Origin of the sequence: Methanogenium cariaci JCM 10550 (genome assembly GCF_001315945.1) — an archaeon.
In the GTDB taxonomy this organism is placed as follows: Archaea; Halobacteriota; Methanomicrobia; order Methanomicrobiales; family Methanomicrobiaceae; genus Methanogenium; species Methanogenium cariaci.
The window spans coordinates 110131-167801 of record NZ_BBBG01000004.1; the positions used below are offsets into that span (position 1 = coordinate 110131).

The 57671-nt window shown below is 52.3% G+C and carries 64 protein-coding genes and 2 pseudogenes (1 of these 66 running past the window's edge); 14 read left to right on the top strand and 52 right to left on the bottom strand.

All coding sequences use genetic code 11. From position 1 onward, the window contains the following. Positions 1-111 precede the first annotated feature (111 nt). The 15 genes from JCM10550_RS24440 to JCM10550_RS05410 form a co-directional block, all read right to left on the bottom strand. A complete protein-coding gene (locus tag JCM10550_RS24440) occupies positions 112-246 on the bottom strand; it encodes a hypothetical protein (protein ID WP_281175267.1) in 135 nt (44 codons plus the stop codon). Between the two features lie 7 nt (positions 247-253). After that, positions 254-1141 (bottom strand): cupin domain-containing protein, encoded by an 888-nt coding sequence (locus JCM10550_RS05345; RefSeq protein WP_062397527.1) that lies wholly within the window; start codon positions 1139-1141, stop codon positions 254-256. A 70-nt stretch (positions 1142-1211) separates the two neighbouring features. Then, on the bottom strand, positions 1212-1856 hold the full coding sequence (locus JCM10550_RS05350; protein ID WP_062397530.1) for a hypothetical protein: 645 nt from the start codon (positions 1854-1856) through the stop codon (positions 1212-1214). Next, positions 1853-2476 (bottom strand): PKD domain-containing protein, encoded by a 624-nt coding sequence (locus tag JCM10550_RS05355; protein WP_062397532.1) that lies wholly within the window; start codon positions 2474-2476, stop codon positions 1853-1855. Before JCM10550_RS05355 ends, JCM10550_RS05350 begins: the two co-directional genes overlap by 4 nt. Positions 2477-2575: 99 nt before the next feature. Next, positions 2576-3574: a hypothetical protein gene (locus JCM10550_RS05360; protein WP_062397534.1), complete on the bottom strand. Its 999-nt coding sequence runs from the start codon at positions 3572-3574 to the stop codon at positions 2576-2578. A 5-nt stretch (positions 3575-3579) separates the two neighbouring features. Further along, positions 3580-4143, bottom strand: a complete 564-nt coding sequence (locus tag JCM10550_RS22110) for a PKD domain-containing protein (RefSeq protein WP_245618787.1) — start codon at positions 4141-4143, stop codon at positions 3580-3582. Beyond that, on the bottom strand, positions 4037-6319 hold the full coding sequence (locus JCM10550_RS22115; protein WP_062397538.1) for a PEGA domain-containing protein: 2283 nt from the start codon (positions 6317-6319) through the stop codon (positions 4037-4039). The genes JCM10550_RS22110 and JCM10550_RS22115 overlap by 107 nt, the downstream gene beginning before the upstream one ends. Then, entirely contained in the window at positions 6316-6993 is a 678-nt protein-coding gene (locus JCM10550_RS05375; RefSeq protein WP_062397540.1) for a GLUG motif-containing protein, read from the bottom strand. The genes JCM10550_RS22115 and JCM10550_RS05375 overlap by 4 nt, the downstream gene beginning before the upstream one ends. Further along, on the bottom strand, positions 6950-8314 hold the full coding sequence (locus tag JCM10550_RS05380; RefSeq protein ID WP_172673775.1) for a PEGA domain-containing protein: 1365 nt from the start codon (positions 8312-8314) through the stop codon (positions 6950-6952). The genes JCM10550_RS05375 and JCM10550_RS05380 overlap by 44 nt, the downstream gene beginning before the upstream one ends. After that, entirely contained in the window at positions 8250-10772 is a 2523-nt protein-coding gene (locus JCM10550_RS05385; protein ID WP_062397543.1) for a NosD domain-containing protein, read from the bottom strand. The genes JCM10550_RS05380 and JCM10550_RS05385 overlap by 65 nt, the downstream gene beginning before the upstream one ends. A gap of 10 nt (positions 10773-10782) precedes the next feature. Then, positions 10783-11520, bottom strand: a complete 738-nt coding sequence (locus JCM10550_RS05390) for a PEGA domain-containing protein (RefSeq protein WP_062397545.1) — start codon at positions 11518-11520, stop codon at positions 10783-10785. Next, positions 11496-13100: a right-handed parallel beta-helix repeat-containing protein gene (locus JCM10550_RS20460; protein WP_281175276.1), complete on the bottom strand. Its 1605-nt coding sequence runs from the start codon at positions 13098-13100 to the stop codon at positions 11496-11498. Before JCM10550_RS20460 ends, JCM10550_RS05390 begins: the two co-directional genes overlap by 25 nt. 17 nt (positions 13101-13117) lie before the next feature. Continuing rightward, positions 13118-14122, bottom strand: coding sequence for a NosD domain-containing protein (locus tag JCM10550_RS05400; RefSeq protein WP_172673777.1), 1005 nt, complete (start codon positions 14120-14122; stop codon positions 13118-13120). Continuing rightward, on the bottom strand, positions 14109-14603 hold the full coding sequence (locus tag JCM10550_RS05405; protein ID WP_157199950.1) for a right-handed parallel beta-helix repeat-containing protein: 495 nt from the start codon (positions 14601-14603) through the stop codon (positions 14109-14111). The genes JCM10550_RS05400 and JCM10550_RS05405 overlap by 14 nt, the downstream gene beginning before the upstream one ends. Before the next feature lie 687 nt (positions 14604-15290). Continuing rightward, positions 15291-15746: a hypothetical protein gene (locus JCM10550_RS05410; protein WP_062397551.1), complete on the bottom strand. Its 456-nt coding sequence runs from the start codon at positions 15744-15746 to the stop codon at positions 15291-15293. Between the two features lie 239 nt (positions 15747-15985). On the opposite strand from JCM10550_RS05410, the gene JCM10550_RS18235 reads away from it, so the two are divergent. Continuing rightward, the gene (locus JCM10550_RS18235) at positions 15986-16213 is read left to right on the top strand and encodes a CDGSH iron-sulfur domain-containing protein (protein ID WP_157199951.1); all 228 of its coding nucleotides are present in this window, start codon (positions 15986-15988) and stop codon (positions 16211-16213) included. A 54-nt stretch (positions 16214-16267) separates the two neighbouring features. Here the strand turns inward: JCM10550_RS18235 and JCM10550_RS05425 are convergent. From JCM10550_RS05425 to JCM10550_RS05480, 12 genes and pseudogenes are all read right to left on the bottom strand, one after another. Next, positions 16268-17478 (bottom strand): annotated as a pseudogene (locus tag JCM10550_RS05425) (ABC transporter permease). Then, positions 17475-18152 carry an ABC transporter ATP-binding protein gene (locus JCM10550_RS05430; protein ID WP_062397558.1) on the bottom strand — a complete coding sequence of 226 codons (678 nt, stop codon included), beginning with the start codon at positions 18150-18152 and terminating at the stop codon, positions 17475-17477. The pseudogene JCM10550_RS05425 and the gene JCM10550_RS05430 overlap by 4 nt, the downstream one beginning before the upstream one ends. Positions 18153-18164: 12 nt before the next feature. Beyond that, positions 18165-21035, bottom strand: a complete 2871-nt coding sequence (locus JCM10550_RS05435; RefSeq protein ID WP_062397560.1) for a protein kinase — start codon at positions 21033-21035, stop codon at positions 18165-18167. Continuing rightward, positions 21017-21313 (bottom strand): hypothetical protein, encoded by a 297-nt coding sequence (locus JCM10550_RS05440; protein ID WP_062397561.1) that lies wholly within the window; start codon positions 21311-21313, stop codon positions 21017-21019. Before JCM10550_RS05440 ends, JCM10550_RS05435 begins: the two co-directional genes overlap by 19 nt. Then, positions 21294-21620: pseudogene (locus tag JCM10550_RS05445) on the bottom strand (NosD domain-containing protein); the annotation flags it as partial. The pseudogene JCM10550_RS05445 and the gene JCM10550_RS05440, both read right to left, overlap by 20 nt. Before the next feature lie 16 nt (positions 21621-21636). After that, the gene (locus tag JCM10550_RS05450; protein WP_062397565.1) at positions 21637-21969 is read right to left on the bottom strand and encodes a hypothetical protein; all 333 of its coding nucleotides are present in this window, start codon (positions 21967-21969) and stop codon (positions 21637-21639) included. Further along, entirely contained in the window at positions 21966-22307 is a 342-nt protein-coding gene (locus JCM10550_RS05455) for an FHA domain-containing protein (RefSeq protein ID WP_062397567.1), read from the bottom strand. The genes JCM10550_RS05450 and JCM10550_RS05455 overlap by 4 nt, the downstream gene beginning before the upstream one ends. Beyond that, entirely contained in the window at positions 22300-22860 is a 561-nt protein-coding gene (locus tag JCM10550_RS05460; RefSeq protein WP_062397569.1) for a winged helix-turn-helix domain-containing protein, read from the bottom strand. The genes JCM10550_RS05455 and JCM10550_RS05460 overlap by 8 nt, the downstream gene beginning before the upstream one ends. Position 22861: 1 nt before the next feature. Further along, positions 22862-23008: a hypothetical protein gene (locus JCM10550_RS18240; protein ID WP_172673779.1), complete on the bottom strand. Its 147-nt coding sequence runs from the start codon at positions 23006-23008 to the stop codon at positions 22862-22864. After that, positions 23005-23568, bottom strand: coding sequence for a PP2C family serine/threonine-protein phosphatase (locus tag JCM10550_RS05465; protein WP_062397571.1), 564 nt, complete (start codon positions 23566-23568; stop codon positions 23005-23007). The genes JCM10550_RS18240 and JCM10550_RS05465 overlap by 4 nt, the downstream gene beginning before the upstream one ends. 1505 nt (positions 23569-25073) lie before the next feature. After that, positions 25074-25364: a hypothetical protein gene (locus tag JCM10550_RS05475; protein ID WP_062397575.1), complete on the bottom strand. Its 291-nt coding sequence runs from the start codon at positions 25362-25364 to the stop codon at positions 25074-25076. Between the two features lie 335 nt (positions 25365-25699). After that, entirely contained in the window at positions 25700-26998 is a 1299-nt protein-coding gene (locus JCM10550_RS05480; protein ID WP_062397577.1) for an ABC transporter substrate-binding protein, read from the bottom strand. Positions 26999-27124: 126 nt separating this feature from the next. On the opposite strand from JCM10550_RS05480, the gene JCM10550_RS05485 reads away from it, so the two are divergent. Further along, positions 27125-27358, top strand: a complete 234-nt coding sequence (locus JCM10550_RS05485) for a hypothetical protein (RefSeq protein WP_157199955.1) — start codon at positions 27125-27127, stop codon at positions 27356-27358. Positions 27359-27370: 12 nt separating this feature from the next. Here the strand turns inward: JCM10550_RS05485 and JCM10550_RS05490 are convergent, their stop codons facing one another. The 15 genes from JCM10550_RS05490 to JCM10550_RS20030 form a co-directional block, all read right to left on the bottom strand. Further along, positions 27371-27883, bottom strand: a complete 513-nt coding sequence (locus tag JCM10550_RS05490) for a PGF-pre-PGF domain-containing protein (protein ID WP_083475324.1) — start codon at positions 27881-27883, stop codon at positions 27371-27373. Beyond that, positions 27795-30584 carry a PKD domain-containing protein gene (locus JCM10550_RS20465; RefSeq protein ID WP_062397584.1) on the bottom strand — a complete coding sequence of 930 codons (2790 nt, stop codon included), beginning with the start codon at positions 30582-30584 and terminating at the stop codon, positions 27795-27797. The genes JCM10550_RS05490 and JCM10550_RS20465 overlap by 89 nt, the downstream gene beginning before the upstream one ends. Before the next feature lie 47 nt (positions 30585-30631). Then, a complete protein-coding gene (locus JCM10550_RS05500; RefSeq protein WP_062397585.1) occupies positions 30632-32632 on the bottom strand; it encodes a PKD domain-containing protein in 2001 nt (666 codons plus the stop codon). Continuing rightward, entirely contained in the window at positions 32626-33678 is a 1053-nt protein-coding gene (locus JCM10550_RS05505) for a NosD domain-containing protein (protein WP_062397587.1), read from the bottom strand. The genes JCM10550_RS05500 and JCM10550_RS05505 overlap by 7 nt, the downstream gene beginning before the upstream one ends. A gap of 445 nt (positions 33679-34123) precedes the next feature. Next, positions 34124-35671, bottom strand: a complete 1548-nt coding sequence (locus JCM10550_RS24445) for a PKD domain-containing protein (protein ID WP_218185138.1) — start codon at positions 35669-35671, stop codon at positions 34124-34126. Continuing rightward, on the bottom strand, positions 35599-36342 hold the full coding sequence (locus JCM10550_RS05515; protein ID WP_062397591.1) for a PQQ-binding-like beta-propeller repeat protein: 744 nt from the start codon (positions 36340-36342) through the stop codon (positions 35599-35601). Before JCM10550_RS05515 ends, JCM10550_RS24445 begins: the two co-directional genes overlap by 73 nt. Next, positions 36296-36877, bottom strand: a complete 582-nt coding sequence (locus JCM10550_RS05520; RefSeq protein ID WP_083475326.1) for a nitrous oxide reductase family maturation protein NosD — start codon at positions 36875-36877, stop codon at positions 36296-36298. Before JCM10550_RS05520 ends, JCM10550_RS05515 begins: the two co-directional genes overlap by 47 nt. After that, positions 36817-37101, bottom strand: a complete 285-nt coding sequence (locus JCM10550_RS05525) for a PKD domain-containing protein (protein WP_062397595.1) — start codon at positions 37099-37101, stop codon at positions 36817-36819. Before JCM10550_RS05525 ends, JCM10550_RS05520 begins: the two co-directional genes overlap by 61 nt. Before the next feature lie 41 nt (positions 37102-37142). Then, positions 37143-38036 (bottom strand): PQQ-binding-like beta-propeller repeat protein, encoded by an 894-nt coding sequence (locus JCM10550_RS05530; RefSeq protein ID WP_083475327.1) that lies wholly within the window; start codon positions 38034-38036, stop codon positions 37143-37145. Between the two features lie 367 nt (positions 38037-38403). Next, entirely contained in the window at positions 38404-38592 is a 189-nt protein-coding gene (locus JCM10550_RS22130; RefSeq protein WP_157199956.1) for a hypothetical protein, read from the bottom strand. 284 nt (positions 38593-38876) lie between these two features. Further along, positions 38877-39494, bottom strand: coding sequence for a type IV pilin N-terminal domain-containing protein (locus JCM10550_RS20025; protein WP_062397601.1), 618 nt, complete (start codon positions 39492-39494; stop codon positions 38877-38879). Next, positions 39491-39700, bottom strand: a complete 210-nt coding sequence (locus tag JCM10550_RS22135) for a hypothetical protein (RefSeq protein WP_062397604.1) — start codon at positions 39698-39700, stop codon at positions 39491-39493. The genes JCM10550_RS20025 and JCM10550_RS22135 overlap by 4 nt, the downstream gene beginning before the upstream one ends. A gap of 28 nt (positions 39701-39728) precedes the next feature. Next, positions 39729-40070 (bottom strand): type IV pilin N-terminal domain-containing protein, encoded by a 342-nt coding sequence (locus JCM10550_RS24450; protein WP_083475329.1) that lies wholly within the window; start codon positions 40068-40070, stop codon positions 39729-39731. 20 nt (positions 40071-40090) lie between these two features. Beyond that, positions 40091-40708, bottom strand: coding sequence for a type IV pilin N-terminal domain-containing protein (locus JCM10550_RS05550; RefSeq protein ID WP_062397606.1), 618 nt, complete (start codon positions 40706-40708; stop codon positions 40091-40093). Then, entirely contained in the window at positions 40705-41346 is a 642-nt protein-coding gene (locus JCM10550_RS20030; RefSeq protein WP_062397608.1) for a type IV pilin N-terminal domain-containing protein, read from the bottom strand. The genes JCM10550_RS05550 and JCM10550_RS20030 overlap by 4 nt, the downstream gene beginning before the upstream one ends. A gap of 330 nt (positions 41347-41676) precedes the next feature. On the opposite strand from JCM10550_RS20030, the gene JCM10550_RS05560 reads away from it, so the two are divergent. The 12 genes from JCM10550_RS05560 to JCM10550_RS05595 all read left to right on the top strand — a co-directional run bounded on the left by JCM10550_RS05560 (position 41677) and on the right by JCM10550_RS05595 (position 47186). After that, positions 41677-42090 carry a hypothetical protein gene (locus JCM10550_RS05560; RefSeq protein ID WP_062397610.1) on the top strand — a complete coding sequence of 138 codons (414 nt, stop codon included), beginning with the start codon at positions 41677-41679 and terminating at the stop codon, positions 42088-42090. A 32-nt stretch (positions 42091-42122) separates the two neighbouring features. Next, positions 42123-42314, top strand: coding sequence for a hypothetical protein (locus JCM10550_RS05565; protein ID WP_157199957.1), 192 nt, complete (start codon positions 42123-42125; stop codon positions 42312-42314). 55 nt (positions 42315-42369) lie between these two features. Next, complete coding sequence (locus JCM10550_RS24455) at positions 42370-43596, top strand: type II/IV secretion system ATPase subunit (protein WP_281175268.1); 1227 nt, start codon at positions 42370-42372, stop codon at positions 43594-43596. Continuing rightward, positions 43520-43975 carry a hypothetical protein gene (locus JCM10550_RS24460; protein ID WP_062397616.1) on the top strand — a complete coding sequence of 152 codons (456 nt, stop codon included), beginning with the start codon at positions 43520-43522 and terminating at the stop codon, positions 43973-43975. The genes JCM10550_RS24455 and JCM10550_RS24460 overlap by 77 nt, the downstream gene beginning before the upstream one ends. After that, complete coding sequence (locus JCM10550_RS22145) at positions 43962-44510, top strand: hypothetical protein (protein ID WP_245618773.1); 549 nt, start codon at positions 43962-43964, stop codon at positions 44508-44510. The genes JCM10550_RS24460 and JCM10550_RS22145 overlap by 14 nt, the downstream gene beginning before the upstream one ends. Before the next feature lie 107 nt (positions 44511-44617). Continuing rightward, positions 44618-44824, top strand: a complete 207-nt coding sequence (locus tag JCM10550_RS22150; RefSeq protein WP_245618774.1) for a hypothetical protein — start codon at positions 44618-44620, stop codon at positions 44822-44824. Next, positions 44766-45374 carry a hypothetical protein gene (locus tag JCM10550_RS22155; RefSeq protein WP_245618775.1) on the top strand — a complete coding sequence of 203 codons (609 nt, stop codon included), beginning with the start codon at positions 44766-44768 and terminating at the stop codon, positions 45372-45374. The genes JCM10550_RS22150 and JCM10550_RS22155 overlap by 59 nt, the downstream gene beginning before the upstream one ends. After that, positions 45344-45772 (top strand): hypothetical protein, encoded by a 429-nt coding sequence (locus JCM10550_RS22160; protein WP_245618776.1) that lies wholly within the window; start codon positions 45344-45346, stop codon positions 45770-45772. The genes JCM10550_RS22155 and JCM10550_RS22160 overlap by 31 nt, the downstream gene beginning before the upstream one ends. Positions 45773-45780: 8 nt before the next feature. Next, positions 45781-46083, top strand: coding sequence for a type IV pilin N-terminal domain-containing protein (locus JCM10550_RS05585; protein ID WP_062397618.1), 303 nt, complete (start codon positions 45781-45783; stop codon positions 46081-46083). Continuing rightward, a complete protein-coding gene (locus JCM10550_RS18270) occupies positions 46058-46210 on the top strand; it encodes a hypothetical protein (protein WP_157199958.1) in 153 nt (50 codons plus the stop codon). The genes JCM10550_RS05585 and JCM10550_RS18270 overlap by 26 nt, the downstream gene beginning before the upstream one ends. Further along, on the top strand, positions 46207-46518 hold the full coding sequence (locus JCM10550_RS05590) for a hypothetical protein (RefSeq protein ID WP_062397620.1): 312 nt from the start codon (positions 46207-46209) through the stop codon (positions 46516-46518). Before JCM10550_RS18270 ends, JCM10550_RS05590 begins: the two co-directional genes overlap by 4 nt. A 167-nt stretch (positions 46519-46685) precedes the next feature. Continuing rightward, positions 46686-47186 (top strand): hypothetical protein, encoded by a 501-nt coding sequence (locus JCM10550_RS05595; protein WP_062397622.1) that lies wholly within the window; start codon positions 46686-46688, stop codon positions 47184-47186. Between the two features lie 453 nt (positions 47187-47639). Here JCM10550_RS05595 and JCM10550_RS05600 read toward each other — a convergent pair whose 3' ends face one another. From JCM10550_RS05600 to JCM10550_RS05640, 10 genes are all read right to left on the bottom strand, one after another. Then, positions 47640-48152 (bottom strand): hypothetical protein, encoded by a 513-nt coding sequence (locus JCM10550_RS05600; RefSeq protein WP_157199959.1) that lies wholly within the window; start codon positions 48150-48152, stop codon positions 47640-47642. Then, a complete protein-coding gene (locus tag JCM10550_RS05605) occupies positions 48100-49416 on the bottom strand; it encodes a hypothetical protein (protein ID WP_062397625.1) in 1317 nt (438 codons plus the stop codon). Before JCM10550_RS05605 ends, JCM10550_RS05600 begins: the two co-directional genes overlap by 53 nt. A gap of 29 nt (positions 49417-49445) precedes the next feature. Continuing rightward, positions 49446-50579, bottom strand: a complete 1134-nt coding sequence (locus JCM10550_RS19550) for a PKD domain-containing protein (RefSeq protein WP_062397627.1) — start codon at positions 50577-50579, stop codon at positions 49446-49448. 492 nt (positions 50580-51071) lie between these two features. After that, the gene (locus JCM10550_RS20470) at positions 51072-52094 is read right to left on the bottom strand and encodes a PKD domain-containing protein (protein ID WP_083475330.1); all 1023 of its coding nucleotides are present in this window, start codon (positions 52092-52094) and stop codon (positions 51072-51074) included. After that, positions 52037-52315 (bottom strand): PQQ-binding-like beta-propeller repeat protein, encoded by a 279-nt coding sequence (locus JCM10550_RS20475; RefSeq protein ID WP_062397632.1) that lies wholly within the window; start codon positions 52313-52315, stop codon positions 52037-52039. The genes JCM10550_RS20470 and JCM10550_RS20475 overlap by 58 nt, the downstream gene beginning before the upstream one ends. Then, complete coding sequence (locus JCM10550_RS20480) at positions 52279-53484, bottom strand: PKD domain-containing protein (RefSeq protein WP_062397633.1); 1206 nt, start codon at positions 53482-53484, stop codon at positions 52279-52281. Before JCM10550_RS20480 ends, JCM10550_RS20475 begins: the two co-directional genes overlap by 37 nt. Beyond that, positions 53435-53932 (bottom strand): hypothetical protein, encoded by a 498-nt coding sequence (locus JCM10550_RS05630; protein ID WP_172673780.1) that lies wholly within the window; start codon positions 53930-53932, stop codon positions 53435-53437. Before JCM10550_RS05630 ends, JCM10550_RS20480 begins: the two co-directional genes overlap by 50 nt. Further along, on the bottom strand, positions 53874-54788 hold the full coding sequence (locus tag JCM10550_RS05635) for a hypothetical protein (protein WP_062397636.1): 915 nt from the start codon (positions 54786-54788) through the stop codon (positions 53874-53876). Before JCM10550_RS05635 ends, JCM10550_RS05630 begins: the two co-directional genes overlap by 59 nt. A 479-nt stretch (positions 54789-55267) precedes the next feature. Then, entirely contained in the window at positions 55268-55423 is a 156-nt protein-coding gene (locus tag JCM10550_RS18285; RefSeq protein ID WP_157199962.1) for a dockerin type I domain-containing protein, read from the bottom strand. A 23-nt stretch (positions 55424-55446) separates the two neighbouring features. Beyond that, on the bottom strand, positions 55447-57671 hold the 3' portion of the coding sequence (locus JCM10550_RS05640; RefSeq protein ID WP_157199963.1) for a PKD domain-containing protein. It continues 481 nt past the right edge of the window; 2225 of the gene's 2706 nt are visible here — the last part of the coding sequence; its start codon lies beyond the right edge, outside the window — the gene reads right to left on this strand; the stop codon is at positions 55447-55449.

Consider the following 57671-nt stretch of genomic DNA (forward strand, 5'->3'; position numbering starts at 1 on the left):
CAGTTTATCCCCCCCCATATAAAAATAATGTCGGGATGACTGCCAATAAATATATTCAAATAATCGCGCCCATCACAAAACCTTCAACAAAAAATCAGGAATTGCAGGAGATCACTCCACCGCAACACTTCTCTCCGGTGTCCATGCCGGGTCGACAACACTCAGCATGGTCGCCGGTGACGCTCCGGTATTTCGGTAGCCCTTCACCTGATCCGGTGCAATCCATGCGACACTTCCGGCAGGCACCCGGAGACTATTTCCATCGGGGGGTGAACACCTCAACCACCCCCCCGGTGATCACATAGATCAGTTCAGACGCACCGGCGAGTTTGTTAAAATCCGCAGACCCTCCGGGAAGGAGTTCTGCGTATGCGACACTGTAGTCAATCGGGAAATTTCGCTCAGGCATCAGCACCGGATTTGCAAGCGTGTAGAGCATCATATCAGACCCGATATCCCATGCAATCCCTTTACGGGGGGGATCGGGGGGGATAACAATCGGGACATGGTCTTTCCCATCATCCACGTTGGCGGTAAACTCTGTCAGTTCATCCCCGGACAGTTCAACCGCCGATGAAAAGGGCGGCTGAATCACGTCAATGTAGTGGAGGGGGGGTGCATCTCCGACCGCGGTAATCGACTGCAAAACTCCGTCCGGTAAAATCACGACCTCTCCTTCGCGGACGGTCACCGTTGTAGTGTCACAGCGGATCTCTGCTTCTCCACCGGTCAGATAAACAAACTCCGAACTTCCCACCAACCGGTGTGGAGGGGTCGCATTGCCCGGCGGGATGGTGACATGCCCGAGGCTGTAGTTTGCCGGGATATCCGGACTTTCATCGCCGATGAGCCCGGAATAGTGTCCCTGACCATCGAAGATGGAGAACCCTTCCCCCGGCGTGATCAGTCGGATGCCTCCTGCATCCTCTGCCGGGGGGGAGGGATGCCCGGTGAGGCACCCGGCGGAGATGAACATGAGTGTGGATACGAAAATGAGACAGATAAACCGGTGCATGAATAGTGAATCTGCGGGAGATAACATAAAACAGATTACCTGCATGGAGAGTATGCGAAGAATAAAGAACCGGAAAAGAGAGGGGGGGGTATCGCGGAGAACATCACCCGGAGACGATGATGTCACGAACCCTATTGTATCAGCATTTAAAAAAGGAGGACAGGTATTATCCGTTTCTCCTCACGGGGCGTCTCCTCTAATCATTCTTTTGTCTCCTGATTATCAGGAAACCGACACCAATAATTGCGATGATCAGACCACTCCAGAGCCAGAGGGATGAGCCCTCAGCTGACCCCCCCGGGGATGTTTTGGTCATATCCGGCAGGGGGGGCACTTCAGGCCCCGCTTCTGCAAAGAGCGCGTAGGTGCTGAAATGACTGATCGGAATTGTGATCGTTCTCTCTCCGGGGGGGTCAGGCACTCCTGCGAAAACTTCCCATTCCCCCCCACTCGTGCTGTTGAACCATCCTACTTCCGCCTGATTGCCATACCGATTCCATTCTTCCTCTGAAAGTGTGAATGTCAGGGTAATTGCGGGTGAAAAGGTAACTCCCTCCGGTGTGCAGTTGTATGCATAGAGGGCAGCAGGCTGATCCAATGGCCCGATCTGTCCGGGTGTCGGGATGGTTGCAACAGGAACCGCGACAATACTGACCGTATCAATTGGCATACCGAACGTATCCCGTGCCACCACTCCGGCACCGATGGTCAGGTATCCTGAGTGATCATCCGCCCAGAGAATAACCGTGCTCCCTACCTCTCCGTTGGGACTGACCGGAAGTCTGGCAGTTCCGGTAAACTCAGCAGGTTTTGTCACCGGTTTTCCGGGTGTAGTCGTCACGGTCGCCTCGGGTGTCGGTGTCGTCGTGGTCTGAACCGGAGTGGGGGGGTTGGGGGGGTAACGACCAGAACCGGCTCATCATTGTCACCGCTATCACGATGATACGAGACGGTGATGAACCGCTCTTTATCAGCAGTTACACTGCCGTACACATTCGTAGCCGTCAGTGAGACAGTGTATGCCCCCCCTACACTCTGATACGTGTGCACGGGATTACGCTCCACGGACGTCTGCCCGTCGCCGAATTCCCAGAGCCAGGCAGACGGTTCACCGGAGGTTTTGTCAGTGAACGTGACTGTCAGTGGGGGGGCATGCCCCGTATTTGGGCTGGCACGGAAGTCAACGGTCATCGGATTGGTGACGGTAATATATCCTGCCTTTTCGATTGTATCCGCACCCATTACATTGGTGATGGTAAGGGAGACATCGTATACCCCGGCGGAGGTGTAGGTGTGTGCCGGATTCTGCTGATTCGATCTGTTTCCGTCACCAAAGTCCCACGCCCATGAACCAGGATGACCGCTGGAATAATCGTAGAACTGCACAGAGAGCGGGGCCGTGCCGGTGACCGGGACGGCAGCGAATTGTGCCAGGGGTTCCTCATTCGGGGTGAAAGCCACGAGTGACTTGATTGAGAACCTTCCGGCGAAAGTGCGGTGAAGGTGAAGATGCCATCCGCATAGGTATAGGATGTCTCAAGCAGTGAGACCTCACCATCATCAGACATGCTGAGAATCGTGAAATTCTCCGCACCGCCCCCAGGTATTCACATATCGCTCAGGTGCACTCATCACAATGACTGCATCCGACACGGTGACACCGCCCAGAGCGGATTTATTGATTGCCATTGTGTAGGCGACCTCTTCGAGTTCCGCATGCTTCTCACTCAATACTCCGAGCTGGAAGATCCGGCCCACCGTCTCATTCACCGCACCACGAGTGATGGTGATGTTTAAGCCGGTGTCTGCGTTCGTCAGGGCAGAGAGGGAGCCTGAGATGTCTGCGCTGATTCCGGTGTTTACCTGGCCCACATCGCCGCTGAGGTCAACGGAACCGGAGATGTTATCGATTTTTGCTCCGGTGCACTCACCGGTCCATTCAGACGATTGGTTCTCCATACCGGAGGTTTGGATGATTATATCAATGCCTGGGTTGCAGACAAGGATGGTCGTGTTGTCATTGGTGATGGTCGCATGCCGGTTCGCGGATATATTGATGGACACTTCCTGCGTATCATCGTCAAACGTCATGTTGTCGACCATGACCGGCTGATTATCGACAAGAGCCGTATTCACCGGTGTGATGTTGATAAAACCGGGTTCCATGTCATCGAAACTGTAGGTGGCGTTGTCTCTGGCCCAGTGGAGGTTTACCAGTCGGATTTCACGCTCGCCGGGCAGTCCGTTGGAATGCACTTTGATATCAACGAGCGGGATGGATTCTTTTCCGGTGATATTGTGTGGGCTGGCCGCATTGACTTCAAGCCAGCCGTTTTCGTTTATGATGGTGGAATCAACTGTTAAACCAGGCATCGTCCCGTTCGCCCGGACATCGATGACCGACATGACCGTCCGGTTGAACTCCATTATGAAGGAGACATTTTTCACGTCATTAAGGCCGGATGCGCTGACGGTCAGGTATTTGGAAGATTCAACAGGCAGGGTGCCGTTAGGCGCCTCAATCACGGTGCGGGCTTCGACATTAATAAAACCATCCACACGGATTACCGGACATTTACGACCCCCCCCGTTCGTGCAGTGGCATCTGTGATGGTCAGTGCCGCAGTCTCTCTGAGTCCTTCGATGGTGTCCGTTGCTCGGAAGGTGATATCTGCCACCGGAGCGGCAGAACCAGCACTGATGCCTCCATCATCAGATAATACAACCGTAACAAGACCTTGGATGTTGTCAATTGTTACCTCAAAATCTGCCTCCTGAACAAGTGGTGTAGGGACAACATCTTCTACGGTAATAAACGCCGGTTCATAGGTGATGGCGAAGCTAAGTTCGGTGATATTATCGAGGTTATCTGCAGTCACTGCGAATTCTGCGAAATCATTGGCGGAGATTCTGCCCGTCGGGGGGGCGGTGAGCTCTACCGCCGGTGTTGCACTGACAACGACACAATCTTTTATGGTCACTGTAGCATCGCCATAGGGGTTCGCAACGGTCAGTCTGACATCATATGCACCTTCGCTGGTGTAGGTGTGCACCGGGTTCTGTTCTGCAGAGACATTTCCATCGCCAAACGACCAGTTCCAGAGTCCGGGATCCCCCGGTGGAAGTATCGGTGAAGGTGACCGGAAGTGGTGAATCCCCCCCGGACACCGGGGGGGTGGCAGTGAAGGATGCTGTCGGTTTTGAGCCCGCGGGTGTCAGGGTGAAGAAGACGTCTGCCGTCTGGTTTGCCTGCACCTGCACGCTTTCGGGTGTTGTGTTGTAGTACAGCGGTTTTACGAGCCGGATGTCATGGGTGCCGACCGGGATGTCGGGGGGGAGGGTGGTGTTAGTGAGAACAGTGGTGTTGCAGCCATCCAGCCAGATCCATGCCTTGTCAGGTGTTGAGGCGACATGGATTGCGCCACTCTCCTGTGAGAGGGAGAAGAAGACATCGGTGACCTCATCTGATGCTACCATCACACTCCGGTTGGCGGGTCTCAGGTAGCCCGGTTTTTCCACCGTGATGGTGTGCATGCCGGTGGTGATATTTGTAAGTGTGGTGTTCGTGAACTCGCCAGTGTCTTCACCATCGAGCCAGATAGTGGCGGCTGCCGGACTGGAGCGGACACAGATGTCTCCCAGGTGGCGGACGAGCGTGAAGCTCACGTCTTTCGTTTCGTCTTTGGTCAGGGTCACAATCTCACTCGCTGAGTCGTAACCATCCTTTGTGACCGTGACATTGTAGGTTCCAACCAGTCTGTCACTGAGAGTGGCGTTCGTGAGGTCTCCGGTTGCGGTGCCGTTCAGGTAAACACTCGCGCCGGACGGAGTGGAATTGATCTGCAGCGTCCCAACCTGTCCTGAGAGTGTGAAGCTCACATCTTTCGTTTCATCTTTGGTCAGGGTGACAATCCGGCTGGCAGAGTCATACCCGGATTTCTGAACAGTAACATTATACTCGCCAACAGGTTTGTTTGTGAAGGTGAAGTTCGTGGACTCTCCCGTTGCAACTTCGTTCAGGTAGATGTTCGCATTCGAGGGAGTGGAATTCACCTGCAATGTCCCGACCTGTTGCACTAATGTGAAGTCCACCCGTTCTGTGCTGGCATTCGTGAGAGTGACCGTCTCGGTCTTGGTATCGTAGCCAAGTTTCACAACTGTCACATTATACTCACCAACCGGCTTTCCTTCAAAGGTGAAGTTCGTGGATTTACCCGTTGCAACCTCATTCAGGCAGATGCTTGCATTCGAAGGGGGGGTGGAATTCACCTGCAACGTCCCGACCTGCTGCACTAATGTGAAGTCAACCAGTTTTGTGCTGGCATTCGTGAGGTTGACCATCTCGGTCTTGGTATCGTAGCCATCCTTCACGACTGTCACATTATACTCGTCAACAGGTTTGTTTGCAAAGGTGAAGTTAGTGGATTTGCCCGTGGAGACCTCATTCAGGTAGATGCTCGCATTCGAGGGAGTCGAATTCACCTGCAATGTCCCGACCTGCTGCACTAATGTGAAGTCCACCCGTTCTGTGGTCGCATTCGTGAGAGTGACTGTCTCGGTCTTGGTATCGTAGCCATCCTTCACGACTGTCACATTATACTCGCCAACAGGTTTGTTTGTGAAGGTGAAGTTCGTGGATTTACCCGTTGCAACCTCATTCAGGTAGATGCTTGCATTCGAGGGAGTGGAATTAATCTGCAATGTCCCGACCTGCTGCACTAATGTGAAGTCAACCAGTTCAGTGGTCGCATTCGTAAGAGTGACTGTCTCGGTCTTGGTATCGTAGCCATCCTTCACGACTGTCACATTATACTCGCCAACAGGTTTGTTTGTGAAAGTGAAGTTCGTGGATTTACCCGTTGCAACCTCATTCAGGTAGATGCTTGCATTCGAGGGAGTGGAATTAATCTGCAGAGTTCCAACCTGCTGCACTAATATGAAGTCAACCAGTTCAGTGGTCGCATTCGTGAGAGTGACTGTCTCGGTCTTGGTATCGTAGCCATCCTTCACGACTGTCACATTATACTCGCCAACAGGTTTGTTTGTGAAGGTGAAGTTCGTGGATTTTCCCGTTGCAACCTCATTCAGGTATATGCGTGCACCGTCCGGCGTCGAGTTGATCTGAAGTGTTCCTGTTGAGCGGGTAAGATTAAACACAGCAACCTTCGTTTCATCCCGTGCAGGGGTTATGATCTCAAATTCAGAATAATACCCTGCCAGAACAACCGTGGTATTATACTTTCCACCTGCCGGTTGACCGGTAAAGGTAAAGTTGGTTGATTCTCCCGTGTTAACGCCGTTCATATAGATTGCAGCTGAATCAGGGATGGAATCGATCTGAAGATCACCTGAACCAAGCCACTGGAAGACAGGTACTGGAATTTATAGGTGGATACCCGCCAGATTTTTGATGCATCCTCAGCGGTATCAATAATATCAACAGACCAGTTAAGGCCATTCCCGGTCGTCGTTTCGGTCAGGAAATCATAGTCCATGAATTCGGACCTGTCAGAAACAGGGATACCTTCACTGTTCCCGTTTTCAGCATACCGGTAACAGTTTTCGAGAGTACCCTCATTATCACCGACAAGACCTCCATAATCAGACCCGCCGGTTACTGAACCTGCTGCAAAACAGTCCTTTAGGGACGAACCCGAAATAAGATGTCCAGCAAGACCACCAATTTTGCTGGAGGAAGACGGTGTGGTTACATCACCCGATGCATAACAGTTCACCAGATTACAGGTAACACCTGAATATCCAACTTCACCGACAAGACCACCAATTTTGCTGCCGGAGGACGACGTTGTGGTCACATCACCCATTGCATAACAGTTCATACACGTGCCTTTATAGATCCATCCGGCAAGACCTCCGGCAGAACTCCCGCTGGAAATGACATCACCCGTTGCATAACAGTAAATGAGGTCACCATCACCGGGTCTGCCGATAAGACCACCAACAGAATCCCCCGCCACGAACATTGCCGGTTGCAGAACAATTGATAATATCGCCGGAATTGGTATACCCTGCAAGGCCGCCGATGTTATGAGTGCCAATGACATTGCCGCTTACCGAGCAGTTTGTCAGGCTGACAATAGTATCAATACGCCCGACAAGCACACCGACAAAAGACCCTCCGTGAACACCATCAGAACCGGCTTCAACTCTCAGGTCCTTAATCACCACATCGTCTATAAAACCAAACAGACCGACATAATTGGAACCGGCCTTATTCATGGTGAAATTACTGATGTGATATCCCTGACCATCAAAACTGCCGCTGAATCGAACACTGTTATTGCCAATCGTTTCAGCAGGGCTTCCATCGGCAAGGGAAATATCATTCGCCAGGATGAAGTATTTGTCCCAGTTGCCGGAGTCGGTTGAGAGATTGATGAGATCAGTCCGTGTGCTGATCTGATAGGGATCATCAGATGTGCCGATGCCGCCGCTGTACTTATTTTCAATTAATGTGAACGCGACTGTTTCATTCTCACCTGCGGAAAGATTTACTATTCTGAATTTAGGTGTGGAAGTATAGTCACTGCGTTCAATCGTGACATTATAGGACCCGGTGTCAAGACTGCTCAGCGTCGTGTTCGTGACACCCCCCCGCACAGTCCCGTTCAGGTAGACAATCGCACCGGCAGGCGTCGAATTGACCTGCAGACTGCCCGTCTCATGCGCAAGCTCAAAGAACACATCCGTCACGCCGCCCCCGGAAACATTCACCGACTCATTGATGCCGGCATAGTAATCATCCAGCACCACCGTCACATTGTGATTGACATCAGAGACAATTTCCGCAACCGTCGCATTCGTCTGCACCGAGCGGTTCACGCCATCAATCCATATCCATCCACCGGCAGGTGAGGAATTAATTTGGAATTCACCGGCAACACTCGCAAGAGGGGGGGCAATCACATTCCAGCCGTCACCCAATCCGGTCAGGTTGGCGTAGACATACTTTTCCACCGTGTTCACCCCATTGATGCCGGAGACTTCTCCCCCCCATGCATCACCGGTGGTGTTCCACATGGTGAGGGTCGACGCATTGATCCCGGTGACATCAGCATCAGTATAACTGACATTCAAAAGCATCCAGTTTGGTGCCGTGACATTCACAAAGTGGCTGATGTTGCCGTATCCCGCCGGGTCTGCCGGGAAGGTGCCCGTGGCACCGGCAATCTGCATGGCACCGCCAAAGGTGAAGGAAACAGACGTGTTCGCATCATCTGAACGTGAGGTTCGTGAAGCTGACGCCGGTGCAGTCTGCAACCACAGAGAAGTCGTCACCGGCACTACTACCCGCAGTGATATCCGTGAAGGTCGCATCATCCGAGCCTGAAACCAGATAACAGGCACCACCCTCAGTTGCAGCGGTGTTGCCCGTGTATGCGGTATCCGTGATCACGGCATTATCCGCGTTGGAGAAGTAACAGGCACCGCCCTCGTTTGTGGCCGTGTTGTCGGTGTAGGTAGTATTGGAAATATCCGGATTACCGGACAGTTCAAAGTAACACCCACCACCACAACCCGCGGTATTGCGTGTGAAGGTTGCGCCCGTCACGACAGCATTATCTACAAAACCGTACGCCGCTCCACCGCCACACGTCACGGCGGTGTTGTCTGCAAAGGTCGTATCCGTCAGAACGACATTTTCGCAGTAAAGGAAAATCGCTCCGCCGCCATACGCATCTGCTGTGTTATTCTCAAAGGTTGTACCCGTCAGATTGATACCGTCAGAGTACGAGACGAACACTCCGCCTCCATGATTAGATACTGTGTTGTTCTTAAACGTAGAACCAATCAGGGAAGCGTTGTTGGAATATTGGTAACTACAAGTCCCACTCCCCCCCTTCTGGTTACTATTATAATAAAAGCCTGAATTGGCTACCACACTGTCATCGACATATTTCAGAGAGAATGCAGACCCACTCTGGCCCAGTTTTGACCCATGATTAGCCATAAAGACACAGTTCGTGATTCTGAAACCCGTGAGGTGTGCACCTTCCGTCCCCATAACAGAGACCCCCCCGGCACTATTGTCATCAGTATAACTGTTGCCTGATATATTGAGGGCCTGTAAACTGACGTTATCGGCGGTGATGTATATTGCCGGAGCACTGTGGGAAGTGTCTGTTATAAGCGGGCGGACAGGTGATCCCTCCCACTGTTTGATGGTGACATCCGCCGCAGTGATGTTGAACCCGCCCTCATAGGTATGCCCGTCAGTTCCCCCCCAGATCCGGATGGTGTCCCCCCCGTCGCCGATTTCAGGGATGCAGGAGACATTCGTATAGTTCCCTACTCCTGCAACGTGCGAAACATTCCATATCGCCGGGTGAACGATAGAGGCAAGGGTGAATGTCACGGGCGCATTCGGCCCGGCATTCGTAATGGTGACCGTCTGTGCATTCGGGGTGAAGTAGCCCGCTTTGCCAACAGAAATGGTATGCTCACCCACCGGAAGATAGAACGGACGGTTGGTGAGGAGGCCGGAATCCGTCCCGTCAACAGAGACGTTTGCACCGGCAACTGAGGAATTAATCTGAACATATCCGCCATACACCAGCGGGTATATATCGGTGCCAAACCCTGTGATCTCAAATTTCTCATCACAGATACCATCGAAATCTGCGTCCGTCGCGGTTTCCGATATATTCTGCTGAGGATCAGTAATCCAGAGGTTTCCGCCAAGATTCGGGCCGCCCGCGATATTTGTGCCGGAGATTTTTGGGATATAGCACAGATAGGCACTGGATAAATCGTCCGCACGGAGATTGTCTGCATTATCCAGGAAACAGTTCCGGATTGTGGCAGCACCGGACGTATTCAGGTAAATTCCGCCGCCGCTACCTGCGGTATTATCAATGAACGATGTGTTTGCGAGTACAACAGAATCAGAATTTAATGCAAAAACGCCACCTCCATGGACGAGAACCGAATTGTTTCTGAATGTGGAATCTGCAACTGAACCACTATCTGAATCACAGAATGAGATCCCGCCGCCATTTCCGTTCGCAGAATTGCCGATGAATGTGGTGTTGGTAATGTCAGCACCCATTGACTCAAAAAACATCATCCCTCCGCCCCCCCCGAACATGTATTCTGAACCATCCGTTGCAGAATTCCGGACGAATGCTGAATTCCTGACAACTGCATTCAGGGAGTCTTGAAAACATAATCCGCCGGCAAACGCTGCGGAATTATTTTCAACGATTGTGTAGTCCAGAACTGCATTTTCAGAGTCGTAAAAATACGCCCCCCCGGCCGCAAAATTTGCCGAATTGTTTGTGAATGTCGTGCGAATCAGGTTGACATCATCGGAGCCGGAAAAATACGCCCCGCCGCAATCATATATTCCTGTGTTATTCTCAAAAGTCGTGTCTGTCAGTGTGGCATCAACACAGTCAGAGATACACAATCCACCGCCATCTTCTGCACGGTTGTTGTAAAAGGTCGTTCCCGTGATACTGCTGTCATTGATACGATACAGATACACTGCACCCCCCGCTACTGCCGTCAGCAGTCCCGTTGTTTTGAGTGAAGAAGCAGTCGGTGATTGTGAAACCCGTGAGGTATGCATCTTCCGTCCCCCCCTGACAGAGACACCGGCACCGTGGCCTTCGTAGGTGTTGCCGGAAATATTGAGCCCCCCCGCGAGCGTGACATTGTCTGCGGTGATCTTTATTGCCGGAGCACTGTGGGAAGTGTCTGTTATAAGTGGCCGGACGGGGGGGAACCTTCCCACTCTTTAATCGTCACATTCGCGGCAGTGATGTTGAACCCGCCTTCATAGGTGTGCCGGTCCGTCCCCCCCAGATGCGAATGGTATCTCCTCCCCCCCCGATCTCAGGGATTTCTGACACATTCGTATAGTTCCCAACTCCCGCAATATGTGAGACATTCCATATTGCCGGATGCACGATTGGCACCGAAAAGGAAAACGTAATTGGATCATTCGTTTCCGAATTACTGATAGGGACCGTCTGCGAACCCGGATTCGGATGCCCTGCGAGCGTTACCGAGACGGTATGCTCACCCACCGGAAGATAGAACGAACGGTTGGTGAGAAGGCCCGTATCCGTTCCGTCAACATAAACGGTTGCACCGGCAACCGAGGAATTAATCTGAACAGAACCGCCGTACACAAGCGGGAATGCATCGGTGCCAAACCCGGCGATTGCAAAACTCTCATCACAGATACCATTGAAATCTGCATCCGTGCCGGTTTCCGATATATTCTCCTGAGGATCAGTTATCCAGAGGTTTCCACCCAGATTCGGGCCGCCCGCGATATTTATGCCGGGGGGGGAAACTGAGGAATAATTCAAGGCAGCATTGATTGAAACGTCTACAGCGAGATTGTCTTCATTATCCAGGAAACAGTTTTTAATTGTGGTGCTATTGGAATGATTCAAGTGGATTCCACCGCCATTCCCTGCGGTATTATCTATGAATGACGTGTTTGCGATTACAGCAGAACCACATCCCCCCATGCATAAACGCCACCGCCATTGGCTATGACAGAATTGTTTCTGAATGTGGAGTTTGCAACACCAGCATTCTCTGACAATACAAATGAGAGGCCGCCGCCCTTTTCATTTGCTGAATTGCTGGTGAATGTGGTATTGGTGATGTCGGCATCAGATGATTCACAAAACAGTATGCCCCCCCCGCCGCCATACCCATCCGCTACATCATCTGCATCATTCCGGGTGACTATTGTATTCTTGATGACGCCATTGTTGGAATTAATGAAACACGCGCCCCCGCCGCCATAAAATGTTGCCGTGTTGTTATCAAAGATGACGCCGTTCAGGACAGTATCTTCAGATTCTTCGACACCCGCTCCGCCGCCGTACATTGCCGTGTTGTTTTCAAATATCGTGTGGGTCAGGGTGGCACCATTGGAAACGATATTCACCCCCCCGCCGCCACATTCTCCTGCACTGTTATTCTCAAATAGTATGCCTGTCAGGGCGGCACCTTCGGATTCACTGATATACACTCCGCCGCCACCAGCCCCCCCTGCACTATTGCCATTAAAGGTCGTGCCCATGATCCTACTGTTGCTGACATACCTCAGAGACACTGCACCGCCATAACCTCCATCTGCTGCCGAATTCCCTGAAAAGGCACAGTCAGCGATGGTGAAGCCATATAACTGCGTCGTAGAATTCCCTTCGACAGAGACACCGGCACCGCCGCCTCCATAGGTGTTGCCTGAGATATCGAGGGCCTGCAACGTGACGTTGTCTGCGGTGATGCTGATTGCCGGAGCACTGTGTGAAGTGTTTGTTATGAGCGGTGCGGCAGGTGATCTATCCCACTCTTTAATCGTCACATTCGCGGCATTTATGGTGAACCCGCCTTCGTAGGTGTGACCATCCGCCCCCCCCAGATGCGGATGGTGTCCCCCATCGCCGATTTCAGGGATGAGAGAGACGTTCGTATAGTTACCGCCCCCGTCAATATGTGAGACATTCCAGACCGTCGGGTGAACGAAAGACGGTGATAAGGAAAACAAAACGGGATCATTCGGGCCGGAATTGCTGATGGTGACTGTCCGGGAATCCGGGTTCTGGTAGCCTGCCAATGTTACCGAGATGATATGCACACCAACGGGGGGGAGATAGAACGACCGGTTGGTGAGGAGGGCGGTGTCTGTTCCGTTGATATAGACTGTTGCACCGGCAACGCTGGAATTAATCTGAACAAAACCGCCATATACAAGCGGGTATGCATCGGTGCCGACTATGGTATTCTGATCATCATAGATCGTGTAACCTTCATCACATATTCCATCATAATTGGCATCCACATGGGTATCGGAAAAGCCAGTGTATTCTGGGGGGGTGGAGTAGACATTTCCTCCACAGTACGGTCCGCCAACAATATTGTCTTCCAGAATAAGGGATCGGTTAAAGACAACGTTCCAATTAAATTCCGGAGATTCGGGCCCTGATTTTGCAATAAAATTCCCATTGTTGCAGAGGAAATTATTCACAAGTGTTACCGTGCTTTGATAAGCAAACACCCCCCCGCCCGTCTTGTCAGAGGCGGTGTTATCGGTTATCGTGCTGTTTTCAATGGTTAGATCCTCGTAAAAACAGACACACCACCGCCAGAATCCACAGCGGTGTTATTGGTTATTATGCTGTTTTCAATGGTTAGAGTTCCGTTATGAGCCCACACACCCGCACCGGAATCTGTTACGGAGTTATTGGTTATGGTAGTGTCTTCAATGGTTAGAGTTCCACCATTAACACGCACACCCCCGCCGTAGAAAGGATTATTTTGGTTATTAGAGATGTCCAGACTGCGTATGATGATATTACTAGCGTTTGTAGTTATTGTTGACGTTTTGGATGTGGCGGTAATAAGCGGCCGGACAGGTGAACCGTCCCACTGCTGTATTGTCACATTCGAGGCAGTGATGTTGATGCCGCCCGCATAGGTGTGGCCGTCAGTACCCCAGATTTGTATGGTGTCCCCCCCGTCGCCAATATCAGGGATGAGAGAGACATCCGTATAGTTCCCGTTTCCTGCAATATGTGAGACACTCCAGACAGTCGGATGCACTATCGGCGTAAGGGTGAACGTAACGGGATCACTCAGACCGGCATTCGTGATGGTGACCGTCTGGGAATCAGGGTTCCTATACCCTGTTAATGATACAGAAATGGTATGCTCCCCCACCGGGAGATAGAACGAACGGTTGGTGGTCAGGGTCGTGTTTGTTCCATCAATAGAAACATATGCACCGGTAACCGTAGAGTTTACCTGAACAGAACCGCCATACACGAGCGGGTATGCATCGGTGCCGACTGTGCGAGTGCCACTATCATCAATCCTATGACCTGCATCACAGATTCCATCATAATTGGCATCCGCATGGGTATCGGAAAAACCGGTGCCTCCCGGAGTGGACCAGACATTTCCACCACAATACGGCCCGCCGACAATATTATCCTGCAGGAGAAGAGGCCGGTTAAAGACAGAATTCCAGTGCCATTCCCAGTCATGTTCTGCATAAATGTTGTAATCGTTGCAGAAGAAATTATTCACAAGTGTTAGCGTGCTTTTATATGCATACACCCCCCCCGCCGTTATCAAAAAATGCATCGTTATTGGTTATGGTGGTGTTTTCAACGGTCAGGGTCCCGCCACCTACATACACGCCCCCCCCGCCATATTTTGCAGTGTTATCGGTTATGGTGGTGTTTTCAATGGTCAGAGTTCCGCCATCTACATATACTCCCCCCCCGCCGCGTTCAGGATAATTCTGGTTATCAGATATGTCCAGACCACGTATGAGGATATTATTGCCGGTTGTAGTTATTGTTGGCGTTTCTGATGTGGCGGTAATGAGCGGACGAACAGGGGGGGAACCCTCCCACTGCTCTATGACAACATTTGGTGTGGATATGATGATGCCACCCGCATAGGTGTGGCCTTCAGTTCCCCATATCCGGATGGTGTCACCATCTCCTATTCCTCCGAGGATGTCAGATATTTCCGATTTATTTCCAACCCCATCAATATGCGAGACACTCCAGACAGTTGCTGAAACAGGCATAACAGCTATAATGCTGAGGAAGAGTAGTGCAATGAGAAGAAAACAGATAATACCTCTTTTCTGTCGGATGGGTTGTGATACCCTATCGTAGGTAGGTGGTGGGGGGGGAAAATTCATACGATCATTTGCAATTCGGCATATAAATACGCTCTCATTATTCATCATATAAATGGTTTCGCAAAATATTGTTGGGAAAAAGTCGATAGATCTGTAAAATATATATATAAATCAGAGATCAGTTGTATTTTAAAAGATATTCATGCGAATAAATCCTGAATATAAATGTGCGGATGTCGCGATAAAACAATAAATAGGTACTCATTCTGGACTCCTTCCCTCATCGCAAAAGATGTACTGAAATATGTCAGAAGATGCGCCTGTTTTCTCTGGGGGGGGAGGGGGGGGAATGGAGAAACAGTTATGCCGTATTTGTTGCTAAAGGCAGGGATGAGATATTTAAAAAATGGAGGTGATATTTCCTGCCCGGGCAGGCACATATAATTTTGGAAGTGCCGGTCCTGTGGTTTGCGGTCAGGGCCATTCTCTTCTGATTCGGCATGGGTCCGGATATATTGAGGGGGGGATTGGTGTGGATTGAGTGAGGTGATGGTCTCCTGGTCCCGGTTGTATCGGGGTGAGAGTGACGATTCATCGGAACCTGCCGCTGGCGAAATGGTTCTGCACTTTTTATTCAAACAGTGGACCACCCAGCCGGAATCCGGTGCCTGCATCGGCGGGCCGGTTTGCCTCCATGAATGCATGGACTACTTCCCGGTCGCCGCTTTCCAGTGCTGTTTCAAGGGCGGTGGTGTCGATGCCTTTCTCCTGCATCCGCTGGATCATCCGCTGGATCATCCGCTGCATTCGTTCTTCGTTCATCATGGGTGCATCTGCGGGCCGGTTCGCCTCGAGAAATGCATGCACCGCTTCCCGGTCACCGTTTTCAAGAGCGGTCTCAAGGACGGTGGTGTCGATGCCGTTTGCCTGCATCTTCTCAAGGGAAAAATGAATTCCGGTGCCATCTTTCATCATGCCCTTGTGTCCCGTTCCGTCGCCCGCACCCATCGGTACGGCCATCGCGGCGCAGACACAAAGCACGACAAGGCCGGTCAGTGCTAATACATATTTTCTGCTCTTCTTCATTCTTTATCTCCTGTTTTTTCGGGCACGGGCAGGGGGGGGAACACCTTTCCGGGCCTCTGAACATACAGTTCACGCGGAAGGGGATAAATGCATAAAATGGAAGAGAGAGAACAATGCAACCACGGGGGGGTTGCATGATGGTTCCAGGTGTTCGTACTAACCCCCCCCGGACCCAGTCGCCGGGAAGGGGCCATCCGACCATAATTATATTCCTGTTGCTTCTGTATGGGGGGGGTTCAATGACTGACGCACAGCACGGCAATCCCGAAGAGAAAAAGCCCTCCGTTGAGGTCTCAGAGAATGGCCCCCCCTACATTGCACACAACATCACACGTCTCCGCAACTCGAAGGGCGTGCACATCGAGACCACCTCGACCGTGATCCTCTGCCACTGCGGACACTCAAAGAACAAACCGTTCTGTGACGGGAGCCATTATTACGAGAAGTTTGAGGACGAGAAGAACTAAATAACGGGGGGGAGTGATGCAGTCAGTGAGACTGCATGATAGGGCAGGGATTTTTTACTCCGCCCTCAGTGCCTCAATTGGGTCAAGGTTCGATGCCCGCCATGCCGGGTAAACACCTGAGAGGATACAGATCACAGCACCGATGATCATCCCCCCCTCCGGGACGTTTGCAATACTCTCCCATGTGAAGAAATACTCCGTTGTCCCGACCATCCCGAAGACGGCCACGTACCCGATCACCACTGACAGGATGGCACCGATGCCTGCACCGACAATGCCGATGATCCCCGCCTCATAGACAAACATCCGCAGAATCTCATCCTTCTGCGTCCCGATACTGCGGAGGATGCCAATCTCGCGAATCCGTTCCGTCACAGACATCATCATCACATTGAAGATGGAGACTGCCGCCACAAGGAGCGAGATCGCCGCGATGGCAACGGCAAAGGTGGTGATCGTCCCAAGGGTTGAGGAGATGGTGTCAAGCATCCGGCTGGAGTCCTGAATCTGCACCTCGTCATCCTTCCTGTTCAACGATTCATCAATGCTCTCGGTAACCGCGTCAATGTCGTTAATATCATCAACAATCACGTTCACCTGCGTATACTCGTCCTCATTGTCATAACGGCCGGTGAAGAACTTCTCGGTCGCGATGATCGCATTGTCTGAGTTCAGGTCCATCGACAGCCCGCGTTCCTCAAGGATGCCGGTCACCCGGACAGTTGACTCGCCCTCTTCATCCTCCTCGTCACCGATGGTGACCTTGCTCCCGACTTCGATGCCATACCGCTCGACAAAATCCGGGCCGACAACAACCTGCGAGGTGGTAGAGGGGGGGAAACTCCCGTCCGTGAGAGTCAGAACATCCTTCATCGCTTCATCGTCCATCGCATAAATAGCCGAACGCCCACTCTCAGAGCCTGCTTCAATGGAATCACTCTCCGAATAGAGATAATAGACATACGAAGAACCCGCAGCTTTCCGGATGTCGGTATACTGGTCAGGTTCAAGATAATCATCCCGGTTCCGCCACTTCGCCCAAACAACCCGCCGCCCCCCCCGCCGGTGTCCGGTTGTACCACAAGGACATTCGCCGTTGCGGTGAGCTCCTCGATAACCGAGAGAGTCATGCTTGCAGAGATCATCCCGATGGACGCAATCGCGACAACACCGATGACGATTCCCAGCGCCGCTAAGACGGAACGCATGAGGTTCAGGCGCACACTCCGCACGGACAGCTGAAAGATAATGTCCGGTTTTTTCATGCAACCCTCCCGTCCTGTATCCGGATGATGCGGTCTGCATACGTGGTTGTCTCCGCGTCATGCGTCACCATGATCACGGTCCTGCCTTCCCGGTTGAGCCGGGCGAGCATCTCCATGATCTGGGTACTGGTCTTTGAGTCGAGGTTCCCCGTCGGCTCGTCACAGAGGAGAATCGCCGGTTCATTCACCAGCGCCCGTGCGATTGCCACCCGCTGCTGCTGGCCGCCGGAGAGTTCCGAGGGACGGTGTGCGGCAAGCGCCGCGTCGATACCCACCGAATCAAGGAGGGCCTGCACGCGGCCGGACGTGTCATACGTCCGGTCTTTGAGGAGCAGCGGGTACTCGACGTTCTCGTAGGCCGTCAAAAGCGGAATGAGATTGAACTTCTGAAAGATATAGCCAATCGAGTCCCTACGGAGTGCGGTCAGGTCAAAGTCACTGAGTTGGCCTATATCCTGTCCTTCAATCCGGACGATGCCTGCGGTGGGCACATCCAGACACCCGATCTGGTTCATGAGAGTGGATTTGCCTGACCCGGACGACCCGATGATCGCGACAAACTCCCCTCTCTGTATTTCAAGAGAAATGCCATCGAGTGCACGGACATCCCCGGAAAGGAGGGGGGGGTATATTTTATGCACATCCTCAAGTGCAATAACCGGTGTGGAGTCCATTGTCCTACCCCCTCACTTCTCTTTGTGCAGACGGGTTCGGATGCCATCACGTGCCCGTGCCAGGTAGCCCTTTCTCCATGCGACAAGGCCGCCTGCAATCAGCAGGATGCCAAGGATGATGGGGGGGATGAACGGGATCTGTGCAAATCCACTGCCCATGCTGCTCATGGAGCCTCTCGCCCCCCCGCCCGGCCCACCGGCGGCAAAGTTCCGCTCTGCGAGTGCGTCACCATCTGCATCGAAAGCGCTACTGCCGGAAACAGAGAACTCTTCCTCGTAGATGTTGCCGTCCTGATCCTTGTAGGTGACCAGCACCGGCACCTCTCCTGCACCCTGCATCGTATAGGTCACCTCAAACCCTGAGAAGTCGTCCGGTTCAAGGGCACCGATCACGGCAATAGGGTTCGGATTTGTCGGTGTTGCCGGGTCCCCGACAGTCACCATGACGGAGTAGGCCTCTTCCAGGCCCGCGTTTGTCACATCACCGGAGACTGTCGTCGTTGAACCGGACAAACTCACCTCAACCTCATTGACCACGAGAACTGCACTGGTTTTGTCTGTGCCAAAGTTCATGGGAATCGAGACAGTCGTGCTGTGAACGTTTACCCCGTTGCGGTAGTCCACCACAAAGGTCAGGTCACCCTCCTCATCCGGGGGGGTGATAGCGAACGGGACCTCAGCGGATTCGTCCTTTCTGAGAACACCCACAAAGTAGCTGGTCTGATCGCTCATTATGCCGTCTGTAACGGGCGTAATCGTAACGGCACTCAGTTCACCGTCACGGGTGTTACCCACACGAACGGTGATATCCTCGGTCTTTCCATCGGTAAAAGTCTCAGGCACCCCAAGGAGGGATACCTGCGGAGCAGTGTCATCCACAATCACCGGGATGGAAGTCCGCAGGGACCCGGACATGCCGAAGTCAAGGTAGAAGGACGGATAAAAAATGCCTTCTGCCGGCCCTGCCTCCACGAGGAAAGTGAATTCCATGGAGTTTTTCGCACCGATATCGCCCACGACTTCATACGCGTTGTCATTGACAACCACGAGGTCATCCGTGTAGAGTTTCGCCCGGTCAATTGAGGCGCTCTCTTCGCCGGAGTTTGTAATCTTAACCGTGATAAATCCCTGGTCACCCGGCATGAGTGTCTCAGGGGGGGATTTGGTAATTCCTGTCACCGATATCTGGGATGCAGGATCTGAATCGTCATCAGTCACGGCAGCCGCAAAGCCGCAGAGTGCTGCCAGAACGATCAGTGCAATACATATTCTATAGTTCATATCTGTGTGCCTCTGATTTCGTAGTATCCAGAGAACATTTCCCTCAGACAGATATATATGAAGAAAATAGGGGGGGGTGGCATTATGCAACCATGGGGGGGTTTCATTGATTCTCAGAAACAGCGTGTAATGCCTCTTCCATGGCTGTAGCAGTTGGGTGTCGGTCTCCCATCTCTTTTGCAATGCACCGCAATACAATCTCATCCCAGGGGGGGCGGCCGCAGGCACAACGGATGACGGTGCGGCAGGTGTCTCTCCGAGAATGGCGTCCGTCATCTCCCCCCCGAGGCCCCCCCCGTCTTCAAACGGACGGCGTCCGGTCAGGAGTTCATAGAAGACAATACCTGCCTGGTAGATATCGGTGCGGACATCGGCATCCCCCCCATACCGCCGGGGGGCAATCTGCTCGGGGGGGGTGGCATACTGGATGGAGAATCCAACAATGGACGATTCGTGCCCGTCGCCCATCACCGTCCCCCCCAGGCCCCCCCAGTCGGTGATCTTCGCCGTGCCGTCCTCAGCAATGAGGATGTTGTGCGGTTTAATGTCACGGTGGATGATCCCCCCCTGTTCGTGGGCATAGGCGAGGCCCCCCCGGACAATATCCGCAACAATTGCCGCCGCCTCAGCAGGCGGGAGCGGCAGGGTGGCGCCTGCAAGGGAACCGGGCACATACTCCATCTCCACATAGGGCACCGGCAGGATGTTGACCGAGCAGATGCGGACGATGTTCGGGTGGGAAAGCCCCCCCTCCCAGAGTTTCATCTCTTTTAAAAAGATACGGCCCGTTGTCTCATCAAAGCTGATAGGCACTTTAACTGCGACAACCGCCCCCCCATCCTCCCGCCGGACGGCCCGGAATACCCGTGCGAGCCCGCCCTTGCCGATGAACGACACATCCCGGTAGCGGTCCATCAGTGTCGCGGGGGGGAAGTAGACATCCCGGAGCTGGCTGTCCATGATCTGCGTCTCATCAAAGGGGGGGTCACCGACCGGTGCGATGCGGGTCCGCTCATCGGTGTCTTCCGGCACATGGGGGGGAGGCACAAGACGGGAACGGTGATAGAACCCGACAAGGATTGCCGTCAGGGAGAGCAGTACGGGGACATACCTGCCCCCCCCAGCCCGCCGGTGCGGATAATGACCAGACCCAGCGATGTAAATGCTACAATTCCTCCGGTGGTAAGATAGGCTCCAAGAAGATAATGGGGGGGACCTCTCCGTTGCGGTTGTGGCGGCAAGAATGACACCACCCACCGAGAGAAATGCCAGCCCGCCGACGATGAGTGTTGAACTCCCGAGATTCCCGAAGAACATAAAAGACTGGAAACCGGCCAGAAACATCGCTGAACTGCAGAGAACCGCGAGGATGGTGTACCCGGCGGTCAGGACAGGGACGGTGTGCCCGCTTCGGTTCAGAATACTGCGGTGGCGGGCACGGCGGTCAGCAACCGTCAGCACCCCCCCTGCGACAAGCAGGGAACCCATGAAAGCAATTGTGGGCCACATCATCGTTTCCGGTTCCCAGGGGGGGAGTGCCAGGCGGCCATCCGTCCAGGCGGCCAGCAACCGGTCTCCGGGTTTCAGTAGAGTATCCTGCACATCCCAGGGAAGAGAGACGGTGTATGCATGGATTTCGGCAACGAGGGGGGGGCATCATCCTCTACCGTGGCAATTCCGGCGACTCCTCCGACCAGACCGGATGCTGTCCGCTCAAAAGGAATCGGCCCATTTCCTTCCGTAAACACGTGGGGGGGCTGTCCTTTCGGAGAGAGGGTGAAAGAATAGGGTTCATCTCCGATACCATCTCCCTCCGTGTCAGCCCCGGTATATCCACCCCAGTGGTTCCCGAGCACTCCTTCAAACGATGTCCCCCTCATACTCATAGGTGGTCACTGGAGATACCCAGGACGTCTCCGGGGGGGAAGATGAAATCGCACCGTTTTCGGCATCAATATCATTATAATACACCATCGTCCCGTCCGATTCGGTGATCAGGAGGCCAAGACGCAGCCCTTCAAGATGATTCCCGGTGACAAGCGTTCTGTCAGAATCATAGATCACAATACCAAGACCGCGTCCGGGAATGGTGGGGGGGGAAATTGTGTTGCCGGTGATCACATTGTTATCCGAATGCACAAAGATGCCAGTGGTAGTCGTCCCGGTGATGACCAGTCCCCCCCGACGGTGGTTCTCCCGGCTTTCAGCACAATGGCCGCTTCACCCCCCCCGTTGCCTCGATAACCGGCAGTCCTCCGCCGGTATCAATTCCGGTGATCGTCACGGGGGGGATACTGATGTTGAGGTGCTCGTAATACGTCCCGCTCTCAACGAGAATGGTATCTCCCGGCTGGGCAATGGTGAGCACGTCAGACATGGTGGCATACCCGTCCTCACCGACCGTGAAGGTGGCAGCACAAACCGGTGGGCAGAGCATCCCTGCGAAGAGAAGAAGGAAGGCGAAGAACATCCATGCAGGGCCAAAGCTCCGGGTGGTCTGCGTCCTTTTGATTCCCTGCATCCTCCGTGTATTCATATGCACAAAACTGTTCTCACGATTCGTCTTTGGTGTCCTGCACTTCTGCAACGGTGAAGAGGAACCGGACCCCCCCCGGGGCCACGGGCAAGGTCGATGATGTCGCCTGCCATCAGCCGGACTTCACGGTTCTCTTCGCACGGGTTGTCGTTCAGATATGTCCCGCCGGTGCTTCCCCGGTCGGTGAGATACCATCCGCCCTCCTTCTGCTGTATCTCCGCATGCGGCCGCGAGATGCGGGTGACAAGGTCAAACTCGCGGGAGACGACGATCGCACCGTCGCCCGTCACCGTGCCCGGCGGGGGGGCGTAGTAAATGGCGGCGCTGTCCTCAGCCATGAGCGGCCCCCAGACGTTTCTCCTCCCGGCCGATACGGGTCACCGCTTCCAAGAGAGGGAAGGTTTTGCCGTCTGCGGGCCCGCCGAGAACGAAGATTACGGGGGGGGTTTCCCCGGCGTATTCACGGGAGACCATCCGCCGGGCCTCCTCGACCTTTGCTGCCAGTTCACTTCCCTTGATATGTATGTCGAGGTTTGAAAACAGCCCGAGGTTGCGGATGATCTCCTCGATACCGCCGGGCCGGGTGGTGTACTTCCAGACAGGGAGCGACCCCCCCCGGGAGGTGGCCCGCCCGAACCCCCCCGCCTCCTTGGTGATGATGCCTGCGGTGAGCATCTTCTCAAGATGCTTTTTGGTATTCACATAGGAGGTGCCGATCTCCCCCCCTGCAATTTCGTTGGCCTCCTTCGGGGTGTGCTCGATTATTTTGAGGATATGCAGGCGTACGGGATTCGAGAGCACATTGAGGTATTTGGAAAGGTCTTCATAGTAGTCCTGATCCTCGGCCATCATCACGGTCTTTGCATTGGCATATTCTTCTGAATCGGTCATGTCACTCACTCTCTTTCTGGCGTATCGCTTCGCCATGCACCCTGACGACGATCAGGGTGATATTGTCCGTCGATGTTTTGGCCGCCTCGTCCATAAGGAGGCGGGCCGCGTCTTCTGTGCTCAGCATCTCTCCTGCCAGAACCATCATCTCCCGTGAGACGTAGTCGTGCAGGCCGTCCGAGGAGATGACCAGCGTGTCACCGGTGCAAAGGGGGGGGTGCACCGTGCACTCGGCAACAAAATCACCCCCCCCAGCGAGTGGGTGATGATGTTCCTCATCGGGTGGGAGGCCGCCTCTTCCGGTGTGAGAATATCCCGGTCCACGAGATCCTGTACAAAGGAGTGATCCGTTGTCAGCGGCAGAACTGTTCCCCCCCTGCGGATGAGCGTACAGCGAGAATCCCCCCCGGTATTGCACAGGCTGACCGTCCCGTCCAAAAAACCGGCGGAGACGAGTGTCGTGCCCATGCCCGCACGTGTCCCGGTGGCCTGTTGTCGGATGGCTGCGTGGGCGAGGGTGTGGCCTCTTTTCAGGAACGCTGCTGCTGTCTCGGGATCGCCTGCGGTCATCTCCGCCTCCCGCACGGTCTCTTCGAATATCTGTATCGCAAGGGCGGATGCTACGTCCCCTGCCTCGTGGCCGCCGATCCCGTCGGCGACAGCACAGACAAGCCCCCTTACCCATTGGGGGGGCAACGCACCATGCATCCTCATTTACCGGTCGTACACCGGCAATGGAGATGGCGCTGTATTCAAATCGTTCACGAATAGTGGTGTCCGGTTTCATCTCTCGACTCGTATTGAGAGAAGTATGGTCTTCACGGGTTATAAATGTAGGAAATGGTTGTGGTTGTATACTGGTCATATCCGGTTAGTGATAATCGAGAATAAAGCGGTGACTCATTATTTTTGTTACCGCAATATGCATATCTGCGGAACCTTCAAGAGTATGAACGTGTGGTACCGGTCTCTTGACGGGAACATGCCTGAAAAACAGAATATGTGATCGGGAGTTTTTCGGATGGCGTTATTTGGCGCCCAGAGTTCTAACCGGAAATCCTGCCATAAGTAACAGGGGGGGGAATATTATAATCAAATCGATTTATGATGGATTTGAATAGAGGGCCACCTTAACAACCAATGGTGACTGATCTAGCATAATGATGCTGATATTATTATTGTTATTTAAATGCGTTTTAATGTATGGAATGTGGGCTTTACTACCCGTCTCCGGTCGGGGCATCAAAAATGGGATAATATTCTATCCATTCCTCAAGCTTTGAAAGCAAACTGGAAAAATGCTTGACGTACCTGTTCATGCAAGGTAAAAATGCCCTATCTCTGAAGTTTATACAGATGATCACCTTTGCTGGGCATAAATATATATAATTATTTTTTATTTACTGTTTCGCTGGCAAATGTCGATAATTCATTATTTCGAATGCAGTGTCCTAAATCCATGATCTCATCCACGCAAAAAAAGGTGCAAATCGGATTTACATTTGAAATCACAGAGTATTGATATTATTGACACCAACTTGCCCGGCAAAAAAAAGTTAAAAAATGAGGTTTTTGTATGAAAAAATTGTTGATTGTATCGCTGATACTGCTAACACTGACAGGATTTGCGTCTGCATCTGCAAACATCGATCCTTCTGTGATTCCGTGCGTCGGTGATCCCCCCACTGATAATTGGAGGTGGTTGGCAGAGTTTCAATGGAAATGGATTGGGATGGGCGGGTGAAATATTTACGTTCTCTAGCGACACCTCTGTCTGTATCTATGTTACTGATTTATATCTGCCGGGAGATGTCTTTGAGATCTACGACAACGGCGTACTGATTGGTGCGACGTCCGAGGTTCCCGTAGGTACAATACGTGAATCGGATCCTGATGCTGCGTACGCAAGTGATATCTGGAGCAGCGGTAAATTCACCGTCCCTGGGGGGGGAAGTCATACTATCACTATCAAGAGTATCCAGGAGTGGGGGGGCGGCGTTTATACAGCAAAAATAAAAGCGGAGGCGGGACCTGCTCGGTGCCTGAATTCCCGACCCTTGCGATCCCGATGACATTTGTCGGTGGATTTTTGATGATCGCCAGTGCTCTCAGAAGAGAGCATTAATTTTTTATTTTTAAGTTCGTTGTTCCAGGATTTTTGCCCAGACCTCTCCAGTGCCGCGAGCATTACCTTCCATGCCGGGGGGGTAGGTTTACCGGTGATCAGCACCACATTCCGGTGTGATGACTCCCTTGTCCACCAGATTCTGTACAAAGGAGTGATCCTTTGTATACAGCGGCCGGACCGTCCCGGAACGGATGAGCGTGCAATGTGAATCCCCCCCCGTGTTGCACAGGCTGATTGTTCCGTCTGTAAAAAATGCGCAGACAAGTCTCTCACTCATCGGGGGGGGCACCATGGCATCCTCATTGACTGGTCGTACACCGGCAATGGAGCTGGCGCTGTATTCAAATCGTTCACGAATAGTGGTGTCCGTTTTCATTTCTCGACTCGTATTGAGAGAAGTATGGTCTTCACGGGTTATAAATTTAGGAAATGGTTGTGGTTGCATACTGGCTGGATTCAGTTCATGATATTCATGCAATTAGCAGATGATCGGTCAGTGATGGGAAGGATAAATTAAGGCTCTGTTGAATTCCTCAAATATAACAAAAAAAGTACCAGAGTCCAATTTTTCTGTGCTGTCGGAACTACTCTTCCCGGATTCAGGGTATCGGCTGGTTTCTGTGTATCTGCACGGTCTGTCAAATATACACGGAAGTTCGGGCACCATCAACTTGGTTAAAAAAAGGTGGCTCGGGTATTCCCCCCCGGCTTTCATGCAGAAATTGGTCTCAGTTTCGGTGATTTTCCTTCATATCGGATGTCGTACCGGACAACCAGCACCCACCGGGATGAATCGCCATCGGCCTTCACCGACCAGAAACAGTAACGTGGGTTCGACCGGTCCCCGGCGGCATCCAGATCCACCACTGAGAAGAATGGGCCTCTAATCTTCCCCCCCGTCATCTCCGTTAAAGCGTTCTTAAGCTCCGGTGCATCCTTCGAATCTGTCTGTGTTTCGGTCAGGGCTACAATCCAGAGTGCCTCGTAGGATGCCAGACTGTAACCGTCGGGCTGCCTCCCCAACCTGTTCTGTATCTTCAGATAGATGACCCCGTCATCGCGGTCGGGATTGAGGGTGGCGTCCCCGATCACCGGGCCGGTGAAGTTCGTCTGTGCCGCAAAACGGGCGGCATCACCGGGTTTCGTCAATGAGCCAAGAAGGGTGTTGCCATCGCATCCGTACCACTGAACCTGTGTGAGATTCTCTGTCTCTGCTGCCGCTGTCATGATCGCGGTCGCCTCGTTGAAGGTGACTGCATAGACGCCGACATTCTCCTTTCCCTGCGTTGCGATGGCACGACCGACCATGCGGTCGAGTTCTGCAACCACATTGGAATAATCCTCTGAATTCGGTATATACCTGACTCCGTCGAGGACAGTGCCGCTACGGTTCCCGAACGCCGCTGCTGTCAGGTTCCGGAGTTCGTCGCCCCAGATATCCCCACGCCAGACTGGCACGACCGCTGTTATCCCGTCCTTTTCCAGGTAATATGCCGTCGCATCTGCCTGGAAGGTGTCCGGAGGCACGAACCGGAAGACATTGTCCCCTGCAATTGCCAGAGAGGGTGCGGTACTCATGGTACTGACGATGAGAATCCCATGACGGTCGGCATACGTCCGGATGGCTTCCAGTTCTGCGCTGGAACCCGGCCCGATGACCATCCTGATCCCCCCCTGATTGTCAAGCTCCTGCAACTTCTCAAGCGCGACGGCAGGATCGGTCTGTGTGTCCTCAATGACCAGCCGTACCCGGTAGTCCGATCCAATTGAGGCAAAGTAGTCGTTGATATCCACGGCAGCCACCCCCCCAAGGGCGGCCTGGCCTGCTTCTCCGGCCTCCGAAAAGTCGCCGGTAAGAGGCAGGAGAACCCCCCCAACCGTGATATCCTGCCCTCCCTCCGGTGCAACGGCAGTTGCCTCTGTTCCGGTACACCCGCAGCAGAAGACAACTGCTGCAAGAATGATGAGCGTGATTGCTGATATTTTAATTCCCATATGTTCTTTTTTCACGGTGGAGGTAATATTCGTTATGTATTTATATCAGGGATCGTTGCGGTCGATATTTGACACGCAATCGTTACCAACCGGGAACCGTTTACCAGCCTTTGTGCGGGAACGGGGGGGACTCTGCCCGGCTTGAGACCAATGGAAGAAGAGATGCAGCGCTGTGGGATACGCACCTCGTTTATCATCGCACGGGCGGCCTTCTATCCGGTCAATATCACCTTTGCCCGTGCCGGATACCGGTTTGGCGGAACACTGGTCAATAACACGAATATCTGCGGAGCCTTCGATAGCAGGCAGGCTTCTAAAAATAATCTAAAAAACGGGAAAAATAAGAGCAACATGTGGGGGGGTATCCCCACATGAGTTTAAAGAAAATTACCGTATCTTCCTGAAAAGCACACCGGCCCCTGCAGCACCGAAAAGCACTCCTGCAATGGAAAGCGGAGTCTGTGTCGGTGGGACAGTATCTTCAGGTGATGTGGCGGTGGTGGTTGGTGTGACCGGAGTGATATCAACAGGTGTTCCTGTTGGCTCCGTAGATGGTGTCATCGTTGGTGTAATCACCTCAGTGGGGGGGATTTCACCCGATGATGTACCCACATCTGTAATACCAATTGCAAACCAGGAAAATTCTGGTATCTCGGCAGAAAAGAGGCGGTTATTCCCCTCGGTTCCCACCGATGTGGTCGTAAGCTCTTTCCATTCATTACCGTTCAGCCACATCAGCACCGCTGTTTTTTCACCAACGACCTCTTCAGGCACCTCGAAGGTGATTACGGCATCGCTGATCGCTGACGGGTTAGCATGATAAAGTGCGAAAGAGAGGTAGCGCCAGACATCGCAATCGGGGGGGACTGGTGCCCCCCGCCGGACTGTTCCTCTCGTCAGTCACGGTAACAAGCAGGCTGGAGACAGCACTCTGCATTTCCAAGCCAATTTGTGTGACCGGTGAGTTACTGATGGAGAGGGTTTTTGTCTCTCCCGCTTTCAGATTTCCTGCTGAAGCGGCTGATAATTCACTGCTGTCATCGCTGTCATCCCCAACAGATACAGGTGTGGCTGATGCTGCAGTTGCTGCCACTGCAAATGAGGAGAATCCGTCAGGAGAGAACGCCTTAAAGACCATCATGCCGTCAGCATTGATTCCAAGATATGTTGTATCCAGAATCTGGGTGACCCCCCCGTCGTCTCCCTGCCGGAAGACCCGGATGGCCCCAATGCCACCGTTTGTCTTCACCCATTTCGGTGAGACAGTCATCTCCAGGAAGGCATTCCTGAGGCCATTTTCTTCAGTCAGGTTGGTCTTGGTGAAGTAGACTGCATAAGCCGTTGAGGTGATCGAAAGCTTTTCATCTGCGGCAGCAAGCGTAAACACCTTCGATGCCTCAGCACTGGGCTGATCAAAGATTGAGGTCGTAATACCAAGATCCGGATTATAGTTATTCATCGTGGCATTGAAACCGACAGAGACATTGCCGACCTCTCTACCAAGGGGGGGAGCGTTGACAGGACTGCTCTCCAGCAGGACGCTGCTAACATTTCCGGTAGATACGTCACCAATAGTGGAAAGCCCATAGGTAGATATGGTCACATTCATTTTTCCGTTCCGGAGCAGGATGTTATCTCCGTCAACTGTGCCATTGCAGACGCTGGAATTGAATGAAACCTGTTGCTGGTCACCAATATCGGTGAACGTCGTCCCATTATTGTCGAAGGTGAAGTCCTCCGAACTCTCAGGTGGAACGGGTGGAACATCTCTGACGGTAATGTAGCGGGACCTGGTCAGCACATCCGCACCGCCGGTATTGCTCACCTCAAGAGTCACCGTGAACAGACCGATGTTGGTGTATGTATGTACGGGATTTTGTTCCGTGGAATCAATGGTGCCATCATTGTTAAAGTCCCATGCCCACGCAGTGATATCCTCACCGGCGGACAGGTCAGTGAACTGCACGGCGAGCGGGCAAGTGCCGGAGGTCACGTATGCATTGAAATCTGCAACCGGAGCGGGCATATCCACAGAAAATGCGGCGGTGCCGGTTTCAGGATTAAGGGCAAACCCATCGTCATTATCAATTCGTGCTACATCAAGCGAGAGATCTGCAGCACCGGGGGCAAGACCGGTGACGGTGACGGTGCCCATAGGCACATTTTCTGCGCCTTGCTGAATTTCTTTATTCAGGTCAGTCGCCTTGATCCAGACTGAGGATGCAGGAAGAGTGCCATTCGAAGAGAGGGAAGCCCAGGCAGGCAAATCCACAGCGATAATCTCACCGACTGTATCATCCGACAGGCTGACTGTTAGGTTGTAGCCGGAAAGACCGTCTGGTACTGTGTCCAGTGTAATGGCATACGTCGCAGATTCACCTTGGTCAACTTCTGACAGTACTGGATCAAAGTCCAGGTGAAGGATCACTGCATCAACGGTGATGTAGTCTGCCTTTGTCTCTGTGGACGAGCCGCCCTTGTTTGTGACCGTGAGATTTACTGTATAGACTCCGGCAGTGTCATAGGTGTATGCCGGATTTTCTTCAGTCGAGTCAGTGGTGCCATCGTTATCAAAGTCCCATGCCCACGCAGTGATATCCTCTCCGGTGGAGAGATCAGTGAACTGCACCATGAGCGGGTCAGTGCCGGAGGTCACATCTGCTCTGAAGTCTGCTACCGGAGCGGGCAGCTGATTCACAGAAAATGCGGCGGTGCCGGTCTCAGGATTAAGAGCGAACCCATTGTCATCATCCATTCGTGCTATAGCAAGTGAGAGGTCTGCAACACCGGTAGCAAGACCAGTGACGGTGATGGTGCCCATAGGTACATTCACCGCACCAGGCTGAATTTCTTTATTCAGGTCAGATGCCTTGATCCAGACTGAGGATGCAGGAAGTGTGCCATTTGAAGAGAGAGAAGCCCAGGCAGGCAGATCCACAGCGGTGATCTCACCGACTGTATCATCCGACAGGCTGACTGTCAGGTTGTAGCCGGACAGGCCGGTTGGTGCGGAATCCAGAGTTATGCTATACACAGTAGATTCTCCCCCCCGTCCGACCGCTGATGTGAGCGGATCAAAGTCCAGGTGAAGGATCACTGCATCAACGGTGATGTAGTCTGCCTTTGTCTCTGTGGACGTACCACCACTGTTTGTGACCGTGAGATTTACCGTATAGACTCCGGCAGTGTCATAGGTATATGCCGGATTTTCTTCAGTCGAGTCAGTGGTGCCATCGTTATCAAAGTCCCATGCCCACGCAGTGATATCCTCTCCGGTGGAGAGATCAGTGAACTGCACCATGAGCGGGTCAGTGCCGGAGGTCACATTTGCTCTGAAGTCTGCTACCTGAGCGGGCAGCTGATTCACAGAAAATGCGGCGGTGCCGGTCTCAGGAGTGAGGGCCAAACCGTCGTCATCATCCATCCGTGCTACCGCAAGTGGGAGGTCTGCAACACCGGTGGCAAGACCGGTGACGGTGATGGTACCCATAGGCACATTCACCGCACCAGGCTGAATTTCTTTATTCAGGTCAGATGTCTTGATCCAGACTGAGGATGCAGGAAGAGTGCCATTCGAAGAGAGGGAAGCCCAGGCAGGCATGTCAATGCCGGTGATCTCACCGACTGTATCATCCGACAGGCTGACTGTCAGGTTGTAGCCGGACAGGCCGTTGGTACGCTCTCAAGAACCACAGCATATTCAGTAGATTCTCCGCAGACGACCGTCGATGTGAGCGGATCAAAGTCCAGACGAAGAACCCCCCCTGCATCAACGGTGATGTAGTCTGCCTTTGTCTCTGTGGACGTTCCGCTAACGTTTGTGACCGTCAGGCTGACTGAATAGACTCCGGCGGTGTCATAGGTATACACAGGGTTTTCTTCAATCGAGTCAGTGGTGCCGTCGTTGTCAAAGTCCCATGCCCACGCAGTGATATCCTCTCCGGTGGAGAGATCAGTGAACTGCACCGTTAAAGGAGCGGCCCCCCCTGTTGTAACATCCGCTTCAAACTGAGCGGCAAACGGTACACCAGCCCCCCCTTCGAGGACGACGACGCAGCCATCCCCCCCATCACCGTGGGCATTGGCGAGATACATATCACGGTTCCTTGAGGAACTGCGGCCGCCAATGAGGTAGTCACCGTTATCCTTGGTGCAGAAAACATAGGATCGGTCATTCAGATGTCCGCCGATGAGTTTCTGCCATTCAATATCACCAGTGGAACTGATACCAATCACATAGATTTCAGAACCCTGGTAGTAGTTAAAGTAGCCTTCCAGGTCACCATCATCGGACTCAGAATCACCGGCGATGATGTATCCGCCGTCAGGCCTCTCCCTGAGAGCACGGATGAATTCCTTATCTGTGCCTCCGTAGCACTTCTGCCATTCGAGAACACCGTCAGAGTCGGTTTTAACAAGCCACCCATCCTCGGAATAGCCGCCGTGGTATCCTGTCACATCACCGTCTGACGATTTTGTAAATCCACCCATCAGGTAGCCGCCGTCAGTGGTTTGGATTAGACAGTCTGCTTTATCTGAGCTCTTTCCACCAAAGGATTTCTGCCACTGCAGGCCACCGGTGGAATTGATCTGCATGATCCAGCAATCATAATTTCCATGATTGAGTGTCAGATCGCCATTATAAGACTGTGAATACCCGCAGAGAACATAGTTTCCGTCACCCGTCTCCAGACCGGAAACGAGATAATCATTCTTGCTGCCGCCATAACGTTCCTGCCACTCAATGGTTCCAGATTCATCGGTCTTGATGACCCAGCTGTCGTAGCCGCCTTCGGTAGGAATACCCGTCAGATCACCGTCCGTGGATTTTGAATCCCCCCCCACCATCAGGTATCCGCCGTCAGTGGTCTGCAGTACATCCTTTACTTCATCAGTATTGGTTCCGCCATAGCACTTCTTCCACTCGGGAACACCAGCGGCATCAATCTTTACCATCCATGCGTCATACCCGCCGTGGTTGTCGGTCACCTCACAGTCTGTTGATTTCGTACGGCCGCCGATGAGATACCCGCCGTCATTGGCTGTGCAGATTGCGTAGCCGTAATCATAGCCGGTTCCCCCCCCGTAGCATCTCTGCCATTCGAGGTTCTCATTGGCGTCAGTCTTAACAACCCAGTAATCCCTGGAGCCGTGATTTGTGGTCACATCGCCGCTTTCGACGGAGTAGGTCTCGCCGATAAAGATGTGGCCGCCGTCACCGGCAGGGCACCCGGCAGTGAATCGGTCGGTTTCGTTGCCGCCGTAGCAGTGCACGCTCTGGATATCGGGCCCGCTTGTGATCGTGGCCCGGATGCAGTTAGACCAGCTGTAGGTATCTGATCCGGCACGATTGGTGACCGTCAGATTCACGGTGTATAAGCCTGGAATCTCACAGATCCAGACCGGATTTCGCTCGATGGAATCAATGGTTCCGTCGGCACCAAAGTCCCAGGCATATGAGTCAATGACTCCTGTGGACGTATCAGTGAACTGCACCGTGAGAGGCACCCGTCCGGCGTATCGCTCTCCGGTCGGATCATCGACACTAAATCCTGCAACCGGCAGATCGGGGGGGAGTTCCCCGCTGTATGCAGTGGTAAGTTTCGCAAGGGCGTAATTGTCCTCGTTGACACCGTCCTCAATTACCATGGGATCATCGAGGAGACCATCACCATTGGAATCTGCACCGGATGAACCCAGTAGTTGCCCAGGTAGTTGCAGTAATTCTGAGCTTCATATGAATAGCTGACCATATCAGGAGAATGCCAGGTATTTGATAGTCCTGCAGTTGAAACAACAACATTCTTGGTATTGTTTATGAAGTCATTTTGGTATATCCGGCATTTTTCCGCACCACGCAGACGGATACCCTGAGTATTGTCTGTGAGTGTACAGCCTGTTATGATACAGTCTGCTGAACGGAGGTAGAGAGCAGGTTCAGCATTTCTGATGGTAAACCCGGATATTTCAACCCCCCCGTCGTTGTATACGAGGAATCCTGATTTCCCACCTGCATCCACAATGGTGTCTGCAGCACCGTCAGACGAGGAAATCTTTAGATTTTCGGATATGACAACTGCCTCAGAATAGACACCGGGTTTTACAAGAATCCAGGCATTCGCATTTGCGTTGTCGACTGCATCTGTTATGGTTGTGTAGTCCCCCCCGCTTCCCGCTGCGTCAACGATAATGTCGGGCACCCGTTCCGTGACAGAGGTGCTCGCACTGTTCAGTGTCATTTCAATGTTGTTCCCCCCCAGTGGCATATTGTCGAAGTTGGGATTTACAATTGAAATGTCAGTCGAGCCTTCTGCAATGCCCTTCAGACTGAATGTGACGAGGGTAACATTGGTATTTCCCGGTTGTATTTCGTTTGCACCGTCACACACACTGATAAATAGATCATCATCCCCCCCGTGGAGCACATTCAGATGGTTTGTTGCCCATTCGGGGTATGTTACATCTTCAATCAGCACGGCAGCGTCCGGATTTGAGAGTGTGATGTTGAATTCACATCCTGCGAATCCTTCCGGTGCAATTTCATCGAAAACTATAGAAATTTCTGTTGTATCACCGATATATACCAGAGGAGACTCCGGACTAAACGATGCAGTATTGTTTGCAGATACCGCATGAACTGCTCCGAAAAGGAGCAGTCCGGTGATAAGAATTACAAGTAGCCTGTTTTGCTTCATGTCATACTACCCGGACAGCTATTTTTACCCACCCTGTGTCCGGGTTCTGGTGTTGGTCATATACGATGCAATCATCTCAAGGAATCCGGAAAGAACGCTCCATTCTATGTGATTCCCTTTTTTACAGGATTGCCTGCTACCATCAGATGGTAAACTCCTCAAATATGATAGATATTTGAGGGTAACTAAACTTAAATTTAGTTATTTAAGAATAATCTGCGTTGTCTGAAATGAGAATTATTTGCACAAATGCGGCCCAAAAAAGCCACGTTGAATAACCAAACCCTTCATCCCCCCCAGATACGTCCTGCACCTCCACGCACATATTCAGCATACAAAACGAACTGAATCATACAGCAAACATCCGGGCATCACCCGAACGTCCGGTGCAAAACCGGGGGGGAAATGGGAGAATGCCAAAATATGGTTTCTCCTGTGCACCCGTCTATGCGGTCATTCCCATTTTTCCGAACAGAAGAGCAACATCAGCCAGATCAATTTCACCGTTCCCGCTGAAATCGAAGGCAGAGATGTCCTGATTTTCCACAATCCATGCACGGTTCTGATAGTAGAGGGAGACATCCGCATAGTCCACCTCATCGTTTGCATTGATATCCTCGTATATTCCATCGCCATTGAGATCCTTTGGCATGACTGCCATGTCAGGGAAGGGGGGGAGTATCTCTCCCATCTGGCTGACGTTAAGTGTTGAGTCAACGCAATAGGGAATGAAGTTCATGCCACAGTCATTCGTCAGGTAGCCGCCAAACGGATTGATTCCGACCGATATTCCGGTCGAACCTGCAACATCTCCCCGCACGGTGAATGTCCCAAGCACAATATTTTCTGCTCCTGCCACCACTGTGCCATCGCCATCGTATCCGACTAGGGAGACGGAATCAGATGGCACACCGGACGTCTCCTGTGTGCTGATCCATTCAGGGATGGATACATTGACAATCTCTGCAAGTTCTGGTCGTTCGAGAGCCACGATAATATTGTAGCGCATCAGACCGTCCGGTGCGGAACTGAGTTTGATTGTGTAGTCTTTTGTCAGCCCGATCTTCACGCCCGTATCTGACGGCTCAAGGAAGAGCCCGGTTTCATGCAAGGAGATATAGTGGTATTTGGTCTCCGTCCTTCCGTCAACACTATTTGTCGCCGTCAGCCGCACCGTGAAGTCACCTTCACGAGTATAGGTGTGGGATGGTTCCCGTTCGGTTGAGGTTGCACCGTCTCCGAAGTCCCATAGATATGAGGTCGGGTTTCCCGTAGAGAGATCCGTGAAGTGGACGGTGAGAGGCATAGTACCTTCTGTGACGTCTGCCGAGAAGTCTGCGGACGGCCCGGTTGCAAGACAATGCAGATACCCTGCATCTGTTCCAAGGAAGAGGCGCCCGTCTGAGACTGCCACTCCCCCCCGTGAGACATAGCCGGTATCGGAGTGTGGGTTGTATATCCACAGCAGTGTTCCGGTGTCATCCACACAGTAGAGGTAGCCGTCATTGAGCGCCTCCGTGAAATAGATGTACGCCTTGTCGCCCTGCACCGAGACCGCCGGTGAGCATTTTACACCGTTTTCAACCTCATACGACCAGATTTCCGATCCGGTTGCGTCGTCAAGACAGGTCAGGTGGCCGGTGGTTCCGTCTGTCCCTTCTCCGAAGTATACCCGTCCACCGGTGATGACCGGTGTGGACGAGGATGCTTCATGCGTTGCGACATCCCAGGTGACACCGGTGAAGGCGCCGGTCTCCTCATTATATTCTACCTTAAAGACGTATCCGGTCTCTCCGGCCTTTGTGGTGATATAGACCGAGCTGCCCGAGTATACTGCCGATGCGGAGATCTGACTGATATCAGCCCTTGCGGTTGTGAGGTCAAGCTCCCCCCCCGCAGGAGCCCCCCCGGTCTTTGCGTTCAGACTGACAAGCGTGCCTTCAGACGTTGGTAGATGACATAGTCCCCCCCGGCAAAGGCGGCGCCGCACCACTGGAACCCACACGTATTGTCCGTTGCGTGGCACCAGAGTTCATTTCCGTATTCATCATAGCAGTGATAATCACGTGTCATCGGGCCGCCGAAGTTGCCGTCGCCCACGTAGATCCGGTGATCGGCGTAGGAGACCGGGCCCTGGAGGTTGTTGTCTGTCACATGCCTCTGCCAGAGTTCCTCACCGGTCTCTGCATCAAATGCAAAGAGGTAGCCGTTGAATGTGGCGGCAAAGATTTTTCCATTGCCGTATGCGGGTGTTGCAGTCTGTATGCTTCCGCTGTAGGTTTCCGACTCCCAGGAAGTTGTGCCGTAGATACGGTCAAACGCAGTGACATTTCCGTTTGATGAAATGACATACACCATGTCCCCCCCTACACAGAGAGGAGGGGCGTTAATTCCGGTGCCGGATGCCATCTCTTTCCAGAGCTGACCGGGTTCTTCAACCGGGCCCTGACTTGCCGTCACACCATTGTTCCTGTTGGTGCGCTGGAACTGAGACCAGTCATCTTCAGGGACAGCCGTATGGTATTGAGTAAATGAGGCCACCAGGGGGGGATACTCATCGATTCCCTCATAGGCACTATCACCGATTCCGTCTGCATTGCCATCGACACTGGCATAATCATCCCAGTGGTTCCCGAGGTATGAGGTATAAATGCCGTCCCCCATACTGGTAGGTGACCATCGCAGGGGGGGAGTGCCAGGTATCACTCACGCCCGGCGCATGCACGTTTCCTGCGCTGTTTCCGATCAGATCATTCTGGTATATGTGATTGCCACCGCAGGTGTCGTAGATGGCTGCCGTTCCGGTGCATCCGGTGATGGTGTTCCGGTATATCGCTGCACCTGTACTACCGTCATCCAGCCAGATTCCTCCGCTGCATCCGGTAATGGTTACATCTTCAATCACACAGTCCTTGGCGGTGACATGGATGCCAGACCGGGAAACACCGGCATGGGTGATTGCAAATCCGCGAATGACACACGCGTCTGATTCGACCGTGACTGCATCCTCATCTGCAAAAGATTCCGCGTCAATGACCGGACTGCCGATTCCCTGAAGGGTGAGGGTTTTGTTCAGAGTCGGGCGTTCGTTGTAGGTACCGGAATACACCTGCACTGTGCCGCCCTCGCAGGCGGCAGTCACTGCTTCCGCAATTGTTGCATAGTCCCTGTCCGGGTACTCCGCACCGTCATCATCCACATACCAGACCGCCTTGGCTTTGGCCTGATGAAGTCAGCCTGGGTGCAGGTATCTGTGCCAATCGGATTTTCCACACTCAGGGAGACCGGATAGGTACCGGCCTGTGTGTATGTCCAGGAGGGATTCTGCTCTGTTGAATCAATGTTTCCGTCACCGTCAAAGTCCCACTCCCAGGACGTCGGTTCACCGGTGGACATATCGGTGAAGTCCACCGTGAAGGGCACAATGCCGGATGTCGGTACAGCACAGAAGTTGCCTTCCGGTGCTACCGGGCGGGCCGGGCCGAAGCAATAGATCCGGCCGTCGTTTCCGACAGTGAATACCCGCCCGTCATGGACAATCGGTGTCGCTCCGCCCTGCGGATACCACCAGATGGTCTCACCGGTGTAGGCGTCAAGGGCGAATGTCCGGTCATAGTTAAAGTAATTGGTTGCCGATTCGCCACCGACGTATACTTTACCGTCTGCAACGCGACCGTACAGGTCCAGCCGCCGATATCGTCAGCCGTATCGGTCTGCCAGATGAGATCTCCTGTTTGTGCATTGAAACAGTAGGTTCGGTGGTCACTGTACCCGGAACATCCTCCGGTCAAATAGACATTGCCATAGGCAAGTATTGGTGTGGAGTCTGTCCGCTCAATGCTTTTCTGCCAGAGAATGTCTCCGGTTTCTTTTGAAAGCGCCAGAAGTTCACCATAGCCGTAGAAGTTGTAGGTGGTGACATAGATCTTATCGTCTCCGATGCTCGGACTGCCGCAACAGTTCTGAGCAATCTTGTTATTGTGCCAGATCTGGGTTCCGTCTGTCGCATTGACACAGTACATATGACCCTTAACAGCATCACCATCTGACCAGCTGGTGAGGTAGACCAGACCGTCTTCATACGCGGGTGTTCCCTGCACATAGCCAGTAACGGTAAATGTCCAGTTTAATACCCCGTTATCTTCATGCACGCAGTAATAGTGGTTTCCGTCCCAGTCACCACAGAAGACTTTCCCGTCTGCAATGGTCGGCCCGCCGTTGCAGGACGCATGACCGCTTGGGTTGACAAACTTCCAGTCGACAGTTCCGTCTGCTGCGTTAATCTTCCAGGTATCTTTTCCGGTAGACGTATAGACACTGCCGTTATGGTACGCGGGAGAAGACCATGACCCCCCCATTCCGGTGATGGGATACTCACATTCCAGATATCATCCCCCCCGGAATATTCGTCAAGGGCATACAGGAATGTCTTAGCGTTCCCGTCAAACCCGGTGGAGCCCCCCCGGTAGGCATACAAGACACCGTTTGAGATCACCATTGAAGGTGCCCCCCCGATGGCCGAAATATTGGATATCCATGAAATGCTGTTTGTGTCAGGACCTTTCGATGTGGTAAACCCGTTGTTCTTTTCATTTTTCGCAAACTGCTCCCAGTCATCGGTATCCAATGACCCGGAGTCCATATATGAATAGAAATCGGTTGAGGCTGTCATATCAGCTGAACTCACGTTCACCGGCCCATACATGGTTTCATAGTCTGCGGCCGTTATGTCCGACGGCACGTATCCCGGTGACGGCATCTGGTCGCCACATACCAGAAACTGGTTGGTCGGGGGGGACAGGCACTCACATCTGCTGCATATGCCGTCCCTGCTGTTACAGAAACGAACAACAGGATACAGGCACAGATCCATACTGCATCATGCCGCCAGGACGTATCCGTTCTGGCATGCATTTCCGCTATTTCCCGCATGTGGGTGGTAAAATACTGAGAGATAGTTCTATTCATCATTTTGCTCCGGTGTATTCGCAAGACAGGTACACCTCAAAACACATTAAATTACTTTAAATTAATTTATTTTGTTTTGTGTTGCCGCTGCATATACCAAAGTAAAAAAGAGGAGGGCGTCTCTGCGCCCCCCCAAATGAAAAGAAAATGCGATTTTGATTCATTCCCACAGATATCCCTCGGCTGTCACCGGACTTGGATGACACCAAAGAGGGGGCAGGGGAAAACGGTTAGTGAATTACAATACTGCCTGACTGGATCGCTTTCCCGCTTGCTCTGTCGATGAAACTATAGCTGACCTGCTGGTTGAACGGAGCGGAAAACAGACCCTTTGAGCCGGCAGGTTTCCAGGTAAAGAATTTGGTCTCTTTATCGGTATCTTCGTCCTTTTTAATCCTGCAGTTGTCTGCATAGACCATGAACTTGTCACCGGGCGTGATGAACCCGTCATCATCGCCGTATTCCATGAAGTATGCGTCCACGTCCCCGGAGACACAACTCCCCTGAGTAAATGTGTCTTCCAGTTTGATGGTTGCCATGCTGTTTTCATACTGCAGCTGGAATTCGATATCGTCCAGACCGAACCCCTCTCCGCCCTGGTGTTCAAACATAATTCCGTTGTCAAACGTGTGGCCGCGGGAATCGGGCACATCATTGGTCTTGTCCGAGTCGTAGACCCCCCCTTTGATAACCGGAGTACAGGTCAGGATGACCTGGGGGGTTTTGTCCTCTTCATTGGCAAGTCCGCCGGCAAACGAACTGACAACGGCCGCGATGATGATGGTCACAACGAGCATCAGCATCACACCCACCACCGGGGATACCGCGTCATCGTTTTGGAGTATCATTTGCAGATCACCTCCCGGTCAAAGATATATTTCTGGCTCGGGATGTGGATTATTTTCACGTCGATGACACTCCCTCTGGAATATCCGTTTGCCGGGTCTTCAATATCAAATCCAAGCAGGTCGCTGGTGCCTTCCGGAGTGCAGGTGGAAAGGACTCCGCCGGTGAACCAAGTATAACTGCCGAAATCGGCATCGGGGGTTGTCACCGGGGGTTGCCCACCTTTGTCACATCAGTCAGCACCGGCACCCGTGCCTTTCCGTCAAAATCACCGCCCAGCGGGACAAGATGGCTGTTGATGCTCTGTTCATGTTTCTCCATGGTGCCGTCAGGGTGGGTGTAGTAGGTGATGATCCTGAGATCCTTTGTGGGAATGGGATCTCCCCCCCCAGATGCTCGAATGACATATACTGCTCATTGAGGTTGACACTGATGGAGACCTTCAGGGCTGCGTCATTGCTGTTTGCAAGGCTGCCTGAAAAGGAACTGACAACGGCGGCGATGATGATGGTCACAACGAGCATCAGCATTACACCAACGACCGGTGATACAGCTTCTTCACGAGTTATTATATTCATTATTTCCTCTCCTGCGTATATTACGGGACAATGAACTGCCCGGCGACGATGGTCTGGCCGCTTACTTTGTCAATGAGTTTGTACTCACAGAGTGTGTTCTGTACCGCAGCCAATCCTCCGCCGTTATTGGGTTTCCAATGAAATCCCGGCGTCACTGTATCAGAGGAACCGACATCGCGGTAATAATCGGCGTAGAACATGAATTTATCTCCCGGACGGATTGATTTATCAACCCCGAAACCGCCTTTCGGACAGATCTTCTGGAAGTATTTTTTATTATTTTTTACATCTGTGCTGAGTGCGTTCGGGTGGTCATCGAACATATCCGTAAAGAGGTAGTCATAGTCAACCGTGACTTGGACATCCCTGTTCTGCAGGTGCATCTTGAGATCACAGAGTTCAAATTCGTCGCCGCCCTTATGCTCAAAGAGCAGTCCTGTCCGGTCAACGGGGGGGTTCGTGACAACCGTGCATTCGAGGTTGACAGACGGCGCCTTCACATCGTCTGTGGCAAGGCCGCCGGCAAACGAACTGACGACAGCAGCGATAATGATGGTCACAACGAGCATCAGCATCACACCAACGATCGGGGAGACCGCCTCGTCTGGCAGACCTGCTTTGATAATATCCTGGTTCATATTGCGATCACCTTGTTCTGGTAGATATACTGCCCGCTGGGTTTGTGGAGGATCTTCACTTCAACGACACTGCCTTTCCCAAACTCATACTGATCGCCTCCTTCATCGGGGGGGTCAAGGTCAATACCGAGTACCGATTCCATCTGGGTATAACCACGTGCCTCCATGACATCCCCGCTTGACCAGACGAACTGGCCAAACTTTGTTCCCCAAGTCCCCATACTGCCCTTTGACATATCATTTAGCCAGGGATTGCCAATATTTCCCGGATTGTCGTTGTTCACATCGTTTGTCGGGTCAAGCGAACCATCGACCGTATGCTTGAACACTTCCCCCCCTGTCGACGGGACTACATAGTAGGTGATGATCATCAGTTCACTGGTCGGAACAGATTCTCCCCCCCCGATATGTTCAAACCATATTTCGGGGGGGTTTTTGTTCATATTTCCCTGATCAGACCAGTCGTAGTTTGCGTAGAGCCTGACATCGACAGTGATGGTTGGTGCTTTCTTCTGCTCACTGGCCAGTCCACCGGCAAAAGAACTCACCACAGCTGCAATGATGATCGTCACGACCAACATCAGCATGACACCCACCACCGGTGAGACCGCTTCATTGTTCTCTATTTTTATTCTCATGATACCAACTTTCTCAAAGACAAAACAATTTGTTAGACAATAAGACAAAACGATTTGTTCAATAATATTTGTTTTACAATCTATATACTTTATTAATCCGGCTTCCCCCCCCGTTTCTACGGGTGTTTAAAACAGGATTTCTTATAATTCCGCCAAAAAGGCACCTATTTATATGTAAGATTATAATGAGTTAATACAAAAAAATGTGTTTTGCTGTACAAAATATATCTCCGGAGTGTCAACGGGCAGACCTGCCGCACCCGGATGCGGGGGGGGCAATGAACTGTTTAAATGTGGATTGCCACCCCCTGAATATTGGAGGGAATTCGTGTGAAAGGAGAAATTGATGAAGAATCCCTCAACCGGATCATCAAAGTGCTGGTTGTTGTTGTCATTATTGCCGTGGTGGTGGCGGTAGTACAGATGTCCGGGATTTTGGCGGCCGTGACCGGCCAGGAAGCAGAAACGGGCATTCATGGTAGTTCCGGCACTATGGGCCGGGACAATTCTTCGTATGAAGAGCCGTACGAAACACCGGTGGCAGCGGGCAACAGAAGTACGGTGGAGATCACCGCACCCTATGAGCCGGAGGTGCCGGCATATCTGAAAATCGAAGGTTACCACGCTCCACCGGAACAAACTGAATACCAGCTGAACGTGACTCCCATCTTCAACAACAAATACCATATGCTCTACAAGACGGTCAGCCTCAAGGTTGACGTAGTACAACCCCCCCGCTTGTGATCGACTGCGGCATCTCAAAGAAGAGGGGCGATATGGAGGGCCGTTTTCTGGATGTAACAGTCAGCCAGGCGGAAAACCGATCCCGGTTTGTCGAAAAAGAACACTGGCTCGGTCTTGATCTGGATGCCAAACAGGTGATTGTCCGTGAATCAGGGGGGGTTTACTATGTGGATCTCTACGGCAACCAGATAGACCTGAATCTCACCGTCAGCACAGGAGCATGAATGAGAGATATCAGTGACACAGGAACCGGCACATCATACAGGGGGGGAGGAGAGCATGAATAAAACCGGGAAGATCTCCTCCAACCCACTCGTCAAAAAACTCAACCTCATGATTGCAGGCTGCAAATCCCCCCTCTCCGGGCATGCATGCCCGACACCGGAGATCATCACTGGCGGTGCCGACAGACTCCCTCCCGCACCGGTTTTCCGCCCGGATGAGACTGAAAATGTTGTCGAGGAGTATTGGCTTACGGAACCGTTTTCATCAGTACGAATATCGGCGCTGGATGATGGCGACATCAGGTACCTGATCACCGAGCCAAAACTTACCGAAAAAGAACTGATTGTACTCGAAGAGGTCTATGAACGGCTTCGTGCGGTTCTGGTCTATGACACACCCACAAAGCGCAGAGAAGTGTCACTGGATGCTGCACGGGTCAAAAAGATCATCAAATCCTTCGTCCCGGAGATCACTGAAGAGCGTTCCGATGTCCTGATCTACTACCTCGGGAGAAACTTCACCGGCTACGGGAAACTCGACCCGCTCATGCATGATGAGATGATCGAGGATATCACCTGCAATGGTGCCGATACACTAGTATATGTCTACCACCGGAAGTATGCCAATCTGCCGACAAATCTTCGGTTTGAGAATCAGGAACTGAACAAATATGCCCTGAAGCTTGCCCAGAAGGCCGACAAGCAGATCTCCCTCACCACTCCCCCCCTTATCGATGCGGCCCTGCCGGAAGGGTCACGGGCACAGATCACCTACAGCGATATCGTCTCATCAAAGGGGAGCTCCTTTACCATACGGAGGTTCCAGGCAGACCCGATGACACCGGTTGATCTGCTCACCTACGGAACCTATGACGAGAACCTGCTCGCGTATATCTGGCTCGCAGTCGAAAATGGCAAGAGCATCATCGTGGTCGGCGGCACGGCAAGCGGAAAGACATCCACCATGAATGCCATCTCCTTTTTCATACCGCCCAATGCAAAGATTGTCTCACTGGAAGATACTCGTGAGATCCAGATTCCCAACCAAAACTGGCTGCCCATGAAGACCCGTGAGAGTGGGCTGAACCTCTCCAAAGGAGATGTGGATCTCTTCTCTCTTTTAAAGTCCTCCCTGCGGCAGCGGCCGGAATATATCATCGTCGGAGAGGTCAGGGGGAAAAGAGGCCCAGACCCTTTTCCAGGCAATGAACACCGGGCATACCACGTTCTCCACCCTCCATGCAGGCGGGGTCAAAGAGGCCGTCAACCGTCTCACCCATGATCCGATCAACGTGCCAACCGCGATGTTCGGGGCACTCGATCTGATGGTGATTCAGTCCCTCCAGTATGTGGAGGGGAGAGGGATCCGACGCTGCCTCTCGTTAAATGAGGTGTATGTGGAGGAGGGTGTCATCGGGTGGAACCCGTTGTTTGTGTGGGACCCCCATACCGATACGTTTCAACGGACAGACACCTCCTCAAGGGTGCTTGACCGGATTGCATACAGCCACGGCTGGTCTGAAGAAGATATTCAGAAAAACCTGCACATGCGTGCCAAAACACTCAGAAATATGACACAGGAACAGATCCGGGGGGGCGTCGGAGAGGTTGGCGCACGGATACACGAACTGAGGAAATCACTTTTGCATGGCAGCGAGTAATTTTGCAGATTCCCTGCTTGACTCGGAGGGACTCAAAAAAGCACTGAAGGGAGCCCATTTTCCGATCTCGCACACGACCTACATGAAGTTTGACCTGATTGTCACCCTTCTTTCGGTTCTGTTGTGTGTGCTTGCCCACTTCGTCCTCTCCCTCTTTGGTATCGAAATTAACCTGATCTCCTTCCTCCCGTCATGGGTGTCATATATCCTCGTCACCGGGGCGGTTGCCACCTGTGTCTTTATGGGTATCTGGTATTATCCGGGACTGGTGGCACAGGGGCGCAAGACACGCATTGACCTTGACCTGCCGTATGCCATCACCTACATGGAGGCGCTTTCCGGCACGGTTACGTTATACCACCTCTTCCGGAGCGTCTATGAGGCAGATGACCTCTACGGCGAAGTGTCACGGGAATGCGGCATGATTGTCCGTGATGTGGAATTGTTTGGTGAAGACCTACTCTCTGCCATGCGGCACGTGCAGGAGTTCACACCGTCTGAAAACTTCCGCGACCTCCTGAACGATCTGGCCTAATCTTCCGGAGCTGGGGGGGCAACCTGACGTCATTTTTCGATTCCCGGTCGGCCAGTTACCGTGAACTCGCAAAAACAGAGCTTGAATCGTGTCTGAAACTCATGGAGATGATGGCCGAAATCTATGTGACGGCCTTTGTAGCAGGCCCAATTGCGGTCATCATCATGCTCGTCGCCCAGAATATGTCCGGGCACAACCAGATGCAGTCGGTCATGCCGCTCATGTACATAGGCCTTCCCATCGGGGGCAATCGTTATGATTACCATCCTCTATATCCTGCTGCCCCCGGACAATCTGGATATTACCCGGAGTGAGAAGCGCGATTCGGAGTTTAGTGACGATGTCCTCCTGGAAGAGACCGGCGAAGAGACAGACCCGGATTTCATAAAAAAGATTGAATCCCGCAAACAGTGGCTCAGGTTCGTTGAGATCCTCCGCCACCCGTTCCGGTATTTTATCTCTGACTACCAGAACGGGATGGTGGCAGGATGCATGCTGGCACTGATCACGACCCTTTTCTGGATGAACGGCACGCTTGCCGTGGTCTTCCCGTCCTTTACATTCGAGATATTCATCTGCCTTGTGATCATCCTCTTCATGCTGCCGATACTGATCGCATATGAGGCCAGAAAAATATACGTGAACAACGTCGAGAGACAACTTCCGGAATTCCTGCGGGAGATTGCTGATATGAAGGATGTTGGCATGACCCTGCAGGGGGGGGCAATCGGCATGGTCTCCAACAGCAAACTCGGTGTACTCTCGTCAGAACTGAAGATCGTATCCGAGGATCTGAAATGGGGGGGGCAAGCACATCAAGTGCTCTTGTTCGGATGGAGGAGCGTATCGGCCTTGTCACGGTGAAACGGGTGATATCACTGGTGGTGCGGGCAAGTGAAGTGACTGATCACCTGCGGGAAATATTAACGATTGCCATCAGTGATCTTGAGCATTACCTGAAGATGAAGAACGAACGGATGAACGTCTCGTTTGTCTACATCGCAGTCATCTACCTCTCGTACGGGATTTATCTCTACTGTGCCTACCAGCTGAATGTCTCGTTTATATCGAGTTTTGACACGTTTAACATCAACTTCGACCTCACCGGCAATCTGACAGACATGTTCCATATCGCAATCATCCTCGGAACGTTCTCCGGTATCATGGCCGGTCAGCTCAGTTCGAATAATATCCTCTCCGGATTTAAGCACAGTATTGTCTTTTTAGTGGCGTCGATTGTGCTCTTTGTGTATATTATCTGAGGGTAAAAATGAGAATCAGACAAATCAATGAAGAAGCGGTCTCTGAGGTGGTCGGCGAGATGCTGATGATCGCCCTTGTACTCATACTGGTCGCCATCTTCTCTGCATCAATGGGCAATTACCTGCCACATGAACGCGACCCTTCGGTCACCATCATGGCAACCGCAAATGACAGCCACATTGTGCTCTGGCACAAGGGCGGGGGACTGGGTACGCTCAACGGACTTCACGGTGACCGTCACAAACGGCAGCACCCAGGAGAGTTACACCACGGCAAACGAGTCCATGGTGATCATCCCTCCCTCCGATGAGTTCACGGATGCATCGTTCACCCTCGGCGGGAGAGTCGTGGTGCCGCATCTGCCCGCGGGGGCGGTGGATGTCAGGATGGTCACCGACCGTTCGGTCATCTTTTCCGGGAGTGTTGCCCCCCCTTGAAGGGTTTTACAGATGAGGAGGCAGTCGCGCCGGTTGTTGCGGTGATGCTGGTTTTGGCAGTCGTGGTGACGTTTCTTGCGGTGTATAACGCCTCGATTGTGCCGTCCCTGAAGGCAGAGGCGGAAGTGATGCACATCGGGGGGGATGTCGAGGAGTCCTTCCTGCGGTTTGCGGCAGACATCGATTCTGCGGCCGGGATGAAACGCCCGGTGCAGCTGAGCGAGTCGCTGGTTCTTGGTGGGGGGGGATATGCTTTTGAACGGGGGGGCACGCTCCGGTGGAATGCTTGCTATCACCCACGAAGATGAGGAGATATTTTCGGTGACCTGCAACGGCACGACATATAAATCCGGGTTGGTGGGCATTTCATACGTCCCGGCCGCAAGTTTCTGGCAGGATCAGGGATATACCTGGCAGTACGGCTACCTGAATGTGACGCAGGGGGCAGATTGCGACACCGCTCCTCTATACCGACATGGATGCGGTCGCAGACGATCTTTCGACCTCCGGCTTCTTCTCCTCCCTCATCGGAATAGAGGCAGAGAATGGATATGTCCCGGTCAATGTGGTGAATGTGAACGACAACAGCACATACACAAAATCGGTGGACAAACACTGCACCGGCATCACCATCTCGGTGATTAATATGTCCACCGGGAAGGCATATGTCAGCGGCAACGGGCCCGCCATGCTCACCCTGAATGTGAGCATGAGAGAACCGGTGGTCATTGATGCGCCGGAGAGTCTTTCCATCGCGGTCAATGAAACGTTCCTGGGACAGGATGCGATGCTGCCGTGTGGTGAGCCGGTATGGGATGTCTGTGAACGCTCCCTCTCGGAATTCACTGACGAATACCCGAATGTATACGGGTATCATCCGGGGGCGGACGGGAATATGACCGTATCTTTTGATACAACAGTGACGCCGGTTGAAGTCCGCATTCAGATGGTGGATGTGATGGTGTCTGTTTCCTGAGTGCCGGGTGCAGTCATACCGGACACCCCTCTGATTTTTCGCGATTTCCAAACCTCAAAATAGTTTCACATTAACACTCCATTTTTTGGCATACCATTACACAATATGCCCTATTTCTGAATGAAAGGATATTTGATGCCCAGAAACTCAATTTTCTACCACTCGGATTTCTTTATCCTGATCTGCGCCTGAAGCTGGAAAATGATCCGGTCAGCATAACAAATGTGTCCATTGCTACTGGACGGTTTATCCTCCGACATTGGAGAATATTGCCCATTGCGACTGGAGACAGGCATTTGGAGTGATGTCATGCCCCCCCATGGCAGGAAAAGCAATCGTGGCCCCCATATCACCCCCCCCGACAGCCGTACGTTTCAGAGAATATATAATGGCTTATGGATGTGCCCACACAGAATACAAAATGGGAAAAAAGGGAACCGGTGAATATCCGGTTTAGAGTTCGTTGAACAGTGCGACAAGATCAGCAAAATCAATTCTGCCGTTGCCGTTCAGGTCAAACACTTCTGCGGGGGGGTCGTTTTCGACCATCCACTCGATGTCTGTATAAAAGACAACAATATCATCGAAGTCAAAGAGCGAGTTGCCGTTCACATCCTCGAAGATACCGTCGCCGTTCAGGTCATGCGGTGGATTATTACAGCCCGGCATAACCGCAAGAGCAGAGACATGCACCTCTCCTGCTATGCAGTCCGGACTGACCACGCAACCGTCATCCGAGTCCATCATCGTGACAGAGACTGAAATGTCTGCCGCACCGTCTGCGTTGCCGGTGAGGGTGAGGGTTGCCAGTGTTACATCTACTGCACCATACCCGACAGCATCGTTCAGATCTGCTGCCTTAAGCCATACCTCACCTGCGGGCATCTCACCACTGGCGTTGACTGACGCCCAGTCAGGGAAGGATACCTCCGTGATCTCTGCCACCGATGCGTCTGCAAGCGTCACGGTCAGGTTGTACCCTGCAAGCTGCGGGGGGGAGTGAATCCAGCATGATGCTGACTTCAGCAGCCCCCCCTCCGGGTCCAATTTCCGCAGGAGTCGGGGGGGCAAAGGAGAGACCTGTTGGGGGAACTGTTCCGTTGCCCTCAAGTTTCACAATCCAGAAATCCGTACTGCCAAGGGGGGGATCGCTCACATCGCCATCGGTTGACGAGGTTGCCATGATAAGAAGATATCCCTCGTCCCGGGTCTGGCAGACACTCCGGACATTATCATAATCAAACCCGCCAAAACAACGCTGCCAGACTCTGTCTCCGTCTCCGTTGAGTTTCACGACCCAGCCATCCTTATTGCCATGGTTGTCGCTCAGATCACCATCATTTGACATGGCATACCCGCCGACGAGATACTCGCCGTCTGCGGTCTGACAGACACTGGATAACTGATCATAGTTTGACGACCCGCCAAGACAACGCTGCCAGGTGAGTGCACCGTCACAATCGAGTTTCACGACCCAGCCGTCTGTCTTATCTACATTATGAATGCCGCTCACGTCTCCGTCATTTGAGCAGGTGTGACCGGCAACGATAAACCCGCCATCCAGGGTCTGCTGAATACCGGATGAACTCTTCTTTGTGACATAGTCATTATCAGACCCGCCAAGACAGGACTGCCAGACGATCTCACCATCGGTGTTGAGTTTCACAACCCAGACATCCGAGCGCCCGTGGTTTGCACTCACATCACCGTCATTCGAAAAGGTGTAACCGGCGACGACATATCCATCCGCGATTTGCCGGATACCGGAGACCGCATCATCCTCAGTCCCGCCGAGACAGGACTGCCAGACGATCGCACCATCGGAGTTGAGCTTCACAACCCAGCCATCAGAGTCTCCGCCACTGCACTTTCCGACAACATCACCGTCAATTGAGGCAGTATCTCCGGCAATGATATACCCGCCGTCCGCGGTCTGACGTACACCACATGCCTCATCTATACCGGACCCACCAAGACAGTGGCTCCAGGTGATCTCTCCATTGGAATTGAGTTTCACGACCCAGGCATCATACCCTCCGTGGTTACCACTGACATCACCATCTACCGACTTGGTATTGCCAACAACGACATATCCGCCGTCTGAAGTCTGCCGGACGTCGTATGCACGATCAAGACTCGTACCGCCAAGACAACGTTGCCAGGTGAGTGCACCCCCCCTGGTATTGAGTTTCACAACCCATAGATCATACAGGCCATGGTTTCCGCTCACATCACCATCGTCTGACCTGGTGTAACCAGCTACGATATACCCCCCCCGTCCGAGGTCTGCCGGGTTGCGTATGGGTCATCCTTACTAGAGCCGCCAAGACAATGCTGCCATTCGATAGCCGGGCAGGTTGTGCCGGGCTGATGGGCACTGACCGTGATGTAGTCTGCCTTTGTTTCGGTGTCGCTGCCCGCGGCATTGGTGACTGTCAGGCTCACGGTGTAGATGCCTTCGGTTTCATAGGTATATGTTGGGTGCTGTTCAGTCAAATCAACCGTACCGTCGTTGTCAAAGTCCCATGCCCACTCGTCCGCTCCGGTGGAAAGGTCGGTGAACCGGACGGCAAGAGGTGCTGCCCCCCCGGTTGTTGTATCCACCGAGAAGTCAGCGACCGGAAGAACCGGCTGTCCATCAGCATAATTTTCATACGGCACCATCAGAGGATAGTTGTCCTGTCCTAAACTGGTGTCCCCCCCGACTCCGTCATTACCAGCATCTGTACCGGTATAGGTGCCATAGTAATTCCCAAGATATTCGGTATGCTCCGCACTTTCATAGGAATATATCATTTCCTGGGGCGAACACCAGTTGCTGGAGCCCATTGATGATGAATCCCCCCCGCCGGAATTGCTGATAAAGTCATTGAGATAGATTCGGTTGCCGGAGCCTTTTGGATTGTCGTACATAGCAACCCAGCCATAGCAGTTTTGGATCACATTCTTCCTGACTACCACATTCTCCACAGAGTTGAGCCAGATCCCTTCATTGCAATTGTCCAGGACATTGTTCTCGATAAGCACATCATCTGCGGTTACCGTCACCCCCCCAAAACAATAAGACTCGGTGTGGTTTATTGTAAAACCGCGCAGCACACTGCCGGAAGTGGTGATCTCTACAGCAGCCACATTCTCTGTTTGTCTGATCTCCGGGTTGCCGACTCCTTCAAGGGTCAGTGCTTTGTCAACTGTCAGTGCTTCGGTATAGGTGCCTGCCTGCACCCTGACAATATCTCCTGCACTGGCGTTGTCAATAGCCGTCTGGATTGACTCTCCTGCAGAGATATCCCATGTTTGCGCCGCCGCAGGGGGGGCGGCCATCATCACGATGAAGAGGAAGAGTCCGATAAAGACCATCCCCCCCCGTAGGTAACTTCTCTTTTCGTTCATAATTTTATTTCCGGATAGTATATTGCGAATCCATCATTTCGGATGCATCAAAAAAACTCTATATTGAAAAAATCCCGGAAATTTCCGGGACAGGTTTATGCAGACTCTTATTTGAATCATCAATTGTTGGTTTAAGGCCTGCCGTACCCCCCCTTTTTCCGCATTACGGACAGATTTCCGTAACAGAGCACATGCAGGAAAATAAATTTGCGTTAACTAACTTTAAATTTATTTGATGTTGCACCACAAAAATTGTATTCGATGAGAGGAGAATAAATTTGCCGCATCATATACAGAACGGAAAAATTATCCCCCCCATATTGCCCCAGATACGCCAACAGACAACAAATTCAGCCAATATTTTAGCAATGAAGATCACATACAAAAAAATATTCAGACTGATTGCTATACTGCGGAAGATGAGAATGCCATTTCACGCGGATAATTTCTCTTTTTCAAAGAACGGTAGCAAAACCGGAAAAAAAGGAGGTGTCAGAGTTCGTTAAACAGGTCAACCAGATCAGCAAAATCAATTCTGCCGTTGCCGTTTACATCAAATGGTGCGACAGGATCATGCACATCCATCCACTCAATATTGGTGTAGTAGGTAACCACATCGTCAAAGTCGAAGCGGTAGTTCCCGTTCACATCCTCGTGGATACCGTCGCTGTTCAGGTCATGCGGTGATTGTGTACAGCCCGGCATAGGTGCAAGGGCGGAGACAAACACTGTTCCTGCAGTGCAGTCCGGACTGACCACGCAACCGTCATCCGAGTCCATCATCGTGACAGAGACAGTGATGTCTGCCGCACCGTCTGCGTTGCCGGTGAGGGTGAGCGTGGCAATCGTCACATTTTCTGCACCCGCTGTGATGGCGTCGTTCAGGTCTACTGCCTTGATCCAGACAGCACCTGCAGGCATCTCGCCGGATTTGCTGATTGTCGTCCAGTCAGGGAAGGAGACCGCAGTGATCTCTGCAACCGACGCATCACTCAGGGAGACCGTGACATTGTATCCAGCAAGACCGTCCGGGAGGGTGTCAACGACAAGGTCGACAGTTGTCGTGTCGTTTACCAGACAGTCTGTCATCTCCAGAGAAACAGAGAGTTCCGGAACTGCTTCTGCCACGATATAGTCGGTCTTTGTCATCGTATCTGCACCGATGCCGTTCGTAACGGTCAGGCTCACCGCATAGGTGCCTGCTTTGGTATATGTCCGAACCGGGTTTGCTTCGGTGGAGTCGACCGTGCCGTCGCCGTCGAAGTCCCAGGCATGGGTCTCAGCATCCGTCGAGAGATCGGTGAATGTGACCGTGAGCGGTGTCTGTCCTTCAGTAACATCTGCGGTAAAGTCAGCAGTCGGAGGAACGGTCGGTGCCGCACCGCCTGTCAGGGCAAAGGTGCAGCCCGTTGTACCTCCTGCGGCGTTGTTGCCGAAGTAGAGGTAGCCGTCCTTGATTACCGCTCCTGCAAGCACATACTCCCGCATGCCCTCTGGGGGGGTGTCCAGTGCCATGCCTCAACCGGTTCGGTGTTTCCGGCAAAGTCACGCACACAATAGGCGGTACCGTCTTGGATATTGGTCGTGAAGTACAGGTAGATGTTCCCTGTCGCATCCTCGTAATGGGTGGAGATCTTCGGCGACGACTGGATAATCCCGTTTGCCGTGAACTTCCAGACCTGGGTAAGGTCGGTTGCGTTCAGGCAGTAGAGGAAGGTATCGTCCTTATTGTACATCCGTCCGACACCGACATACAGGCGGCCTTTGTACACAGCGGGGGGGTCGAGGTCGTCTGTCCGATATATGCACTTGCGATCGCATCGTCTGTGCGGAATGTGCCGGTCGGTGCGTCAAACCCAATCCCACAGCAGTAGCCGGAACTGGTGGTGAAGTAACAGTATCCACCCTCTTTGTCATACATAACAGAGGAGCGTACCTGATTGCTGCCGTCGGGTATCGGGAAGGTGTCAGTGACAGAGATCGCCTCTATAACCTCGCCCGTCGTCTTGTCAAGGGAGGTCAGACACTTGTCCTCGCCGCCAAAGACCAGAGAATCGCCGATGATGGCAGCCCCGGCCCAGTAGTATCCACTTCCTGCATGGCTCCAGCACTCTGTGCCATTGTCGTAGTAGCAGTAGTATCCCGGGTTTCCGTTCCAGTTGCCGAAGTAGATCCGGTGATCCTCGTAAATAACCGGTGTATTGGTCTGTGCATATTTACCTCCCAGACCGCTGACTCTCCAGAGCTGTTTGCCGGTTCGGATGTTATATGCCGATATCGCTCCTTCGCCGCTTTCCGGGAAGAAGATCGTGCCGTTTCCGTAGCAGACCGGGCCGAGGTTGCTGCCTGCGCCAACTATACCGCCATTCCCGGTCACGGTATACCAGAGGCATTCGCCGGTGATCCGGTTATTGACGCTGAGGTTTCCGCTACATGCCGAGACCACCATGTCGTCTATGATCAGGGGGTCGGTGTTCATGTAGCCGGTGTGGGCATACCAGGCACATTCCGGACTGGTCACCGGTCCCGCCTCTGTGGTGACACCAGTGTGATGCAGGTTATACTGGAACATGACAGTATCAGACGCATCGGGGACGGGTACTGGAGGGAGGCCGCCCACCACGGTGATATAATCGTCCTTTGTTATCGTGTCGCTGCCGTTGGCATTCGTGACGCTGAGGCTCACCATATAGGTGCCTTCCATATCATAGGTGTATGTGGGGGGGTTCTGTTCGGTTGCGTCAACGGTGCCGTCGCCATCGAATTCCCATGCCCATTCAGTCGGCTCTCCGGTGGAGAGGTCGGTGAACCGGACTGCAAGAGGTGCTGCTCCGGCTGTCTTGTCGGTTGAGAAGTCAGCAACAGGAACGACAGGCGTAACAGCACCGTCCCCCCAGTTTCGCAAGTACTGCATCGCCGTTACCGAGATTGTTGGTTATATCTTCGTCAGTAGACTTGGTAAAACCGGCAACGGTTAAACTGCCATCCGCATTTTCAAGGAGAGAATACCCATAATCTGACCCGCTTCCACCAATACACTTTTGCCAGGCAAGCGTTCCGTCAGCATCGGTTTTTACGACCCATATATCATAACTTCCGTGATTGCCGGAGACAATCTCATCATTTGATCGTACCTTTCCCGTAAAGGCATATCCGCCGTCAGCGGTAGCAACAAGATCATATGCGTAATCGTTACTTGTACCGCCGAGGCATTTCTGCCAGAGAATGTTACCATCCGAATCGAATTTGGTGAGCCAGGCGTCATATTTGCCATAATTACCGGATACATCATCGTCATTTGAAGACGTGTATCCGACGGCAACATATCCACCGTCCCCCAGCCTGCACAACATCCCAAAACTGTTCCTTAGAAGTTCCGCCAAAACAGTTCTGCCATTCTACAGCACCATCTGAATCAAGTTTCACGGCCCATGCATCATAATCTCCACCGTGAAAACCACTCGTGAGGTTGCTGACAAAGATTTCATCGGTTGATCTTGCATACCCGGTAACAACATATCCATTGTCACTGGTCTCACAGAGACCGTGAAGATAATCACTACCTTCACCGCCAAGGAATGTTAGCCAGAGAATATTTCCCTCAGAGTCAAGTTTTCCAACCAGACCGTCCTGGCTGGAACCTTCGCCATGGTTGCCGGCCATCTCACCATCAACAGAGGCTGTCTCTCCGGCGAAGATATATCCACCATCTGAGATCTGGCAGATTCTGTATATCATTTCATTACAGGTTCCGCCGATGCACTTCTGCCACATGACTTCACCGTCTGCATTAAGTTTTGCAACCCATGCATCAGTGCTTCCATGATTAACGGTATATTCGCCGTCAGTTGAGTGTACATCTCCGGCAACGATATATCCGCCGTCAGCAGTCTGATGAATATCTCTTGCATCTTCAAAACTGATTCCGCCAAGACACGTATGCCAGACAGGGTTGCCTTCAGCATCGGTCTTCACAGCCCAGGCATCCGTATCCCCCCCGTGGTTACCACTCGCATCGCCATCGTTTGATTTTGATATTCCACAAAAGATATATCCACTGTCAGTGGTCTGCTCAATACACAATGCCTTGTCTAATTCGGATCCGCCGATACATTTCAGCCAGTCAATGGCTGGTGCCTGTGAATCCGCTGCCGCCACCGGGGGGGCGGCCATCATCACCATGAAGAGGATAAGTCCGATACCAACCATTCCTCTCCTTAGATATTGCTTATTTTCGTTCATACGTTCATTTCCTGTTATTGATGAGAAGCCCCTCACACCGGCTGCACGAAACTGCGCAGAAATAGGCAACCATTCCTAAAAACAACAAATTCGGTGTGGTGCAGCCTCTCAATCGAAATCACTGACAATTATTGAATTGTTTCCCACCCTGCTGCATGCAGACAGATCATGTGATGCACCGAAGGTAGACTATATCAGTTTGTTCTAATTCAACCATTAATTAATTGTTTATATCCACAAAATTTGTTTATAGTCCACCAACCCGTGCCCCCCCCGACACACCACAACACAGAATGATACCATCACACGCGAAGAGGCCCCCCCCTTCCGGCGGGCGAAATACCATATGGCCAATCACCGGACACGTACACCAGTTGGACACCTTCCGGTACGGCCGCAGTCACCACGCCGGTGCGGGCCGGCACATCCGGTTAAAAAAAGGGAGATCAGAGTTGATTAAACAGCTCAACCAGATCATCAAAGTCAATCCTGCCGTTGCCGTTCACATCAAACGCCTCTACAGGTTCGTTCTCTGTCGACCACTCGATTGCATTAAAGAACGTGACGACATCGTCAAAGTCGAAGAGACCGTTGCCGTTCACATCTTCATAGATACCGTCGCCGTTCAGGTCATGCGGTGGATTCTCACAGCCGGGGGGGAATACCGCGCCGCGGAGACCATTACCTGGCCCCCCCCGGTGACGGTGACATCAATCGCACTGCCGTCATCATCGTCCATCAGGGAGACCGTGGCGGTGATGTTCGCACTGCCGCCGTCAAGACCGCTGATGGTCAGTGTCGTAAGGGTCACATCGGCTGCACCGGCTGAGACACCATCGCTAAGATCGGCTGCTTTGATCCAGACGCTGCCGGACGGGAGAGTGCCGTTTTCATTGATTCCTGCCCAGTCAGGGAAGGAGACTGCGGTGACTTCTGCGACAGACGCGTCGTCAAGGGTGACCGTCAGGTTGTAGCCGGAAAGACCCGTGGTAAACTCATCAATTACAATAGCAACTTCCACTGTCTCACCGACACCAATTTCTGCGGAATTCGGGGGGGTAAAGGAGAGACCTGCGGTCACGTGTTCCGGTGCAACGCCGGTGATCGTGTAATGGTCAATCGTTCCCATGAGCGGGGCGGTGTCGTTGCCGAGACCGTCAGGGAGGGTGTATGGCGTGTCGCCGATACCGTCGCCATCTGCGTCTGTTCCGGTGTAGTCATCGTAATAGTTGCCGAGGTAACCGGTGTACTCCACACCTTTGTAGGTGTAGGCAAGTTCCTCAACGGACGTCCAGTAGACATTCTCCGGTGCCGGACCCATTATTGTTGCCACCACACCATTGCCGGTGAATTCATTGAAATACACCCTGTTGTTCATACCGGTGGCTTCTAAGAATATAAGGCCGGCACATGCATTTGATGAGAACGTATTGCCTGAAATTACATTATTATCACTGCCTCCACACACTGCCATTCCGGCACCGGTATTCCCTGAGAATGTGTTGTTTACAATTTTACTGTCCAACAAATCAGGAACGATCATCCCGGTTAATTCTCCAACTCCATTTTTGACAACATTATTCTCAAAGAGACAGTTAGAACTGCCTATTTGCAGACCTACATCCCCAAGCATACCATCAAAGACACAGTTCCGGATAACATTGTCGCTGGTGTAAGGACTTAATGGACTATATAAACCAGATGTACTGTTGATTACAGTAATCCCTTCAATACTGCATCCCGTGGAATTTGGCTTAACGAAGCCGCCGCCAGCAGGCATCGAGACACCAAATGTACCCATAAAGTCAAAACAGACGACATCTGCTCCTTCACCAATCACTGAGACATTCGGTCTGCCATATCCAAAATCTTCGGTTGCATATGTTCCGTTGAAGACATAGATTGTGTTTCCATCAGCTGCAACATTTAGTGCAGACTGAATATCAGTGAAGTCATATCCGCCATCATCATCCACATACCAGACCGTCTTTTCGGATGGCTCTATGGTAATAAAATTCTCTTTAACTTCAGTGAATGTTTTACCATATTTATCACGAACGGTAAGTTCTACTGTGTACGTGCCTGCTTCGGTGTATGTATGCACCGGATTCTGCTCTGATGAATAACAAGACGAGTCATTCTCAAAACTCCAACTCCGATAGTTAATACCCTCTGCAGTAGAGAGATCGGTAAAAGACACGGTCAGCGGCAGTGTTCCTGAGGTCACATTTGCAGAGAAGTCTGCTTTCGGGACTACCGGTGGTTCTACGACGATAATAAAGCTCTCTTTAACTTCAGTGTATGTTTTATAATTGTTATCACGAACGGTAAGTTCTACTGTGTACGTGCCTGCTTCGGTGTATGTATGCACCGGATTCTGCTCTGATGAATAACAAGACGAGTCATTCTCAAAACTCCAGCTCCGATAATTAATACCCTCTACAGTAGAGAGATCGGTAAAAGACACGGTCAGCGGCAGTGTTCCTGAGGTCACATTTGCAGAGAAGTCTGCTTTCGGTGGTTCTACGACGACAATAAAGTTCTCTTTAACTTCAGTGTATGTTTTATAATCTTTATCACGAACGGTAAGTTCTACAGTGTATGTGCCTGCTTCGGTGTATGTATGCACCGGATTCTGCTTATTTGAATAACAAGGCGAGTCATTCTCAAAACTCCAGCTCCGATAGTTAATACCCTCTGCAGTAGAGAGATCGGTAAAAGACACGGTAAGAGGCAGTGTTCCTGAGGTCACATCCGCAGAGAAGTCTGCTTTCGGGACTACCGGTGTTGCACCATCCACCAGTTTCACAACAACTGCATCACCATTACCGAGATTCGTGCTTATATCGC

Coding starts and splice junctions, on each gene's coding strand:
- JCM10550_RS22115 (WP_062397538.1), bottom strand. CDS start 6,319: ATGAACGGCGTTAACACGGGAGAATCAACCAACTTTACCTTTACCGGT.
- JCM10550_RS05390 (WP_062397545.1), bottom strand. CDS start 11,520: ATGGGGGGATGTGGTTCTGCTGTAATCGCAAACACGTCATTCATAGAT.
- JCM10550_RS05405 (WP_157199950.1), bottom strand. CDS start 14,603: ATGCCTGTTTCAGCAACTGTCTGGAGTGTCTCGCATATTGATGGGGTT.
- JCM10550_RS05410 (WP_062397551.1), bottom strand. CDS start 15,746: ATGAAGAAGAGCAGAAAATATGTATTAGCACTGACCGGCCTTGTCGTG.
- JCM10550_RS18235 (WP_157199951.1), top strand. CDS start 15,986: ATGACTGACGCACAGCACGGCAATCCCGAAGAGAAAAAGCCCTCCGTT.
- JCM10550_RS05430 (WP_062397558.1), bottom strand. CDS start 18,152: ATGGACTCCACACCGGTTATTGCACTTGAGGATGTGCATAAAATATAC.
- JCM10550_RS05440 (WP_062397561.1), bottom strand. CDS start 21,313: ATGAGGGGGACATCGTTTGAAGGAGTGCTCGGGAACCACTGGGGTGGA.
- JCM10550_RS05450 (WP_062397565.1), bottom strand. CDS start 21,969: ATGAATACACGGAGGATGCAGGGAATCAAAAGGACGCAGACCACCCGG.
- JCM10550_RS05455 (WP_062397567.1), bottom strand. CDS start 22,307: ATGGCTGAGGACAGCGCCGCCATTTACTACGCCCCCCCGCCGGGCACG.
- JCM10550_RS05460 (WP_062397569.1), bottom strand. CDS start 22,860: ATGACCGATTCAGAAGAATATGCCAATGCAAAGACCGTGATGATGGCC.
- JCM10550_RS18240 (WP_172673779.1), bottom strand. CDS start 23,008: ATGATGGTTCTGGCAGGAGAGATGCTGAGCACAGAAGACGCGGCCCGC.
- JCM10550_RS05465 (WP_062397571.1), bottom strand. CDS start 23,568: ATGCATGGTGCGTTGCCCCCCCAATGGGTAAGGGGGCTTGTCTGTGCT.
- JCM10550_RS05475 (WP_062397575.1), bottom strand. CDS start 25,364: ATGAAAACGGACACCACTATTCGTGAACGATTTGAATACAGCGCCAGC.
- JCM10550_RS20465 (WP_062397584.1), bottom strand. CDS start 30,584: ATGCCTGCCTGGGCTTCCCTCTCTTCGAATGGCACTCTTCCTGCATCC.
- JCM10550_RS05500 (WP_062397585.1), bottom strand. CDS start 32,632: ATGGTAATTGAGGACGGTGTCAACGAGGACAATTACGCCCTTGCGAAA.
- JCM10550_RS05505 (WP_062397587.1), bottom strand. CDS start 33,678: ATGAAGCAAAACAGGCTACTTGTAATTCTTATCACCGGACTGCTCCTT.
- JCM10550_RS05515 (WP_062397591.1), bottom strand. CDS start 36,342: ATGGGGGACGGCATTTATACCTCATACCTCGGGAACCACTGGGATGAT.
- JCM10550_RS05530 (WP_083475327.1), bottom strand. CDS start 38,036: ATGGGGGGGTCATGGTCTTCTCCCGCGTACCATAACGGCAGTGTCTAT.
- JCM10550_RS22130 (WP_157199956.1), bottom strand. CDS start 38,592: ATGCATGCCAGAACGGATACGTCCTGGCGGCATGATGCAGTATGGATC.
- JCM10550_RS20025 (WP_062397601.1), bottom strand. CDS start 39,494: ATGATACTCCAAAACGATGACGCGGTATCCCCGGTGGTGGGTGTGATG.
- JCM10550_RS24450 (WP_083475329.1), bottom strand. CDS start 40,070: ATGAATATAATAACTCGTGAAGAAGCTGTATCACCGGTCGTTGGTGTA.
- JCM10550_RS05550 (WP_062397606.1), bottom strand. CDS start 40,708: ATGAACCAGGATATTATCAAAGCAGGTCTGCCAGACGAGGCGGTCTCC.
- JCM10550_RS20030 (WP_062397608.1), bottom strand. CDS start 41,346: ATGAGAATAAAAATAGAGAACAATGAAGCGGTCTCACCGGTGGTGGGT.
- JCM10550_RS05565 (WP_157199957.1), top strand. CDS start 42,123: ATGGAGGGCCGTTTTCTGGATGTAACAGTCAGCCAGGCGGAAAACCGA.
- JCM10550_RS24455 (WP_281175268.1), top strand. CDS start 42,370: ATGAATAAAACCGGGAAGATCTCCTCCAACCCACTCGTCAAAAAACTC.
- JCM10550_RS24460 (WP_062397616.1), top strand. CDS start 43,520: ATGAACACCGGGCATACCACGTTCTCCACCCTCCATGCAGGCGGGGTC.
- JCM10550_RS22145 (WP_245618773.1), top strand. CDS start 43,962: ATGGCAGCGAGTAATTTTGCAGATTCCCTGCTTGACTCGGAGGGACTC.
- JCM10550_RS22150 (WP_245618774.1), top strand. CDS start 44,618: ATGATGGCCGAAATCTATGTGACGGCCTTTGTAGCAGGCCCAATTGCG.
- JCM10550_RS22155 (WP_245618775.1), top strand. CDS start 44,766: ATGATTACCATCCTCTATATCCTGCTGCCCCCGGACAATCTGGATATT.
- JCM10550_RS22160 (WP_245618776.1), top strand. CDS start 45,344: ATGGAGGAGCGTATCGGCCTTGTCACGGTGAAACGGGTGATATCACTG.
- JCM10550_RS05585 (WP_062397618.1), top strand. CDS start 45,781: ATGAGAATCAGACAAATCAATGAAGAAGCGGTCTCTGAGGTGGTCGGC.
- JCM10550_RS18270 (WP_157199958.1), top strand. CDS start 46,058: ATGGTGATCATCCCTCCCTCCGATGAGTTCACGGATGCATCGTTCACC.
- JCM10550_RS05595 (WP_062397622.1), top strand. CDS start 46,686: ATGGATGCGGTCGCAGACGATCTTTCGACCTCCGGCTTCTTCTCCTCC.
- JCM10550_RS19550 (WP_062397627.1), bottom strand. CDS start 50,579: ATGAACGAAAAGAGAAGTTACCTACGGGGGGGGATGGTCTTTATCGGA.
- JCM10550_RS20470 (WP_083475330.1), bottom strand. CDS start 52,094: ATGGCACTGGACACCCCCCCAGAGGGCATGCGGGAGTATGTGCTTGCA.
- JCM10550_RS20475 (WP_062397632.1), bottom strand. CDS start 52,315: ATGTACAATAAGGACGATACCTTCCTCTACTGCCTGAACGCAACCGAC.
- JCM10550_RS05630 (WP_172673780.1), bottom strand. CDS start 53,932: ATGTTGTGCAGGCTGGGGGACGGTGGATATGTTGCCGTCGGATACACG.
- JCM10550_RS05635 (WP_062397636.1), bottom strand. CDS start 54,788: ATGGTTGGTATCGGACTTATCCTCTTCATGGTGATGATGGCCGCCCCC.